This window comes from Streptomyces flavidovirens DSM 40150, from assembly GCF_000429085.1.
Taxonomy (GTDB): domain Bacteria; phylum Actinomycetota; class Actinomycetes; order Streptomycetales; family Streptomycetaceae; genus Streptomyces; species Streptomyces flavidovirens.
The window spans coordinates 1-57,671 of the sequence record NZ_AUBE01000024.1 but is presented as its reverse complement, the minus strand read 5'-3'; the positions used below and the strand labels follow the sequence as shown (position 1 = coordinate 57,671).

The 57,671-nt window shown below is 70.7% G+C and carries 51 protein-coding genes and 1 pseudogene (1 of these 52 running past the window's edge); 39 read left to right on the top strand and 13 right to left on the bottom strand.

Going from position 1 to position 57,671, the window contains the following annotated elements; all coding sequences use genetic code 11:
- From lepB (G412_RS0125480) to G412_RS40560, 9 genes are all read left to right on the top strand, one after another.
- Nucleotides 1-135: the final stretch of a signal peptidase I gene (gene lepB, locus G412_RS0125480; protein WP_425274511.1), read on the top strand. The gene continues 582 nt to the left of window position 1, outside the view; only the last 135 of its 717 coding nucleotides appear in the window; its start codon lies beyond the left edge, outside the window; the stop codon is at nt 133-135.
- A gap of 50 nt (nt 136-185) precedes the next feature.
- Complete coding sequence (gene lepB / locus G412_RS0125475; protein ID WP_028814555.1) at nt 186-917, top strand: signal peptidase I; 732 nt, start codon at nt 186-188, stop codon at nt 915-917.
- Nucleotides 918-948: 31 nt separating this feature from the next.
- On the top strand, nt 949-1,461 hold the full coding sequence (locus tag G412_RS0125470; RefSeq protein ID WP_037649885.1) for an NUDIX hydrolase: 513 nt from the start codon (nt 949-951) through the stop codon (nt 1,459-1,461).
- 55 nt (nt 1,462-1,516) lie between these two features.
- Nucleotides 1,517-1,825: a DUF2469 domain-containing protein gene (locus G412_RS0125465; protein WP_003993268.1), complete on the top strand. Its 309-nt coding sequence runs from the start codon at nt 1,517-1,519 to the stop codon at nt 1,823-1,825.
- An 83-nt stretch (nt 1,826-1,908) separates the two neighbouring features.
- Entirely contained in the window at nt 1,909-2,277 is a 369-nt protein-coding gene (locus G412_RS0125460) for a YraN family protein (protein WP_028814553.1), read from the top strand.
- A complete protein-coding gene (locus G412_RS0125455; protein WP_028814552.1) occupies nt 2,277-3,902 on the top strand; it encodes a YifB family Mg chelatase-like AAA ATPase in 1,626 nt (541 codons plus the stop codon). Before G412_RS0125460 ends, G412_RS0125455 begins: the two co-directional genes overlap by 1 nt.
- A 227-nt stretch (nt 3,903-4,129) precedes the next feature.
- Nucleotides 4,130-5,290, top strand: coding sequence for a DNA-processing protein DprA (gene dprA / locus G412_RS0125450; RefSeq protein WP_028814551.1), 1,161 nt, complete (start codon nt 4,130-4,132; stop codon nt 5,288-5,290).
- A gap of 241 nt (nt 5,291-5,531) precedes the next feature.
- Nucleotides 5,532-6,368, top strand: coding sequence for an RNA polymerase sigma factor WhiG (gene whiG / locus G412_RS0125445; RefSeq protein WP_028814550.1), 837 nt, complete (start codon nt 5,532-5,534; stop codon nt 6,366-6,368).
- Between the two features lie 94 nt (nt 6,369-6,462).
- Entirely contained in the window at nt 6,463-7,026 is a 564-nt protein-coding gene (locus tag G412_RS40560) for a TetR/AcrR family transcriptional regulator (RefSeq protein WP_028814549.1), read from the top strand.
- 32 nt (nt 7,027-7,058) lie between these two features.
- Here G412_RS40560 and G412_RS40555 read toward each other — a convergent pair.
- Nucleotides 7,059-7,589, bottom strand: a pseudogene (locus tag G412_RS40555) (murein hydrolase activator EnvC family protein); the annotation flags it as partial.
- 279 nt (nt 7,590-7,868) lie between these two features.
- Between G412_RS40555 and rpsB the strand changes: the two are divergent.
- From rpsB to G412_RS0125395, 9 genes are all read left to right on the top strand, one after another.
- Complete coding sequence (rpsB, locus tag G412_RS0125435) at nt 7,869-8,795, top strand: 30S ribosomal protein S2 (RefSeq protein WP_028814548.1); 927 nt, start codon at nt 7,869-7,871, stop codon at nt 8,793-8,795.
- Between the two features lie 101 nt (nt 8,796-8,896).
- On the top strand, nt 8,897-9,733 hold the full coding sequence (gene tsf, locus G412_RS0125430; RefSeq protein WP_028814547.1) for a translation elongation factor Ts: 837 nt from the start codon (nt 8,897-8,899) through the stop codon (nt 9,731-9,733).
- A 157-nt stretch (nt 9,734-9,890) separates the two neighbouring features.
- Nucleotides 9,891-10,646 (top strand): UMP kinase, encoded by a 756-nt coding sequence (gene pyrH, locus G412_RS0125425; RefSeq protein WP_028814546.1) that lies wholly within the window; start codon nt 9,891-9,893, stop codon nt 10,644-10,646.
- 130 nt (nt 10,647-10,776) lie between these two features.
- A complete protein-coding gene (gene frr, locus G412_RS0125420) occupies nt 10,777-11,334 on the top strand; it encodes a ribosome recycling factor (protein WP_028814545.1) in 558 nt (185 codons plus the stop codon).
- Complete coding sequence (locus G412_RS0125415) at nt 11,334-12,332, top strand: phosphatidate cytidylyltransferase (protein WP_028814544.1); 999 nt, start codon at nt 11,334-11,336, stop codon at nt 12,330-12,332. The genes frr and G412_RS0125415 overlap by 1 nt, the downstream gene beginning before the upstream one ends.
- 87 nt (nt 12,333-12,419) lie before the next feature.
- Entirely contained in the window at nt 12,420-13,526 is a 1,107-nt protein-coding gene (gene rlmN / locus G412_RS0125410; RefSeq protein WP_028814543.1) for a dual-specificity RNA methyltransferase RlmN, read from the top strand.
- A 221-nt stretch (nt 13,527-13,747) separates the two neighbouring features.
- Entirely contained in the window at nt 13,748-14,869 is a 1,122-nt protein-coding gene (locus G412_RS0125405) for a thiamine ABC transporter substrate-binding protein (protein WP_037649870.1), read from the top strand.
- 38 nt (nt 14,870-14,907) lie between these two features.
- Nucleotides 14,908-16,533 (top strand): ABC transporter permease, encoded by a 1,626-nt coding sequence (locus tag G412_RS0125400; RefSeq protein ID WP_037649882.1) that lies wholly within the window; start codon nt 14,908-14,910, stop codon nt 16,531-16,533.
- The gene (locus G412_RS0125395) at nt 16,533-17,558 is read left to right on the top strand and encodes an ABC transporter ATP-binding protein (protein ID WP_037649869.1); all 1,026 of its coding nucleotides are present in this window, start codon (nt 16,533-16,535) and stop codon (nt 17,556-17,558) included. Before G412_RS0125400 ends, G412_RS0125395 begins: the two co-directional genes overlap by 1 nt.
- A 124-nt stretch (nt 17,559-17,682) precedes the next feature.
- Here the strand turns inward: G412_RS0125395 and G412_RS0125390 are convergent, their stop codons facing one another.
- Both G412_RS0125390 and G412_RS0125385 read right to left on the bottom strand, forming a co-directional pair.
- Nucleotides 17,683-18,348, bottom strand: a complete 666-nt coding sequence (locus tag G412_RS0125390) for a response regulator (protein ID WP_028814539.1) — start codon at nt 18,346-18,348, stop codon at nt 17,683-17,685.
- Nucleotides 18,342-19,526, bottom strand: a complete 1,185-nt coding sequence (locus G412_RS0125385; protein ID WP_028814538.1) for a sensor histidine kinase — start codon at nt 19,524-19,526, stop codon at nt 18,342-18,344. Before G412_RS0125385 ends, G412_RS0125390 begins: the two co-directional genes overlap by 7 nt.
- Nucleotides 19,527-19,667: 141 nt before the next feature.
- Between G412_RS0125385 and G412_RS35940 the strand changes: the two genes are divergently transcribed.
- Nucleotides 19,668-20,783 (top strand): glycosyltransferase 87 family protein, encoded by a 1,116-nt coding sequence (locus G412_RS35940; RefSeq protein ID WP_106964164.1) that lies wholly within the window; start codon nt 19,668-19,670, stop codon nt 20,781-20,783.
- Nucleotides 20,780-21,904, top strand: coding sequence for a glycosyltransferase family 4 protein (locus G412_RS0125375; RefSeq protein ID WP_028814537.1), 1,125 nt, complete (start codon nt 20,780-20,782; stop codon nt 21,902-21,904). The genes G412_RS35940 and G412_RS0125375 overlap by 4 nt, the downstream gene beginning before the upstream one ends.
- Here the strand turns inward: G412_RS0125375 and G412_RS0125370 are convergent.
- The 5 genes from G412_RS0125370 to G412_RS0125350 form a co-directional block, all read right to left on the bottom strand.
- A complete protein-coding gene (locus G412_RS0125370; protein ID WP_028814536.1) occupies nt 21,890-23,017 on the bottom strand; it encodes an LOG family protein in 1,128 nt (375 codons plus the stop codon). The genes G412_RS0125375 and G412_RS0125370 overlap by 15 nt on opposite strands.
- Nucleotides 23,018-23,324: 307 nt before the next feature.
- A complete protein-coding gene (locus tag G412_RS0125365) occupies nt 23,325-24,491 on the bottom strand; it encodes a hypothetical protein (RefSeq protein WP_028814535.1) in 1,167 nt (388 codons plus the stop codon).
- Entirely contained in the window at nt 24,473-25,210 is a 738-nt protein-coding gene (locus tag G412_RS0125360) for an ABC transporter ATP-binding protein (RefSeq protein WP_028814534.1), read from the bottom strand. The genes G412_RS0125365 and G412_RS0125360 overlap by 19 nt, the downstream gene beginning before the upstream one ends.
- Nucleotides 25,211-25,434: 224 nt before the next feature.
- A complete protein-coding gene (locus G412_RS0125355) occupies nt 25,435-26,814 on the bottom strand; it encodes an aspartate aminotransferase family protein (RefSeq protein WP_028814533.1) in 1,380 nt (459 codons plus the stop codon).
- Nucleotides 26,799-27,305, bottom strand: a complete 507-nt coding sequence (locus G412_RS0125350) for an Lrp/AsnC family transcriptional regulator (RefSeq protein ID WP_028814532.1) — start codon at nt 27,303-27,305, stop codon at nt 26,799-26,801. Before G412_RS0125350 ends, G412_RS0125355 begins: the two co-directional genes overlap by 16 nt.
- 164 nt (nt 27,306-27,469) lie before the next feature.
- On the opposite strand from G412_RS0125350, the gene G412_RS0125345 reads away from it, so the two are divergent.
- Nucleotides 27,470-28,909: a gamma-aminobutyraldehyde dehydrogenase gene (locus G412_RS0125345; protein WP_028814531.1), complete on the top strand. Its 1,440-nt coding sequence runs from the start codon at nt 27,470-27,472 to the stop codon at nt 28,907-28,909.
- A 113-nt stretch (nt 28,910-29,022) separates the two neighbouring features.
- Nucleotides 29,023-30,189 (top strand): polyamine ABC transporter substrate-binding protein, encoded by a 1,167-nt coding sequence (locus tag G412_RS0125340; RefSeq protein WP_028814530.1) that lies wholly within the window; start codon nt 29,023-29,025, stop codon nt 30,187-30,189.
- 139 nt (nt 30,190-30,328) lie between these two features.
- On the opposite strand, the gene G412_RS0125335 is transcribed toward G412_RS0125340, so the two are convergent.
- Both G412_RS0125335 and G412_RS0125330 read right to left on the bottom strand, forming a co-directional pair.
- A complete protein-coding gene (locus tag G412_RS0125335; RefSeq protein ID WP_028814529.1) occupies nt 30,329-31,018 on the bottom strand; it encodes a glycerophosphodiester phosphodiesterase in 690 nt (229 codons plus the stop codon).
- 22 nt (nt 31,019-31,040) lie between these two features.
- The gene (locus G412_RS0125330; protein ID WP_028814528.1) at nt 31,041-32,066 is read right to left on the bottom strand and encodes an adenosine deaminase; all 1,026 of its coding nucleotides are present in this window, start codon (nt 32,064-32,066) and stop codon (nt 31,041-31,043) included.
- A 110-nt stretch (nt 32,067-32,176) separates the two neighbouring features.
- On the opposite strand from G412_RS0125330, the gene G412_RS0125325 reads away from it, so the two are divergent.
- The 8 genes from G412_RS0125325 to G412_RS0125290 all read left to right on the top strand — a co-directional run bounded on the left by G412_RS0125325 (nt 32,177) and on the right by G412_RS0125290 (nt 41,003).
- Complete coding sequence (locus tag G412_RS0125325; RefSeq protein ID WP_028814527.1) at nt 32,177-32,896, top strand: DUF4190 domain-containing protein; 720 nt, start codon at nt 32,177-32,179, stop codon at nt 32,894-32,896.
- A gap of 339 nt (nt 32,897-33,235) precedes the next feature.
- Nucleotides 33,236-34,750 (top strand): gamma-aminobutyraldehyde dehydrogenase, encoded by a 1,515-nt coding sequence (locus tag G412_RS0125320; RefSeq protein WP_028814526.1) that lies wholly within the window; start codon nt 33,236-33,238, stop codon nt 34,748-34,750.
- A gap of 50 nt (nt 34,751-34,800) precedes the next feature.
- On the top strand, nt 34,801-36,048 hold the full coding sequence (locus tag G412_RS0125315; RefSeq protein WP_028814525.1) for an ABC transporter substrate-binding protein: 1,248 nt from the start codon (nt 34,801-34,803) through the stop codon (nt 36,046-36,048).
- 59 nt (nt 36,049-36,107) lie between these two features.
- Entirely contained in the window at nt 36,108-37,259 is a 1,152-nt protein-coding gene (locus G412_RS0125310; RefSeq protein ID WP_028814524.1) for an ABC transporter ATP-binding protein, read from the top strand.
- Nucleotides 37,256-38,191 (top strand): ABC transporter permease, encoded by a 936-nt coding sequence (locus G412_RS0125305; RefSeq protein ID WP_028814523.1) that lies wholly within the window; start codon nt 37,256-37,258, stop codon nt 38,189-38,191. The genes G412_RS0125310 and G412_RS0125305 overlap by 4 nt, the downstream gene beginning before the upstream one ends.
- Nucleotides 38,191-38,997, top strand: coding sequence for an ABC transporter permease (locus G412_RS0125300; RefSeq protein ID WP_028814522.1), 807 nt, complete (start codon nt 38,191-38,193; stop codon nt 38,995-38,997). Before G412_RS0125305 ends, G412_RS0125300 begins: the two co-directional genes overlap by 1 nt.
- 21 nt (nt 38,998-39,018) lie before the next feature.
- The gene (locus tag G412_RS0125295) at nt 39,019-40,437 is read left to right on the top strand and encodes an NAD(P)/FAD-dependent oxidoreductase (RefSeq protein ID WP_028814521.1); all 1,419 of its coding nucleotides are present in this window, start codon (nt 39,019-39,021) and stop codon (nt 40,435-40,437) included.
- A gap of 107 nt (nt 40,438-40,544) precedes the next feature.
- Entirely contained in the window at nt 40,545-41,003 is a 459-nt protein-coding gene (locus G412_RS0125290; RefSeq protein WP_028814520.1) for a hypothetical protein, read from the top strand.
- Here the strand turns inward: G412_RS0125290 and G412_RS0125285 are convergent.
- A complete protein-coding gene (locus G412_RS0125285; RefSeq protein ID WP_078607360.1) occupies nt 40,930-41,790 on the bottom strand; it encodes a phosphatase PAP2 family protein in 861 nt (286 codons plus the stop codon). The two genes, G412_RS0125290 and G412_RS0125285, sit on opposite strands and share 74 nt — an antisense overlap.
- A gap of 94 nt (nt 41,791-41,884) precedes the next feature.
- Nucleotides 41,885-43,219, bottom strand: a complete 1,335-nt coding sequence (gene gabT / locus G412_RS0125280) for a 4-aminobutyrate--2-oxoglutarate transaminase (protein ID WP_028814518.1) — start codon at nt 43,217-43,219, stop codon at nt 41,885-41,887.
- A gap of 358 nt (nt 43,220-43,577) precedes the next feature.
- On the opposite strand from gabT, the gene G412_RS35935 reads away from it, so the two are divergent.
- The 5 genes from G412_RS35935 to aroA all read left to right on the top strand — a co-directional run bounded on the left by G412_RS35935 (nt 43,578) and on the right by aroA (nt 52,707).
- On the top strand, nt 43,578-45,596 hold the full coding sequence (locus tag G412_RS35935; protein ID WP_167546489.1) for a type IV secretory system conjugative DNA transfer family protein: 2,019 nt from the start codon (nt 43,578-43,580) through the stop codon (nt 45,594-45,596).
- A 163-nt stretch (nt 45,597-45,759) separates the two neighbouring features.
- The gene (locus tag G412_RS0125270; RefSeq protein WP_028814517.1) at nt 45,760-47,382 is read left to right on the top strand and encodes a PucR family transcriptional regulator; all 1,623 of its coding nucleotides are present in this window, start codon (nt 45,760-45,762) and stop codon (nt 47,380-47,382) included.
- A 399-nt stretch (nt 47,383-47,781) separates the two neighbouring features.
- A complete protein-coding gene (locus tag G412_RS0125265; protein WP_028814516.1) occupies nt 47,782-49,227 on the top strand; it encodes an aldehyde dehydrogenase family protein in 1,446 nt (481 codons plus the stop codon).
- Nucleotides 49,228-49,424: 197 nt separating this feature from the next.
- A complete protein-coding gene (locus G412_RS0125260) occupies nt 49,425-51,365 on the top strand; it encodes an acyl-CoA dehydrogenase family protein (protein ID WP_028814515.1) in 1,941 nt (646 codons plus the stop codon).
- Between the two features lie 103 nt (nt 51,366-51,468).
- Nucleotides 51,469-52,707 (top strand): 3-phosphoshikimate 1-carboxyvinyltransferase, encoded by a 1,239-nt coding sequence (gene aroA / locus G412_RS0125255; protein WP_028814514.1) that lies wholly within the window; start codon nt 51,469-51,471, stop codon nt 52,705-52,707.
- Between the two features lie 22 nt (nt 52,708-52,729).
- Here aroA and G412_RS0125250 read toward each other — a convergent pair whose 3' ends face one another.
- Nucleotides 52,730-53,236, bottom strand: a complete 507-nt coding sequence (locus tag G412_RS0125250) for a DinB family protein (RefSeq protein WP_028814513.1) — start codon at nt 53,234-53,236, stop codon at nt 52,730-52,732.
- A gap of 148 nt (nt 53,237-53,384) precedes the next feature.
- On the opposite strand from G412_RS0125250, the gene G412_RS0125245 reads away from it, so the two are divergent.
- The 4 genes from G412_RS0125245 to ispG all read left to right on the top strand — a co-directional run.
- Nucleotides 53,385-54,182: a hypothetical protein gene (locus tag G412_RS0125245; RefSeq protein WP_028814512.1), complete on the top strand. Its 798-nt coding sequence runs from the start codon at nt 53,385-53,387 to the stop codon at nt 54,180-54,182.
- Nucleotides 54,179-55,444, top strand: coding sequence for a 1-deoxy-D-xylulose-5-phosphate reductoisomerase (gene dxr, locus G412_RS0125240; RefSeq protein WP_028814511.1), 1,266 nt, complete (start codon nt 54,179-54,181; stop codon nt 55,442-55,444). Before G412_RS0125245 ends, dxr begins: the two co-directional genes overlap by 4 nt.
- Nucleotides 55,441-56,742: a M50 family metallopeptidase gene (locus G412_RS0125235; RefSeq protein ID WP_037649862.1), complete on the top strand. Its 1,302-nt coding sequence runs from the start codon at nt 55,441-55,443 to the stop codon at nt 56,740-56,742. Before dxr ends, G412_RS0125235 begins: the two co-directional genes overlap by 4 nt.
- A gap of 108 nt (nt 56,743-56,850) precedes the next feature.
- The coding region (gene ispG / locus G412_RS0125230; protein WP_037649876.1) for a flavodoxin-dependent (E)-4-hydroxy-3-methylbut-2-enyl-diphosphate synthase at nt 56,851-57,671 on the top strand (821 nt) is incomplete at its 3' end.

Below are 57,671 nucleotides of genomic sequence, written 5' to 3'. Positions count from 1 at the left end.
ACCTTCGACCAGCAGGGGCTCAGTGCCGCGGGCGTCGCGATGTCGGCTGCGCCCGGTGCGCTGGGGCTCGCGGGGGCGGTGCCGCTGGTGCTGTGGCGCAGGCGGAGGCTGACCGGCGGGCGTACCGCCGGGTAGGGTGCCGCTCGGATCAGCGATTTTCGATTCCCGAGGTGGGGAGCGCTGCGATGAGCGGAACAGGACGTACAGAAGGCGGCCACGGCCGGCTCGGCAACGCGTTGTCCGGGCTGGCCGTGGCCGTCGGCTGTGTGCTCTTCCTCGGCGGCTTCGCCTGGGGAGCGGTGCAGTACAAGCCGTACACGGTGCCGACCGATTCGATGACCCCCTCGATCAAGGCGGGGGAACGGGTCCTCGCGCAGCGAATAGACGGCGGCGAGGTGCGGCGCGGAGACGTAGTGATCTTCACGGACTCCGTGTGGGGCGATCTGCCGATGGTCAAGCGCGTGGTCGCAGTCGGCGGCGACAAGGTCGCCTGCTGCGGCGAGGACGGCCGGCTGACCCTGAACGGCAAGCCCCTGGACGAGCCCTATCTGGCGGGCGGGGAGCCGGCGTCGACCACTCCTTTCACCTCCGAGGTGCCCGACGGGCATCTCTTCCTGCTGGGTGACGAGCGGCGTACGTCGGTGGACTCACGCGGGCACATCGAGGACGCCGCGAAGGGAACGGTCCCGGTGGGCAAGGTGGACGCGCGCGTCGACGCGGTCGCCTGGCCGTGGGGCGGGACCCTCGACCGGCCGGACAGTTTCGAGGCGCTGCCGGGCGGCGTTTCCGAGCCCGGACCGATCGTTCCCGTGCTGGCCGCGGTGGGGGCCGGTGTGGTCCTGATCTTCGGCGGGGCGGCGTACGGACCTGTCGCGAAGCGGGTCGGGCGGCGGAAGGCGGGTACCGGTGGACGGTGAGGCGGGCGGTGAGACAAGCGGTGAGGCGAGGGTGGAGACGCGGGCGCAGACCGAGGCGCGGGGCCGGCTCCGGAAGGTCGCGCGGGTGATCCTGCTCGACCCGGACGACCGCGTCCTGCTGCTGCACGGGTACGAGCCCGAGGACCCGGCGCTGACCTGGTGGTTCACCCCTGGTGGCGGGCTGGAGGGCGACGAGACGAGGGCCGAGGCCGCGCTGCGTGAGCTCGCTGAGGAGACGGGGATCACAGAGGTCGCACTCGGCCCGGTGATCTGGCAGCGGCACTGCTCGTTCATGTTCGACGGGCGGCGCTGGGACCAGGACGAATGGTTCTACCTGGCCCGTACGACGCGGACCGAGACCGTGCTGGACGGGCTGACCGTACTCGAGCAGCGGAGCGTCGCCGGCCTGAGGTGGTGGACCTCCGCCGAACTGTCCGCGACGCGTGAGACGGTGTATCCCATCAAGCTCGCCGGGCTGCTGCGTACGCTGCTCGACGAGGGTCCTCCTGGTACGCCGACGGTCTTGGCCCCGGAAGTCGCATAGGGGCGCACGGGGCTGGCGCACAATAGGGGGACGCAAGGCTGAAGGGGAACATGCCATGAGCGCCGAGGACCTCGAGAAGTACGAGACCGAGATGGAGCTGAAGCTCTACCGGGAGTACCGCGATGTCGTCGGTCTGTTCAAATACGTGATCGAGACCGAGCGGCGTTTCTACCTCACGAACGACTACGAGATGCAGGTGCACTCGGTCCAGGGTGAGGTCTTTTTCGAAGTTTCCATGGCGGACGCCTGGGTCTGGGACATGTACAGGCCGGCGCGGTTCGTCAAGCAGGTGCGGGTACTCACGTTCAAGGACGTGAATATCGAGGAGCTCAACAAGAGTGATCTCGAGCTTCCGAGTGGCTGACTTTTCCACAACTGACGAGTTGTCCACCAAGATCCACTAGATGGTGGTGATCGCGGCACATTCGGTTCCGGAGGTGGAACCGGATGAACGCGAAGAATGCCACAGGAGCTCTCGGCCGGTACGGCGAGGACCTCGCGGCGCGCAGGCTCGTCGAGGACGGCATGACCGTCCTGGAGCGCAACTGGCGCTGCCGCGCGGGAGAGATCGACATCGTCGCCAGAGACGGCGACGCGCTGGTCACCTGCGAGGTCAAGACCCGCAGAGCAGGACCGTTCGAGCACCCGATGCAGGCCCTCAGGTCCACGAAGGCAGAGCGGCTGCGCCGCCTCGCCGAGCGCTGGACGCACGAGCACGGAGGACCCCCGCCGGGCGGGGTGCGTATCGACCTTGTCGGGGTGGTGCTGCCCCGGCGCGGAGCGCCCCTCGTCGAGCACGCGCGGGGGGTGGCGTGATGGGCTTCGCACGCACGTGCTCGGTGGCCCTGGCCGGGGTCGAGGGTGTGGTGGTGGAGGTCCAGGCGGACCTGGAGCCGGGCGTGGCCGCCTTCACGCTGGTGGGGCTGCCGGACAAGAGCCTGATCGAGAGCCGGGACCGGGTGCGGGCGGCCGTCGTCAACTCCGGGGCCGACTGGCCGCAGAAGAAGCTGACGGTGGGGCTGAGCCCGGCCTTCGTGCCCAAGAGCGGCAGCGGTTTCGACCTCGCCGTCGCCGTGGCCGTGCTGGGGGCGGCCGAGCGCATCGACCCCAGGGAGATCGCCGATCTGGTGATGATCGGGGAGCTGGGGCTCGACGGGAGGGTCCGCCCGGTGCGCGGTGTCCTGCCGGCCGTCCTCGCCGCCGCCGAAGCCGGGTACCGGCAGGTCGTCGTACCGCAACAGACGGCGGCGGAGGCCGGGCTGGTGCCGGGCGTCTCGGTCCTCGGCGTGCGGAGCCTGCGCCAGCTCATCGCCGTGCTCACCGGAGCCGAGGTGCCGCAGGAGGACTTGGCCGAGGCCGGGCGGCCCGACGCCATGCTCGCGGGGCTGATGGTGCCGGGCGCCGGGGTGGGCACCGGGCTGGCGGCCGGTGACCGAGGGGGCGGGGGCGACGGCCCGGATCTGGCGGATGTGGCGGGCCAGCACGCGGCGCGTACGGCCCTGGAGGTCGCGGCTGCGGGCGGGCACCATCTGCTGCTCCACGGACCGCCGGGTGCGGGCAAGACGATGCTGGCGGAGCGGATGCCGGCGATCCTGCCGCCGCTGACCCGGCAGGAGTCGCTGGAGGTGACCGCCGTGCACTCGGTGGCGGGCATCCTGCCGCCGGGCGAGCCGCTGGTCAGGACACCGCCGTACTGCGCCCCGCACCATTCGGCGACGATGCAGTCGCTCGTGGGCGGGGGCAACGGACTGCCGAGGCCCGGGGCCGTCTCGCTCGCGCACCGGGGCATCCTCTTTCTGGACGAGGCACCCGAGTTCAGCGGGCGCGCCCTGGACTCCTTGCGGCAGCCGCTGGAGTCGGGGCACGTGGTGGTGGCGCGGAGCGCCGGTGTGGTGCGGCTGCCCGCCCGGTTCCTGCTGGTCCTGGCGGCGAATCCGTGTCCCTGCGGACGTCACACGCTGCACGGTTCGGGGTGCGAGTGTCCGCCGTCGGCGATCCGCAAGTACCAGGCGCGGCTGTCGGGGCCGCTGCTCGACCGGGTCGACCTGCGGGTCGGGGTGGAGCCGGTGCAGCGGGCCGATCTGCTGGGCCAGGGCGGGCGCGGTGAGCCGACGGCCGTGGTCGCCGAGCGCGTTCGGGAGGCGCGGGCGCGGGCGGCGGCGCGGCTGGAGGGCACTGCGTGGAACACGAACAGTGACGTGCCAGGACATGAGCTGCGTACGCGATGGCAGCCGGCGCCAGGGGCTCTCGGCGCGGCCGAGCGGGACATGGAACGGGGGCTGCTGACGGCCCGTGGCCTCGACCGAGTACTGCGCGTCGCCTGGACGGTCGCCGACCTGGCCGGCTGCGACCGCCCCGACGAACGCCATGTCGACCTGGCACTTGAGCTGCGTACGGGGATCGCGCGGGGCGCCCCGGCGCTGATGGGAGGCGCGGGGTGAACGGAGGCGCGGGGGAGGCGACGGCCGACGGACCGGGCGAGGGAATGGTTGAGGCGGCGTGCGAGGGCAGCGTCGACGGCGTTGGTCAGGGACAGGGACAGGGACAGGGGCAGGGGCGTTCCTGCGCCGATGGGAGGCGCGGGCTGAACGCGGATGCGGCTGAGGCAACGGGGGAGGGGACCGTCGAGGGGCAAGCCGGTGGTGTGGGGGCGGGAGCGGGCCGGGGAGTGGATGAGCTGGAGCGGCTGGCGCGGGCGGCGCTGACCCGGGTCATCGAGCCCGGGGACGAGGCCGGCGGGCGGTGGCTTCGGGAGTGCGGAGCCGTGGAGCTGATGCGCAGGCTCACCTCGGCCGACTTCGACGAAGCGGCCGAGGTACTGACCGGCGTGACGGGGAAGCGGCTCGGCGGCTACCGGATACGGGCCGCGGCGGCCGACCCCGCGCAGGATTTGGCGGCGGTGGCCGCGGTCGGCGGCCGCTTCGTCTGCCCCGGCGACGAGGAGTGGCCCGGGCAGCTCGACGACCTGGGGGACGGCCGGCCGGTCGGGCTGTGGGTGCGGGGCCTGCCGCATCTGCGGATGTGGGCGTTGCGGTCCGTCGCCGTCGTCGGGGCCCGGGCCTGCACGTCGTACGGAGCGCACATGGCGGCGTCGCTGGGCGCCGGGCTCGCGGAGCGCGGCTGGGTCGTGGTGTCCGGGGCCGCGTTCGGCGTCGACGGCGCCGCGCACCGGGGAGCGCTCGCGGCGGGCGGCGCCACCGTCGCGGTGCTGGCCTGCGGGGTCGACGTCGTCTATCCGCGGGGGCACGCGGAGCTGATCGGGCGCATCGCGGAACAAGGACTGGTGATCGGGGAGTTGCCGCCCGGCGGTCATCCCACGCGGAGCCGGTTCATCCTCCGGAACCGGGTGATCGCCGCCCTCACCCGGGGCACGGTCGTGGTGGAAGCGGAGTACCGCAGCGGCTCACTGGTCACGGCGCACGGCGCGCAGCGGCTCGGGCGTTTCACGATGGGCGTGCCCGGCCCCGCCACCAGCGGACTCTCGGCGGGCGTGCACGAACTGCTGCGGGGCGAGGGCGTGCTGGTCACTGACGCCGCGGAGGTGGTGGAGCTGGTCGGGGACATCGGCGACCTCGCCCCGGCGCGCCGGGGGCCCGTACTGCCCAGGGACCTGCTGGATCCGGTCGCGGCCCTCGTACTGGAGTCGCTGCCCGCCCGCGGCTCCGTCGACGCGCGCGGCGTCGCCCGGAGCGCGGGGACCACCCCCGACGACGCACTCGGCAAGCTGTACGAACTGCACTCGTTGGGGTTCGTTGAACGGCTGGGTGACGGCTGGCAGTTGACACCTGGCGCCGTGCGCCACGCGAATGGGCGGCGAGGCGGTACTTGACCAGCGGCATTCGGGTGAAAAGGTACTGGTGATGACCTTCTCAGCTCGCCCGGACCGCTCTCCGGGGCCGCCGTACACGGTGACGGCCCCGGAGCGGTGTGTGTCTCCCGGCATTCATCTTGAAGGGGGCCATCCCATATCCTGCGCGGACTGCGACGGCGCAGTCACGCTACGCTCACGAGGATCCCCATACAGGCGCAAGATTCCCCCGACGTCACAGCAGAACGGCTCAAGGCAACGCATGCCCCAGCACACCTCCGGGTCTGACCGCGCGGCAGTGCCACACGCGGCGCGTGGCAGCGTGCGGCCCGCCGCACCCTCGTCGCTCGACGAGTTGTGGCGGTCGTACAAGACCACGGGCGACGAGCGGCTGCGGGAGCAGCTGATCCTGCACTACTCGCCGCTGGTGAAGTACGTCGCGGGACGGGTGAGCGTCGGGCTGCCGCCCAACGTCGAGCAGGCCGACTTCGTCTCCTCAGGAGTCTTCGGGCTCATCGACGCCATTGAGAAGTTCGACATCGAGCGGTCCATCAAGTTTGAGACATACGCGATCACCCGCATCCGCGGCGCCATGATCGACGAGCTGCGGGCCCTCGACTGGATCCCGCGATCGGTGCGGCAGAAGGCCAAGGCGGTCGAGCGTGCGTACGCGACGCTGGAGGCGCAGTTGCGCCGTACGCCCTCCGAGAGCGAAGTCGCGGCGGAGATGGGCATCCTGCTGGAGGAACTGCACGCGGTTTTCAGCCAGTTGTCGCTGGCCAACGTCGTCGCCCTCGAAGAGCTGCTGCACGCCGGAGGAGAGGGCGGCGACCGGCTGAGTCTGATGGACACGCTGGAGGACACCCACGCCGACGACCCGGTCGAGGTGGCCGAGGACCGGGAGCTGCGCCGGCTGCTCGCCCGCGCCATCAACACGCTGCCCGAACGCGAGAAGACCGTGGTCACGCTGTACTACTACGAAGGTCTCACCCTCGCCGAGATCGGCAATGTGCTGGGAGTGACCGAGAGCCGGGTCAGTCAGATCCACACCAAATCGGTGCTCCAGCTCAGGGCGAAGCTGGCCGACGCGGGACGTTGACGCGGAGCTGAATCGTCCCTGCCGCTCCCGTTACGTCGTCATGGCGGCGGCTCATCCGTAGAGTGGGACCGTGCCAAGGATTCGAGCGGCCTCGGTGGCCGAGCACCGGACGATGCAGCGCGGCGCCCTGCTGGACGCCGCCCGCTCCCTGCTGTCCGAAGGCGGTACGGAAGCGCTGACCTTCCCCGCCCTCGCTGAGCGCACCGGCCTCGCCCGGTCGTCCGTGTACGAGTACTTCCGTTCCCGCGCCTCCGTCGTCGAAGAGCTGTGCGCCGTCGACTTCCCGGTCTGGGCGGCCGACGTCGAGAACGCCATGGAGCGGGCCGACACCCCGACGGGCAAGGTCGAGGCGTACGTACGCGCGCAGCTCGTCCTGGTCGGCGACCGGCGTCACCGCGCCGTGGTCGCGATCTCCGCGAGCGAGCTGGACGCCGGGGCCCGCGAGAAGATCCGCGCCGCGCACGGCGGTCTGGTCACGATGATCGTCGACGCGCTCAAAGCACTGGGCCACGAGCAGCCGCGGCTGGCCGCGATGATGCTCCAGGGAGTTGTCGACGCCGCGGTGCGGCGTATCGAGCTCGGTGCGGCGGAGGATCCGGACGTGATCGCGGATACGGCGGTCGCCATGGCGCTGCACGGGGTCCAGGGCAAGGCCTGACGCGTCGCCGCCTGCGGCGGGCCCGCGCCCGCGGCCTCCGGTACGCCGAAGACCGGCAGCAGGCGGGGCGGGCCCCGGCGGAGCAGGTGGTCGGGGAGCAGCGTCAGTGGGTTCAGGTAGGTCTCGCCTCGGCGCAGGCCCCAGTGCAGGCAGGCGGACGGGCAGTGGAACGGGCCGCTTTGGAGTACGCCCACCACTTGGCCGGCTCTCACCTCGTCGCCCTTCGCGACCAGCGCGCGCACCGGTTCGTACGTCGTCCGCAGCGGCGGTTCCCCCGTGCCCGGCAGGGTGACGGACAGGACCCCGCGCCCCGCGACCGGGCCCGCGAAGGAGACCCGCCCCGAGGCCACCGCCCGCACCGGCTCACCCGGCCCGGCGGCCAGGTCCACGCCGCGGTGCCCGGCCGCGTACGGGGAGGGCGGCGGCTCCCAGGACCGTACGACCAGGGGACGCTCGCCCACCGGCCACACCGCCGCCTCCGGGATCGCACCGGCGATGGCGTCCGGGGAAGGGATGAACATCGCGGTGATCAGGGCCAGTACCAGCACAGTCATTCGTCGCATCCACCAACCGTCGCGTGCCGGGACGATTCCTGGGGATCATGACGCCGATCTGTGGATCGCGGGACGGTTGTGGACATCGCCGTCACCCGGCACCGCGTAGGTCCCGTACACTTCTTGTGGCGATCCGGGTCACCGGGTCGACTTCGCACGCCCCGCCACCACACCCTCTCTGCGGTCGGTGGCCGCGCCGCTCGGTCCCTCGTGGCACGGCGCATGGGGCGTCAGGCGCGACCGCAATCCTGCGGACGCGGCAAACCGAGTAACTCAAGGAGTACGGCCATGGCCGTCGTCACGATGCGGGAGCTGCTGGAAAGCGGCGTCCACTTCGGTCACCAGACCCGTCGTTGGAACCCGAAGATGAAGCGCTTCATCTTCACGGAGCGCAACGGCATCTACATCATCGACCTGCTCCAGTCGCTGTCGTACATCGACCGCGCCTACGAGTTCGTCAAGGAGACCGTCGCCCACGGCGGCTCGATCATGTTCGTCGGCACCAAGAAGCAGGCGCAGGAAGCGATCGCCGAGCAGGCGACGCGCGTGGGCATGCCCTACGTCAACCAGCGCTGGCTCGGTGGCATGCTGACCAACTTCTCCACCGTCTACAAGCGCCTTCAGCGTCTGAAGGAGCTTGAGCAGATCGACTTCGAGGATGTGGCCGCGTCGGGCCTCACCAAGAAGGAGCTCCTGGTCCTCTCCCGCGAGAAGACCAAGCTGGAGAAGACCCTTGGCGGTATCCGCGAGATGTCCAAGGTGCCCAGCGCCGTCTGGATCGTGGACACCAAGAAGGAGCACATCGCCGTCGGTGAGGCGCGCAAGCTCCACATCCCGGTCGTCGCGATCCTCGACACCAACTGTGACCCCGACGAGGTCGACTACAAGATCCCGGGCAACGACGACGCGATCCGCTCCGTCACCCTGCTCACCCGCGTGATCGCCGACGCCGTCGCCGAGGGCCTCATCGCCCGCTCCGGCGCCGCGACCGGCGACCAGAAGCCGGGCGACAAGGCCGCCGGCGAGCCGCTCGCCGAGTGGGAGCGCGACCTGCTCGAGGGCGACAAGAAGGCTGACGAGGCCGCTCCGGCCGCCGACGCCGAGGTGCAGACCTCCGCCGAGACCGAGAAGGTCGCCGACGCCGAGAAGGCTGACGAGGCCGCTCCGGCCGAGGCTGCCCCGGCCGAGGCCGCCGCCGAGGCCGAGCAGGCCTGACACTCGTCACGGCTGACGACGGCGGGGGAGGGCGCGACGAGCGCCCGCCCCCGCCGCCACCCGTAGATCTTCGCTTCGACTTCGAGAGAGATTCACAGATCATGGCGAACTACACCGCCGCGGACGTCAAGAAGCTCCGCGAGCTCACCGGCGCCGGCATGATGGACTGCAAGAAGGCGCTCGACGAGGCCGAGGGCAGCGTCGACAAGGCCGTCGAGGCCCTGCGCATCAAGGGCCAGAAGGGCGTCGCCAAGCGCGAGGGCCGTTCCGCCGAGAACGGTGCCGTCGTCTCCGTCATCTCCGACGACAACACCTCCGGTGTCCTCGTCGAGCTGAAGTGCGAGACGGACTTCGTCGCCAAGGGTGACAAGTTCCAGGCCGTCGCCAACGCGCTCGCCGCCCACGTCGCCGCGACGTCCCCGGCCGACATCCAGGCGCTCCTCGCGTCCGAGATCGAGCCCGGCAAGACCGTCCAGGCGTACGTCGACGAGGCGAACGCCAACCTCGGCGAGAAGATCGTCCTGGACCGCTTCGCGCAGTTCTCCGGCGCCTACGTCAGCGCGTACATGCACCGCACCATGCCCGACCTGCCCCCGCAGATCGGTGTCCTGGTCGAGCTGGACAAGGCCGACGCCGAGCTGGCCCGCGGTATCGCCCAGCACATCGCCGCGTTCGCTCCGAAGTACCTGGACCGCGACGACGTCCCCGCCGAGGTCGTCGAGGCCGAGCGCCGCGTCGCCGAGGAGACCACGCGCGCCGAGGGTAAGCCCGAGGCCGCGCTCCCGAAGATCGTCGAAGGTCGCGTCAACGGCTTCTTCAAGGAGGCCACCCTCCTCGGCCAGCCGTACGCCCTGGACAACAAGAAGTCCGTCCAGAAGGTTCTGGACGAGGCCGGTGTCACCCTGAAGCGCTTCGCGCGCATCAAGGTCGGCATCTAGTCCGTTTCAGCGATCGAGCGTGGACCCCGCTAGGGTCTACAGCAGTCGGACGCGCACGTAACGGACGACCGCAGATCTTACGAGGAGGCCATTGCCGCGCACGGGACTCAGCACCCACCGGCAATGGCCTTCTTCGTATGTGCACTAGGAGATCTCCATGACGAATACCCAGAAGAGCGACGACGGCAAAGTGACCGGCCGTTTCATGCTGAAGCTGTCCGGCGAGGCGTTCGCGGGCGGCGGCGGCCTGGGTGTGGACCCTGACGTCGTGCACGCCATCGCGCGGGAGATCGCCGCCGTCGTGCGTGACGGTGCGGAGATCGCGGTCGTCATCGGCGGCGGCAACTTCTTCCGTGGCGCCGAGCTCCAGCAGCGCGGCATGGACCGGGCCCGGTCCGACTACATGGGCATGCTCGGCACGGTCATGAACTGCCTCGCCCTCCAGGACTTCCTGGAGAAGGAAGGCATCGACAGCCGCGTGCAGACCGCCATCACCATGGGCCAGGTCGCCGAGCCGTACATTCCGCTCCGCGCCGTGCGCCACCTGGAGAAGGGCCGGGTCGTCATCTTCGGCGCCGGCATGGGGATGCCCTACTTCTCCACCGACACCACCGCCGCTCAGCGTGCCCTGGAGATCGACGCCGAGGTTCTGCTGATGGGCAAGAACGGTGTCGACGGTGTCTACGACTCCGACCCCCGTTCCAACCCCGCGGCCGTCAAGTACGACGCGCTGGAGTACGGCGAGGTCATCACCCGGGACCTCAAGGTCGCCGACATGACGGCGATTACGCTCTGCCGGGACAACAACCTTCCGATCCTCGTCTTCGAGCTGCTCGCCGAGGGCAATATCGCGCGGGCGGTCAAGGGTGAGAAGATCGGCACGCTCGTGAGCGACCGGGGCACCCGGGCCTGACCGGAGGATGGACAAACACTCTGCCGGTCGGACACCGTGCAGAGAAGACGCGCACACTCACAGACGCAGGTTCACAGGGTCTGTTCATGCAGTTCATGCCGGGCCCGATCGAGACACGCAGGAGCAAGTGGTGATCGAAGAAATCCTCCTCGAGGCCGAGGAGAAAATGGAGAAGGCCGTCGTGGTGGCCAAGGAGGACTTCGCCGCGATCCGCACCGGCCGTGCGCACCCGGCGATGTTCAACAAGATCGTGGCTGACTACTACGGCGCACTGACGCCGATCAACCAGCTGGCCTCCTTCTCGGTCCCCGAGGCGCGGATGGCCATCGTGACGCCGTTCGACAAGAGCGCGCTGCGCAACATCGAGCAGGCGATCCGCGACTCCGACCTGGGCGTCAACCCCAGCAACGACGGCAACATCATCCGGGTGACGTTCCCCGAGCTGACGCAGGACCGCCGCAAGGAGTACATCAAGGTCGCCAAGACCAAGGCCGAGGACTCCAAGATCTCGATCCGCGCGGTCCGCCGCAAGGCCAAGGAGACCCTCGACAAGCTCGTCAAGGACAAGGAATCCGGCGAGGACGAGGTCCGCCGTGCGGAGAAGGAGCTCGACGACACCACCGCGAAGTACGCCGCGCAGGTGGACGAGCTGCTGAAGCACAAGGAAGCCGAGTTGCTCGAGGTCTGATGAACGACTCTTCCTGGGGGGCCCCGACGCGGGGCGACTACGCCGCCGCGTGGGGACCCTCCGACCAGGGGCCTGCCCCGGCGGGTCCCGCCTACGATGCGCAGCAGGCCGAGCAGACTCGCCCCATGCCCATCGTGCCTCCCGAGGAGCCCATGCCCACCCCGCCGACGCCCCCGCAGAAGAAGCGTGCGGGGCGTAATTTGCGTGCTGCCATAGGGGTGGGCGTGGGACTCGGCGCGGTGATCATCGCGTCGCTGTTCATCTGGAAAGCCGCTTTCCTCGGCGTGATAACGGTCGCCGTCGTGGTCGGGCTGTGGGAGCTGACCTCGCGGCTGGAAGAGCGCAAGGGGATCAGGGCTCCGCTGGTGCCGCTCGCGGTCGGCGGCGCGGCGATGATCGTGGCGGGGTACGTCAGGGGCGCGGAGGGCGCGTGGGTCGCCATGGCGCTCACCGCGCTCGCGGTGCTCGTCTGGCGGATGACCGAGTCGCCCGAGGGCTACCTCAAGGACGTCACCGCGGGCGTCTTCGCGGCGTTCTACGTGCCGTTCCTGGCAACGTTCGTCGCGATGATGCTGGCGGCCGAGGACGGCGCCCAGCGGGTACTCACCTTCCTGCTGCTCACGGTGGTCAGTGACACCGGTGCGTACGCCGTGGGCTGGCGTTTCGGCAAGCACAAGCTCGCACCGCGCATCAGCCCCGGCAAGACCCGCGAGGGGCTGGGCGGCGCCGTCGCCTTCGCGATGGCGGCGGGCGCGCTGTGCATGGAGTTCCTGGTGCACGACGGGACGTGGTGGCAGGGTCTGCTGATCGGTTTCGTGGTGGCCGCGAGCGCGACGCTCGGTGACCTCGGCGAGTCCATGATCAAGCGGGATCTCGGGATCAAGGACATGGGCACGCTGCTTCCCGGACACGGCGGCATCATGGACCGGCTCGACTCGCTGCTGCCGACGGCTCCGGTGGTCTGGCTGCTGCTGGTCATCTTCGTAGGAACCGGCTGACCGGCTGAGCTGCGCTTTTGCCGGTGAGGGGCCTGTTGTCCACAGGACGGCGGGCCCCTTCCGTATGTCTGCGACACTGGTATGACCATGCCTGTACCTGGAGAACTCACTTTCGTCGCGCCGCGCGGAGCCAAGAAGCCCCCGCGGCACCTCGCCGACCTCACGCCCGCCGAGCGCCGCGAGGCAGTGGCCGCGATCGGTGAGAAGCCGTTCCGCGCCAAGCAGCTTTCGCAGCACTACTTCGCGCGGTACGCGCACGACCCGGCGGAGTGGACCGACATCCCCGCCGGTTCGCGCGACAAGCTCCAGGCGGAGCTGCTGCCGGAGCTGATGACCGTACTGCGGCACATCAGCTGCGACGACGACACCACCCGCAAGACGCTGTGGAAGATGCACGACGGGACGCTCGTCGAGTCCGTCCTGATGCGTTACCCGGACCGGGTCACCATGTGCATCTCGTCGCAGGCCGGGTGCGGCATGAACTGCCCGTTCTGCGCGACCGGGCAGGCCGGTCTCGACCGGAACCTGTCGACCGCCGAGATCGTGCACCAGATCGTGGACGGCATGCGCGCGCTGCGCGACGGCGACGTTCCCGGCGGCCCCGCGCGACTGTCCAACATCGTCTTCATGGGCATGGGCGAGCCGCTCGCCAACTACAAGCGCGTCGTCGGCGCCATCCGCCGGCTCACCGACCCGGAGCCGGACGGGCTGGGGCTGTCGCAGCGCGGCATCACCGTGTCGACGGTCGGTCTGGTCCCGGCCATGCTGCGGTTCGCCGACGAGGGCTTCAAGTGCCGTCTCGCCGTCTCGCTGCACGCCCCCGACGACGAGCTGCGCGACACCCTCGTGCCGGTCAACACGCGCTGGAAGGTGCGGGAGGTCCTGGACGCGGCCTGGGAGTACGCCGAGAAGTCCGGCCGCCGGATCTCCATCGAGTACGCCCTGATCCGCGACATCAACGACCAGGCGTGGCGGGGTGACCTGCTCGGCCGCCTCCTCAAGGGCAAGCGGGTGCATGTCAACCTCATCCCGCTGAACCCGACACCGGGCTCGAAGTGGACCGCCTCCCGTCCCGAGGACGAGAAGGCGTTCGTCGAGGCGATCGCAGCCCATGGCGTCCCCGTGACCGTACGGGACACCCGTGGCCAGGAGATCGACGGAGCGTGCGGACAGCTGGCGGCTACCGAGCGATAGGCCGGGAGAGGGCCCGTGTAACGTGGGCCGCACATTTACATATTCCGACAGGGGAGCGCCACAGCGCTGAGAGTGCGGCTCGCCGCAGACCCTTTGAACCTTGCCCACGGGGCCTGGGTTGTCCCCAGGGATGTCTCAGTTTTCTGGGTAGGAAGTTCGGTCACTACTCGAGCTGTTGCGCCCTGCCCGTTTTCCGCGGGCAGGGCCGCGTCTCTTCCTGGATGTCCCATCCCAGGAGGAATTCAGTGCACACCACCACCAAGAGGCTCGCGGTCACGGCTCTGGCCGCGGCGCTCGGCGTCTCCACGCTCGCCGCCTGCGGGGGCGGCAAGGACGACTCCGGCTCCGGCGACGGCAAGAAGTCCAAGACCGTCACCCTGGTCAGCCACGACTCGTTCAACGCCTCCGACGCCGTACTGAAGGCGTTCACCAAGGAGACCGGCTACACGGTCAAGGTCCTCAAGAGCGGGGACGCGGGCGCCGCCCTCAACCAGGAGATCCTCACCAAGGGCTCCCCGCGCGGCGACGTCTTCTTCGGCGTCGACAACACACTCCTCTCGCGGGCGCTCGACAACGGCATCTTCACGCCGTACGAGGCCAAGGGGCTCGGCGAGATCCCGGCCGAGGTGCAGTTGGACCGCGGCAAGCACCGTGTCACGCCCGTCGACACCGGCGACATCTGCGTCAACTACGACAAGAAGTACTTCGCCGACAAGAAGCTCGCGCCGCCGAAGTCCTTCGACGACCTGATCAAGCCGGCGTACAAGAACCTGCTCGTCACCGAGAACGCCGGGACCTCCTCGCCCGGTCTCGGCTTCCTGCTCGGCACGGTCGGCCGGTACGGCGACGACGGCTGGCAGGGTTACTGGAAGAAGCTCAGGGCCAACGGCGTCAAGGTCGTCGACGGCTGGGAGCAGGCCTACAACGAGGAGTTCTCCGGTTCCGCCGGCGGCAAGGCGTCGAAGGCCGACCGGCCGCTCGTCGTCTCGTACGCCTCCAGCCCGCCGGTCGAGGTGCTGTACGCGAAGCCGCAGCCCAAGGAGGCGCCGACCGGTGTCGCGACCGGTACCTGCTTCCGGCAGACCGAGTTCGCCGGGCTGCTGACCGGTGCGAAGAACGAGGAGGGCGGCAAGGCGCTCATCGACTTCCTCATCGGGAAGAAGTTCCAGGAGGACATGCCGCTGAACATGTTCGTGAACCCGGTGGTCAAGGACGCGAAGCTGCCCGAGCTGTTCACGCGGCACGGCGTGGTCGTCGCCAAGCCGCAGACCGTGGCCCCGGAGAAGATCGCTGAAAACCGCGAGCAGTGGGTCAAGTCGTGGTCCTCGCTCGTCCTGAAGTAAGCAGGGCCGTGCGCGGGAGCGCGGTGCGGCTCGGTCTCATGGCCGTGCCCGTCGCGTTCTTCGCGGCTTTCTTCGCCTACCCCGTGGCCGCGATCGTCGGTCGCGGGCTCAAGGCGGACGGCGTCTGGCGGTTCGGCCGGATCGGAGAGGTGCTCGCCGATCCGGACATCCGGGACGTTCTGTGGTTCACCACCTGGCAGGCTCTCGCATCGACAGGGCTGACGCTGCTGATCGCGCTTCCCGCGGCGTACGTCTTCGCCCGGCTCGACTTCCCCGGCAAGCAGCTGCTGCGCGCGGTGATCACCGTGCCTTTCGTGCTGCCTACGGTCGTCGTCGGGACCGCGTACCTGGCGCTGCTCGGGCGGGGCGGGCTGCTGGACGAGCTGTGGGGCGTACGGCTCGACACCACGGTGTGGGCGATCCTGCTGGCACACGTCTTCTTCAACTACGCGGTGGTCGTACGGACCGTGGGCGGCCTGTGGTCGCAGCTCGACCCGCGCCAGGAGGAAGCGGCTCGGGTGCTCGGCGCCGGGCGGTTCGCCGCCTGGCGGCGGGTGACGCTGCCCGCGCTCGTGCCGGCCGTCGCCGCCGCGGCGCTGATGGTCTTCCTGTTCACCTTCACCTCCTTCGGTGTCGTGCAGATCCTCGGCGGGCCCGCCTACTCCACCCTGGAGGTGGAGATCTACCGGCAGACCGCGCAGTTCCTGGACCTGCCGACCGCGGCCGTGCTGACGCTGGTGCAGTTCGTGGCGGTGGGCGCGATCCTCGCCGTACACGCGTGGACCGTACGGCGCAGGGAGAGCGCGCTGAAGCTGGTCGACGCGGCGCAGACCGCGCGGCGGCCGCGCGGGGCGGGGCAGTGGGCGCTGCTGGGCGGCGTGCTGGCGACGGTGGTGCTGCTGATTCTGGTGCCGCTCGGGGTGCTCGTCGAGCGGTCGCTGAGCGGGCCCGGCGGGTCCGGGTTCGGTCTCGGGTACTACCGGGCGCTTCAGTCGGCGGGCGCGGGTGGGGGCACCTTCCTCGTACCGCCGCTGGAAGCCGTGTGGAACTCGCTGGAGTACGCCCTGGCCGCGACCGCCATCGCGCTGGTGGTCGGCGGGCTCGCGGCGGCGGCCCTCACCCGGCGGGCGGGGCGGCTGGTGCGCGGCTTCGACGCGCTGCTGATGCTGCCGCTGGGCGTTTCGGCGGTGACGGTGGGCTTCGGTTTCCTCATCACGCTGGACCGGCCGCCGCTGGATCTGCGTACGTCGTGGATTCTGGTGCCGCTCGCCCAGGCGCTGGTGGGTGTGCCGTTCGTCGTACGCACCATGCTGCCCGTACTCCGGGCCGTCGACGCACGACTGCGCGAGGCGGCGGCGGTGCTCGGGGCCTCGCCGCTGCGGGCGTGGCGGGAGGTCGACCTGCCGATGGTGCGGCGGGCACTGCTCGTCGCCGCCGGGTTCGCCTTCGCCGTATCGCTGGGCGAGTTCGGGGCGACCGTGTTCATCGCGCGGCCCGACAATCCGACGCTGCCGGTGGCCGTGGCGCGGCTGCTGGGGCGGGCGGGGGACCTCAACTACGGGCAGGCGATGGCCCTCAGCACGATTTTGATGGTGGTGTGCGCGGTGGCGTTGCTGGTTCTTGAGCGCATGCGGCCCGACCGAACCGGATCCGGGGAGTTCTGATGTTGCGGCTGGACGGGGCGACCGTGCGGTTCGGGAAGCGGGCGGTGCTCGACTCCGTGGACCTGGAGGTCGCCGACCACGAGATCGTGTGCGTGCTCGGTCCGAGCGGCAGCGGGAAGTCGACGCTGCTGCGGGTCGTAGCCGGGCTCCAGGCGGCGGATGCCGGCCGGGTGCTGCTCGACGGGCGCGACCAGCGCGGGGTGCCGGTGCACCGGCGGGGGGTCGGGCTGATGTTCCAGGACCATCAGCTCTTCCCGCAGCGGGATGTCGGGGGGAACGTCGCCTTCGGGCTGCGGATGAGGGGCGCGGCGAAGGCCGAACAGGTCCGCCGGGTGGGGGAACTGCTGGACATGGTCGGCCTGCCGGGCGCCGGGCGGCGCGCGATCAGCACGCTGTCGGGCGGTGAGCAGCAGCGGGTCGCGCTGGCGCGGGCGCTCGCTCCGGAGCCGAAGCTGCTGATGCTCGACGAGCCGCTGGGCCAGCTGGACCGTGGCCTGCGTGAGCGGCTCGTCGTCGAGCTGCGCCAGCTTTTCGGGCGGCTGGGTACGACCGTGCTGGCCGTCACGCACGACCAGGGCGAGGCCTTCGCGCTCGCCGACCGGGTGGTGGTCATGCGGGAGGGGCGGATCGCGCAGACCGGCACGCCGCTGGAGGTCTGGCAGCGGCCGGCGTCCGAGTTCGTCGCGCGCTTTCTGGGCTTCGACAATGTCGTGGCGGCGACGGTGAGTGGCGAGGCGGCGGACACGGTGTGGGGCAAGGTCCCTGTCCCGGCGGGGACGGCGCAGGGTGAGGCCCGGCTCCTGGTCCGGCCGGCGGGCGTCCGGCTGGTGCCGTCGGAGGACGGGCTTCCGTGCGTCGTTACGGGGCGGACCTTCCGGGGCCACCACGTCGCCCTGCTTCTGCGGCCGGCGGGAGCGCCGCTGCTGGAGGCGGAGTGCGCGCTGCGGGACGCGCCGGAGGTGGGGGCGGAGGTGGGGGCCGCCTTCGCGGCGGAGGAGGTCGTGGTGCTCGGGGCGGCGGACTGACGCCGGGGGCGGCCGCCGCCTGCGGCGCGCCGGCTCCCCTACCCGCCCCTTCCCTAACCGGATTCGGCCTCCGGAGCCCGCTCCTCGGCATGCCCGAAGGACGCAGGGGCCGTTCCGGTTCAGGTCAGGGCGCGGCCCCCGCGCGGACCAGGCCCAGTTCGTACGCCAGGATCACCGCCTGCGCCCTGTCCCTGAGGCCCATCTTGGTGAAGAGACGGTTGATGTGGGTCTTCACGGTGTGGTCGGTGATGGTCAGGCGGTGAGCGATGTCGGCGTTCGAAAGGCCCTGCGCGATCAGGACCAGCACCTCGACCTCGCGTGCGGTCAGGCCCGCGACCGTGCGCACCGGTCGTGCGGCGGCCCGTCCGCTGATGAACTGCCCGATCAGCCGTTTCGTGATTTCGGGGGAGAGCAGCGCGTTGCCGGCCGCCACCACCCGAACCGCGTGCAGCAGTTCGGGGAACGTCGCGTCCTTGAGGAGGAAGCCTCCGGCGCCGGCCGCCAGCGCCTCGTACACGTACTCGTCCAGACCGAAGGTCGTCAGCATCAGCACCTTCGTCGCACCGTTCGAAGCGGAGAGGATCTCGCGCGCGGCCTCGATGCCGTTCTTGTGCGGCATGCGGATGTCGAGCAGGGCCAGGTCGGGGCGCGTCTCGGCGGCGACACGGACCGCCTCCACGCCGTCCTCGGCCTCGCCCACCACCTCGATGTCGTCCTGGGTACCGAGCAGGCTCACGAAGCCTGTCCGTACGACCGCCTGATCGTCGGCCACCATTGCCCTGATCACCAAGGAAGCTCCCCCTCCACCAGAAAACCGCCGTCCGGGCCCGGGCCCGCACTCAGCCTGCCGCCGACCAGCGCCGCCCGCTCACGCATCCCGGTCAGCCCGTGGCCGGTCGTCCCCGGTGCGGTGAGTCCCGGTCCGTCGTCGCCTATGCGCAGCGCCAGCCGGTCGGAGCCGTAATCGATCTCCACCACCGTACGGGCGCCGGGCGCGTGCTTGCGCGCGTTGGTCAGCGCCTCCTGCACGATGCGGTACGCCGACAGCTCCCAGGCGGCGGGCAGTGGCACCTGCTTGCCGGTGACCTTCAGTTCCGCCTCGCCGCCCACCGCCCGGTGCTGGTCGAGGAGTTCCGCGAGGTGGCCGAGCGTCGGCTGCGGGGCGGTGAGGGGCGTGCCGGTCTGCTGCGGGGTGCGCAGTACGCCGAGGAGGCGGCGCAGTTCAGCCATCGAGGAGCGGGCGGTGGACGCGATCTGCTGGAAGCCGTCGCGGGCTTCGGCGGTGAGGCCCGGGGAGGTGTAGGTCGCGCTCTCCGCCTGCACCGCGATCATCGACACGGAGTGGGCGACGATGTCATGCAACTCACGGGCGATGGCAGCCCGTTCCGCCTCGGCGGCCTGCTGCCGCTCCATCGTGATCAACTGGGCGTGGGCCAGGGCGCGTTCATTGCGTGTCTCCTCCCGGGCGCGTACGGCGTCACCCATCGACACGGCACCCAGGAGCACCACTGACAGCACGAACGCCTCGGCGAAGAGCCCCAGGGAGCCGGGACCACCGAGCGCGGGCACCGGCAGTCCGTCCCGCCGTGACCAGTCGGCGATGTGCGCCAGATTCACCGCGAGGGAGCCGAGTGTGCCGCCGGCGATCAGGATCGCCGGGTGGTGGACGCGGTGGCGGCCGAGCGTATAGAAGCCGACGAGCCCGCTGACGATGGTGCAGATGTAGAGGCTGCTGCCTGCCGCGAAACTGACCAGCCCCGTGGCGACCGTGAGCACGGCGACGGGCGGGCACGAGCGTCGCCACATGAGCGAGGCGGCGGAGAGCAGTACGCCGGTCGCGATGGTCACCGAGCCGGGGTAGGCGAGCAGTTCCGCGACCGCGCAGGCCGTCAGCGCGCCACCGGTGATCCAGGGGTAGGCGGGGGTGGCGGTCCAGGTGCGGAAGCGCCGGCGGGGGGACGAACTCATGCCCCCATTCTTCGGGTTGGGCGGACGGTGTGCGTCACCGCACGGGTTGAGCCGGCCGGCGGATGTCATGCCACGGGTTGACGGCGGGGATCGGATTCTCGTTTGACGCCGTGAGGGCAAGCGATTCCTAGCGTGGCACGCATGAGTGATCTCCGCGTTCCGGTGTCCACACCGTCTGTCCGGCTTTCGCGGTACGGGTGGGCCGCCTGTGCGGCCGTCGCGCTCGCGCTCGCCGCGCTGTCGGACCTCACGCCCCACCGGGTGTGGGGCGTGACCGCGGCCCTCGGCTACGGGGCCGCCGCGCTCACCGCCCGGCGGGCGGTCGCCGCTTCCCGTGCGGTCGCCGTGGCCGGCGCGGTCGTACTGCCGCTGGGCGTCCTTGTCGCCACCGGGCTCGCGCAGCTCGAGGTGGTCGTCGTGGAGCGTTCGGGGCAGCTGCTGTGGGCGACCGGCAGCCCGTACCTCCCCGCCCCCTCCGCCGTCGCCGACTTCAACCCGTACCTGCCGGGCATGGCGGCCTTCGGCCTGCTGCCCGGTGACGGCCGCTGGTGGACGGGCGCGGTGTTCGCCGGTGCGGCACTGGCCGCCGCCGGAGGCGGGGGCCGGCGCGACAGGACGGCATGGCTGATGGCTTGCCCGGTCGTCGCCCTGCCCCTGTGCGTGGGCGGCACGGACCTGCCCGTCGTGGGGCTGATGTGCCTCGGGATCGCGCTGGCGGGGCAGGGCCGGTCCTGGCAGTCAGGGCTGGTGCTCGGCGCGGCCGCCGCTCTCAAGTGGACGGCCTGGCCCGCGCTTCCGGTCGCCTTCGCGCTTCTCGCCGTACGGAACGGCGGACGGCCGGCGGCGCGTTTCGCCGCCGTGGCGCTGGGGACCGCCGCGGTGGCCGTCGCGCCGTTCGCCTTCGCGGACCCCGGTGGTTTCTACGCGAACGTCGTCGCCTTCCCGCTGGGCCTCGGTACGGCCGCCTCGCCTGCCACCAGCCCGTTGCCGGGCCACCTCCTCGCCGCGTATGTGCCCGGCGGCACGGTGATCGCCCTGTCGCTGCTCGCGGTCAGCGCCCTGCTGCTGGCGGCCTCCCTGTTCGTACGGCCACCCCTCACCGTCCTCGCCGCAGCGGACCGCCTCGCGCTCGGCCTCGGGCTCGCCACGTCCCTGATGCCGGCCACCCGCTTCGGCTACCTCGTCTACCCGCTGGTGCTCTGGGCGCTGCCCCGGTGCGCGCGGTCCGTACCCGCCTCACGAAAGGTCCCGGCATGACGCGCACACTCGTCGTCACCAACGACTTCCCGCCCAGGCAGGGCGGCATCGAGACGTTCGTACACGCCATGACGAGCCGGTTTCCCGTCGGCGAAGTCGTCGTCCACACCTCGTACGAGCCGGGCTCGGCGGCGTACGACGCGACTCTCCCGTACCCCGTCGTCCGCGAACCCGTGCGGACGCTGCTGCCCACCCGGCGGACCTCGGCCCGGTCGGCCGCGATCGCCCGCCGGTACGGCTGCGACCGGGTGTGGTTCGGGGCCGCCGCGCCGCTGGGGCTCATGGCGGAGCGGCTGCGGCGCGAGGCCGGTATACGGACCGCCGTCGCGACGACGCACGGCCACGAGGTGTGGTGGGCACGCACGCCGGGCGCGCGGGTGCTGCTGCGGCGGATCGGGGCGCGGGCCGACACGGTGACGTACCTCGGGGCGAGCACCCGTGCCCCCATCGCGGCGGTGCTCGGGCCGGGCGCGGCGCTGGAGCGGCTCGTTCCGGGCGTCGACACCACCGTCTTCCGACCCGGTCTCGACGCGGCGCCGGTACGGGAGCGGTACGGGCTCGGGGACCGGCCGGTGATTCTCTGCGCCGCGAGGCTCGTCGCGCGCAAGGGGCAGGACACCCTGATCAGGGCGCTGAGGAGGGTGAGACGCGAGGTGCCGGGTGCCGTGCTGCTGCTCGTAGGAGGCGGTTTGTACGAACGGCGGCTGCGGCGGATCGCCGCCGAGTACGGGGTCACGGAATCCGTCGTCTTCGCGGGCGGTCATCCGCACCATGCCATGCCGTCCTTCTACGCCGCCGCCGACGTCTTCGCGATGCCGTGCCGTACGCGAAAGCGCGGGCTGGAGGTGGAGGGGCTCGGGATCGTCTTCCTGGAGGCCGCCGCCTGCGGACTGCCGGTCTTGGCGGGCGACTCGGGCGGGGCGCCGGACGCCGTATTGGACGGGGAGAGCGGTCATGTCGTCGACGGGCGGTCGGACGCGGCGGTCGCCGAGCGGCTGGTGGGGATGCTCCGTGACCCCCTTCTCGCCCGGGCGATGGGTGAGAAGGGGCGGCACTGGGTGCGTACGGAGTGGAGCTGGGAACGGTCGTACGAGCGGCTGGCGGAGTTACTTGGCCGATAGGCGGGCCAGGGCCGCCGGGGCCTCTTCGACGGTGTCCACCAGGGCGATGCGGGACTCCATCGGGCGGCCCTTGGCCAGGGACTGGAGAAGAGACCAGGTGGGGAGCTTCTCGGTCCAGTGGGCGCGGTTGACGAGGACCATGGGGGTCGGTTCGCCGTGCGATTCGTAGTAGTTGGGGGTCGCGTTGTCGAAGATCTCCTGGACCGTGCCGGCCGCGCCGGGCAGGAAGACGACGCCGCCGTTGCAGCGCGCGAGGAGGCCGTCCTCGCGGGTGGCGTTGGCGAAGTACTTCGCGATGTGGCCGGCGAAGGCGTTCGGGGGCTCGTGACCGTAGAACCAGGTGGGGATGCCGATGGAGTCGCCGCCGGACTGCCAGCGGTCGCGGACGTCGAAGGCGGCGCGGGCCCAGTCGGTGATGGAGGGGGTGAACGACGGGGTCTTCGCGAGGAGTTCGAGCGCGTCGTCGAGTACGGCGTCGTCCTGGAACGGGGCGAGGTACGCGCCGAGGTTCGCGGCCTCCATCGCGCCGGGGCCGCCGCCGGTGGCGACGGTCAGGCCGCTGCGGGCGAGGGTACGGCCGAGGCGGGCGGCGCCGGCGTAGGCGCTGGTGCCGCGGGCCATGGCGTGGCCGCCCATGACGCCGACGACGCGGGCGCCGGCGAGCTGCTCGTCGAGGGCGTCGGAGACGGCGTCGTCGTGGATGGAGCGGAGCATCGAGGCGAATATGTCGCCGTCGGCCTTGGTGCGCTGGAACCAGGCGTAGGCGAGGGCGTCGGGAGTGGCGTCGTACCCGGCATCAAGGTGCTCGAAGAGCGCTTCGGGTGTGTAGAGGAGCCCGCGGTACGGATCGAACGGCAGGTCGGGGACGGGCGGGAAGACGAGCGCTCCGTCCGCGCGGACCTTGGCGAGGCCGTCGGGTTGCATGGGGCAGCCGAGGAACACGGCACCGGATGTGGCGACGGTGAGGAGGTCGGGGGTACGGGCCGTCAGGTCGACGGCCTGTACGCGGCAACCGTCGAGCGAGCCGCGCGCGACGGCTTCGTCGAACTCGGCGAGGGTTTCGATCTCGCGGTCGTGGGCGGGGTCGTGGGCGCGGTCCGTGAGTTGAGGCACGCGAAGATGCTAGGGGGTGCGCGGCGTGGGGTGGTGGGCTGGGGGACCGGGCGAAGGTGAGGTCGCCGAACCGTCCCCGTTCTGCGGTGCGAGTGCGAGTGCGGGTGCGGGGTGGTGGCCGGGGTCGGGGGTTCGGGCGCTGGATTTCCCCTACCCGCCCGTTCCCGAAACCGGGGGCAGGCCCCCGGCCCCCCTCTCGACACGCGCGACGGCCGCGCGAGCTGCGCCGCGCCGTTGCGGCCCCGGCGCCGGGGCAGGAACCGTGCCGGCCCACCGGGCCCGCTGCGCGGTACGCGGGTTTTGGGGGTCAGGGAGTCAAGGGGAAGGCTGCCAAGGTGGACAGGGCGATGGTCACCGGGGTGAAGACCGTGAGGAGGGCTGTTGCTCGCAGGGCCGCCGCCGTGCGCAGGGTCTGGCGTGGGGCGCCCAGGCCTGCCAGGGTTTCCGTGGTCGCGGCGCGGGAGCGTTTCGTTTCCAGGGCGGCGGTCAGCAGCGTGGCTACGGTGCAGGCCACCACCAGCGCGCTGCCCAGGGCGGTCAGTGGGCCGAAGGTGGCGAAGGGGGCGGGGGAGGAGCCGGCGTTGTAGAGGGTTGCCCCCGCGATCCCCGCCGACGCCACCGCGCAGACCACGCCCAGCGGGCGGCCGATGCGGCCGGCTTCGTCCATCAGGACGCGGCCCGCGAGGAGCCGGACCGCGCCGGGGCGTACGGACTGCAGAAGGCGGCCCGCGAGGTACGTCAGGCCCGGGCCCGCCACCGCGAGACCGAGGGCGGTGAGGGCCCAGCCGGCCAGGACACCGGCCGGCACGACGTCCAGCCGGCCCGGCAGCGTCAGCCGCGCGCCGGGCGTGCCGCGGCTCGCGTACGTCTCGACCGCGAGGCCCGCCGCGACCAGGGCCACTCCCCACGGCAGGCCGGTGGGGGCGACGGGGCCCGAGGGCTCGTCGTCTGCGTGCTTCGGGGTGCGCGGGCGCAGTGCCAGGGCGGTCGCGGTCGCCGCGACGACCGGCACCACGCACAGCAGGGTGAGCACGCCGGCCGGCGGCAGCGGCCGGCCGGCGGCCAGCAGCTCCGCCCCGGCGCCGTCGAACGGCAGGCCGGAGAGGTCGCCGCGCAGGTGCAGGAAGAGGAGGAGGGCGAGCGCGCTGCCGAGGGTGCACGAGAGCGCCGTGGAGACCGCGGCGAGTGCCGCCAGGCGCACCGGGCCGACGCCCACCGAGGAAAGCCCGGCGCGCGGCGCGTTCGTACCCGGGTCGGTACGGGCCACCGCCACCGCGAAGTAGACCGTGGCCGCCAGCGGGGGCAGGCACCAGAGCAGGCGTCGCACGGAGTCCGAGGACTGCTCGGGGTGGCCCAGCGCGTACCCCAGCGTGCACAGGAGCAGGAAACCTACGCCGCCCGACGCCGCCGCGACCAGCAGACGGCGCAGCAGGACCAACGGGTGGGTGCCGCGGGCTAGACGGAGAGCGAGCACGCGGCCCGGCCTTCCGGAGCGTCCCCGCCGTCCGGCTGTACGGAGTTGACGCGGCGCCCGTCGAGCAGTGACACCGTACGGTCCGCGACCGTCGCCACCTCCGCGTCGTGCGTCGCGAGGAGGACGGTGATCTGGTGCGAGCGGGCCGCGGTGGTGAGCGTACGCAGGACGTGGGCCCGGTCCGTGCGGTGCAGCGGCGCCGTCGGCTCGTCCGCGAAGAGCACCGCGGGCGTGGTGACCAGGGCGCGGGCGACGGCGACCCGCTGGCGCTGGGACTGCAGGAGCGCGGCCGGCCGCTTGCGGGCGATCATGCCGATGTCGAGCCGCTCCAGCCACTCCATGGCGGCCTTCTTCGCGGCACGGTGCGAGGTGCCGCGCAGGAGAAGGGGCAGGGCGGCGTTCTCCCAGGCTTTGAGTTCCGGTACGAGCCCCGGCTCGGGGTCGATCCAGCCGAACCGGTCGCGCCGCAGCCGCTCGCGCAGCGGGGCGCTCATGGTGTGCACGGGCACGCTGTTGAACCAGACCTCGCCCTGCTGGGGGACGAGCCGGCCGGAGAGGCACCGCAGGAGAGTTGTCTTACCGCTGCCGCGCGGACCGCTGACGGCCAGGATCTCGCCCTCGCGCACACCCAGCGAGACGCCGGTGAGGGCGGGGGAACCGCTGTGGGAGCAGTGCAGGGAGCGCGCCCACAGCACATCGTTGTCGGGTGGGGCCACCATGGCGTACACCTCGCGTCTTGAGTGTCACAGCACGTCTTGAGTGTCACAGCACCCGTCCCCCGTATGGGGGAACGAAGACGGGGCCGATCGGTCACTGCACCGTAAGGAAACGAGGGGGGGCGGCGTGGCAAGCGCGCGGCCCGGATACGTCCGTTCTCACTCGAACGGGTGTATCCGGGCCGCGACTGGGTCATACGATCAGAGCAACGAGCCCTGCTCCGGGATCAGAGCTTCGTCCAGGCCTCCGTGAGCACCTGGCGCAGGATCCCCTCGATCTCGTCGAAGGTGTCCTGGTTGGAGATCAGCGGCGGCGCGAGCTGGACGACCGGGTCGCCACGGTCGTCGGCGCGGCAGTACAGACCGTTCTCGAAGAGGGCCTTGGAGAGGAAGCCGTAGAGCACGCGCTCTGTCTCCTCGTCCGTGAAGGTCTCCTTCGTGGCCTTGTCCTTCACCAGCTCGATGCCGTAGAAGAAGCCGTTGCCGCGTACGTCGCCGACGATCGGCAGGTCGAGCAGCTTCTTCAGCGTCGAGTGGAACGCGTCCTCGTTGTCGAGCACGTGCTGGTTGAGACCCTCGCGCTCGAAGATGTCGAGGTTCGTGCAGCCGACCGCCGCGGAGACCGGGTGGCCACCGAAGGTGTAGCCGTGCAGGAAGGTGTTGTCACCCTTGTAGAACGGCTCGGCCAGACGGTCCGAGATGATGCACGCGCCTATCGGGGAGTAGCCCGACGTCATGCCCTTGGCGCAGGTGATCATGTCCGGTACGTAGTCGAACTTGTCGCAGGCGAACATCGTGCCGAGGCGGCCGAAGGCGCAGATGACCTCGTCCGAGACGAGCAGCACGTCGTACTTGTCGCAGATCTCGCGGACCCGCTGGAAGTACCCGGGCGGCGGCGGGAAGCAGCCACCGGCGTTCTGCACCGGCTCGAGGAAGACGGCCGCGACGGTCTCGGGGCCCTCGAAGAGGATCTCCTGCTCGATCTGGTCGGCGGCCCAGCGGCCGAAGGCGACCGGGTCGTCGCCGTGGATCGGCGCGCGGTAGATGTTGGTGTTCGGGACCTTGTGCGCACCCGGTACGAGCGGCTCGAAGGGGGCCTTCAGGGCCGGCAGGCCGGTGATGGACAGGGCGCCCTGCGGGGTGCCGTGGTAGGCCACCGCGCGGGAGATCACCTTGTACTTCGTGTGGTTGCCGGTGAGCTTGTGGTACTGCTTCGCCAGCTTCCACGCGGTCTCGACCGCCTCGCCGCCGCCGGTGGTGAAGAAGACCTTGTTCAGGTCGCCCGGCGCGTAGTTCGCGAGGCGCTCGGCCAGTTCTACGGCCTTGGGGTGGGCGTACGACCAGATCGGGAAGAAGGCCAGCTCCTGCGCCTGCTTGTACGCGGTCTCGGCGAGCTCGTGGCGGCCGTGACCGGCGTTCACCACGAACAGGCCGGAGAGACCGTCGAGGTACTTCTTGCCCTTGTCGTCGTAGATGTAGGTGCCCTCACCACGCACAATGGTGGGCACGGGTGCGTTCTCGTAGGACGACATGCGGGTGAAATGCATCCACAGGTGGTCGTACGCGGTCTTGGAGAGGTCCTGGCTCACGACTATCGGGTTCCCCACATATAGGTCTGCTTCTTCAGCTTGAGGTAGACGAAGCTCTCGGTGGATCGCACGCCGGGGAGCGTCCGGATCCGTCGGTTGATCACTTCGAGCAGGTGGTCGTCGTCCTCGCAGACGATCTCCACCATGAGGTCGAAGGAGCCCGCGGTCATCACCACGTACTCGCATTCGGCCATGGCAGTCAGCGCATCGGCGACGGGGTCGAGGTCGCCCTCGACATTGATGCCGACCATGGCCTGCCGCCGGAATCCCACGGTGAGCGGGTCCGTGACGGCGACGATCTGCATCACGCCCTGGTCGAGCAGCTTCTGTACGCGCTGGCGTACGGCCGCTTCGGAGAGGCCGACGGCCTTGCCGATGGCGGCGTAAGGACGGCGCCCGTCCTCCTGGAGCTGCTCAATGATCGCCAGAGAGACGGCGTCGACCGTTGGGGACGAGCCGTTCCCGGTTCTGGAATCTGTGCTTCTGCTGGCCACGTCTTCACTGTGCATGACGTCTCGCCCGTTCCGCAACCCCAAACCGATGAAATTCGTTGTTTGAGGCGTCGGATCTTGCTGAATCCGAAGTTCCTGGTGGGCGGGTATGTCGAAAGCGACACCGGAGCGACTAGGGTAGGGATCTCAGCAATTGGACATCCGACAAGGGAGGGGTGGCTGTGACCACCGAACTGCGCCGCCTGCGCAACTACATCGACGGAGAGTTCCGCGAAGCCGCCGACGGGCGGACCATTGACGTGGTCAACCCGGCCACCGGCGACGTGTACGCCACCTCGCCGCTCTCCGGTCAGGCGGACGTCGACGCCGCCATGGCGGCCGCCGCCGCGGCCTTCCCGGCCTGGCGCGACACGACGCCCGCGGAGCGCCAGAAGGCGTTGCTCAAGATCGCGGACGCCTTCGAGGAGCGAGCGGAGGAGCTGATCGCGGCCGAGTCGGAGAACACCGGCAAGCCGCTCGGTCTCACGCGGACCGAGGAAGTGCCGCCCATGGTCGACCAGATCCGCTTCTTCGCGGGTGCGGCCCGGCTGCTCGAAGGCCGCTCGGCCGGCGAGTACATGGAGGGTCTGACCTCCATCGTCCGCCGTGAGCCGGTCGGCGTCTGCGCGCAGGTCGCGCCGTGGAACTACCCGATGATGATGGCCGTGTGGAAGTTCGCCCCGGCGCTCGCCGCGGGCAACACCGTGGTCCTCAAGCCGTCGGACACGACGCCCGCCTCGACCGTGCTGATGGCCGAGATCATCGGCAACATCGTCCCCAAGGGCGTCTTCAACGTCGTCTGCGGCGACCGTGACACCGGCCGCGCGATGGTCGAGCACCCGGTCCCGGCGATGGCCTCCATCACCGGTTCCGTACGGGCCGGCATGCAGGTCGCCGAGTCCGCCGCCAAGGACGTCAAGCGCGTCCACCTGGAGCTGGGCGGCAAGGCGCCGGTCGTCGTCTTCGAAGACACCGACATCGCCAAGGCCGTCGAGGACATCTCGGTCGCGGGCTTCTTCAACGCCGGCCAGGACTGCACCGCCGCCACCCGCGTGCTCGTACAGGAGTCGATCCACGACGAGTTCGTCACCGCGCTGGCGAAGGCCGCCCAGGACACGAAGACCGGGCAGCCGGACGACGAGGACGTGCTCTACGGCCCGCTGAACAACGCCAACCAGCTCAAGCAGGTCAGCGGCTTCATCGACCGTCTCCCGGCGCACGCCAAGGTCGAGGCGGGCGGCCAGCAGGTCGGCGACAAGGGCTACTTCTACGCCCCGACCGTCGTCTCCGGCCTCAAGCAGGACGACGAGATCATCCAGAACGAGGTCTTCGGCCCCGTCATCACCGTCCAGTCCTTCACGGACGAGGCGCAGGCCCTGGAGTGGGCCAACGGCGTCGAGTACGCGCTGGCGTCCTCGGTGTGGACCAAGGACCACGCGCGGGCGATGCGCATGTCCAAGAACCTCGACTTCGGCTGTGTGTGGATCAACACCCACATCCCGCTGGTCGCGGAGATGCCGCACGGCGGCTTCAAGAAGTCCGGTTACGGCAAGGACCTTTCGGCGTACGGCTTCGAGGACTACACGCGCATCAAGCACGTGATGACGTCGATCGAGGGCTGACCGGAACCGGTTGACCAGGACGCTGTTCCACAGGGGCGGGCGATAGACAGACTGTCTATTGCCCGCCCTTCGTGCGCGGGGCGAGGGTGGGGGCCATGAGTGATCTTGGCCGTGTGTCGCGTCGTACGCTGCTCCGTGGGTTCGGCACGGCAGGCGCGCTGGCCGCGCTCGCCGGGTGCGGGGTGCCCGCCGCGTACGTCGAACCGGGGGACCGGGCCGCCGCCGACGACCGGTCGGAACGGGACCGCAGCCTCCAGTTCGCCAACTGGCCGCTCTACATCGACACCGACGACGAGAACGAGTCCCGGCGGCCCACGCTCGACGCCTTCACCGGGCGCACCGGGATATCCGTCCGCTACACCGAAGAGATCAACGACAACGACGAGTTCTTCGGAAAGATCAGCCCCGCGCTGATGAACCACCAGGAGACCGGCCGCGACCTCATCGTCATCAGCGACTGGATGGCCGCCCGGTTCGTACGCCTCGGCTGGGTGCAGGAGATGGACCGGTCGAAGCAGCCGAACGTCGCCAAGTACCTGGACCCGCAGCTGCGTACGCCCGCCTTCGACGAAGGGCGCCTGCACTCCGTGCCCTGGCAGTCCGGGATCACCGGCATCGCGTACAACCGCAGGAAGCTCGGCCACGAGATCCGCTCCACCTCCCAGTTGTGGGCCGACGACCTGCGCGGCAAGGTGACCCTCTTTTCCGGGCTCGACGAGAGCTTCGCGCTGCTGATGCAGGGCAACGGCGCCGATGTGACGCGGTGGACCGCCGACGACTTCCACACGATGTGCGAACAGGTCGGGAAGCTCGTGAAGCGCAAGCACATCCGGCGTTTCACCGGCAACGACTACATCAAGGACCTGGCGAGCGGCGACGTCCTGGCCTGCCAGGCGTACTCGGGCGACGTCATCCAGCTCAAGGCCGACAATGCCGACATCGAGTTCGTGGTGCCGGAGGAGGGGGCGGAGCTGTGGGCGGAGAGCCTGATGATCCCCAACCTCGCCCGCCACAAGCGCAACGCGGAGAAACTCGTCGACCACTACTACGACCCCGAGGTCGCGGCGGAGCTGGCGGCCTGGGTCAACTACGTCTGCCCGGTGCCGGCGGCGCGCGACATCCTGGCCTCCGCCAAGGACGAGGAGACCGCCGCACTCGCCGAGGACCCGCTGATCTTCCCCGACGACGCGATGCGCGAGCGGCTGGCGATCGCGCGGGACATCACGGCGGAGGAGCGCGTCGGCTTCGCGAAGAAGTGGAACGCGATCGTGGGGCTGTGATTCCGGTGCCCCCCGGCGCCCCGGCCGGCGGCGCTCCAGCGCGGGTACGTGCCGTGTACGACGTCCTTGGCCTCGCTCGCCGTACGATCCCAACTCCGCGATCACGCCAGCAAAGTGATTTGTCGTCACGGCGGTCCACCTACGGCCGGGCACCCTTGGTCAGTGCGTGCAGTACGTCGACGCGGTTGGTGGTGATCGAGTCCACGCCGCGGGCGATCAGGCGGCGCATCGTGCGCCCGGTGTCGGCGGTCCACGCCGAGACCAGCAGCCCGTCCCTGTGCACCCGGTCCGTCAGGTCGCGGCTGACCAGGCCGAAGCGGTAGTTGAGCCAGCGCGGCTTCATCGCGTCGACCAGCGTCGCGCGGGGCGGGGTGAGCGTCGTCCACGTCATGGCGATCTCGGCGCCGGGGTCGGTGGCGCGTACCTCCAGCATGGCCGAGGTGCCCCCGCAGTAGTACGCGCGCTCGGCGGCCCCGCAGTCATGGACGATGCCGACCACGGTACGTACCGACCGCGCGGTGGCGCCCGGCAAATCGATCATGACGCGGTGGGCCGGTATGGCGCTCAGCGCCTCGCGCAGGGTGGGAACGCCGCCGCCGGTCAGATCGCGCAGTTCCTTCTCGGTGAGGCCCGCGAGCAGCCGCTCGTGACCCCACAGCCGCTTGAGCGAATCGTCGTGGAGGAGTACGGGGACGCCGTCGCGGGTCAGGCGGACGTCGATCTCGACGGCGTCCGCGCCCCGCTCAACGGCGGAGCGGAGCGAGGCGAGGGTGTTCTCACGGACGCGGTACGGGTCGCCGCGGTGGGCCACGGCAGTGACGGTGCGCATGGCCCCATTGTCCGGTGACGCGTTACCGGGCGAGCCAGTTCTCGGTGTACGCGTCGATCTCGGCGGTGATCCGCGCCTTCCCCGCCGGGTCGAGGAAGGAAGCCTCCACCGCGTTCTTGGCGAGGCCGGCGACGCCGCGCTCGTCGAGGCCGAGCAGGCGTGCGGCCACGCCGTACTCGCTGTTGAGGTCCGTGCCGAACATCGGCGGGTCGTCGCTGTTGATGGTGACCAGGACGCCCGCGTCCACCATCTCCCTGACCGGGTGCTCGTCCAGCGTGGCCACCGCCCGCGTCGCGATGTTGGAGGTCGGGCAGACCTCCAGCGCGATGCGGTGCTCGGCGAGGTGGGCCAGCAGCGCCGGGTCCTTGACGGCGCTGGTGCCGTGGCCGATGCGCTCGGCGCGCAAGGAGTTCAGCGCGTCCCAGACGGTCTCCGGCCCGGTCGTCTCACCGGCGTGCGGGACGGAGTGCAGCCCGGCGGCGATCGCGCGGTCGAAGTACGGCTTGAACTGGGGGCGCGGTACGCCGATCTCGGGGCCGCCGAGTCCGAACGACACCAGGCCGTCGGGGCGCAGGTCCACGGCCAGCCTGGTCGTCTCCTCGGCCGCCTCCAGGCCCGCCTCGCCCGGAATGTCGAAGCACCAGCGCAGTACGGTGCCCAGCTCGCTCTCCGCCGCCTTGCGGGCGTCCTCGATGGCCTCCATGAAGGCCTTCTCGTCGATGCCGCGGCGGGTCGAGCTGAACGGCGTGATGGTCAGCTCGGCGTACCGGATGTTCTGCCGCGCCATGTCGCGGGCGACCTCGAACGTCAGCAGGCGGACGTCCTCCGGCGTGCGGATCAGGTCCACGACGGACAGATAGACGTCGATGAAGTGCGCGAAGTCGGTGAACGTGAAGTAGTCCGCGAGCGCCTCGGGGTCGGTCGGGACCTTGGAGTCGGGGTGGCGGGCGGCCAGCTCGGCGACGATGCGCGGCGAGGCGGATCCGACGTGGTGCACATGCAGTTCGGCCTTGGGCAGCCCTGCGACGAAGGGGTGCAGATCGGTCATCGGATCCTCCGGTGTACGGGCAGGCGAAGAGGCTTCAAGGATCATCGCAGGCGGGCGGTAGGGGGCGGAACGCAGGCCGTAGCATGGGCTGGACCACGATGGGGGAGCACATGTCAGACAACGCAAACCACCCCTCGGGCCCGCCGCCCGAGCAGCGGCGGGACCCCTGGGCTCCGCCCGAGGAGTCGGCGCAGAAGGTGCCGCTGGACAAGCCGCCGGCCGGGCGCCCTCCGGTGCACGACCAGCAGACCGTCACTTCGATGCCTTCGGGTGCGGACCCGGTACCGGGCTTCGGTCCGAGTACGGGAGGGGGCGGGGCGCCGGGGCAGGGGGCGGTACCGCCGCCTCCGGCCGCACCGGCGCAGCCGGCACCGGGTGAGTACGGCTACCCGGCGTACCCGGCCCCGCAGGCCCCAGCTCCGTACCACACCGGCGGCTACCCCGGATATCCGGGATACGGCGACCCGGCCGCCTGGACCGGACAGCACGGGCCGGCGCCGGCGAATGGTTTCGGCGTCGCCGCGATGGTGCTCGGCATCATCGCCGTCCCGTTCTTCTGCGCGTACGGTCTTGGCGTCATCCTCGGCGTCCTGGCGCTGATCTTCGGCATCCTGGGGCGCAAGCGGGTGCAGCGCGGCGAGGCGACGAACAGTGGCATGGCGCTGGCGGGGATCATCCTCGGTGTCGTCGGCTTCGTGCTCAGCGCGGCGTTCATCGGGTTCCTGGTGTGGGCGATCGTCCAGTCGGAGAACGAGAAGGGCCTCGACTCCGAGGAGTACGACCCGTACGCGAACTCGTCGCTGGTCGTGGAGGCCCCGGCCCGCGGCTAGGGCCTCTCCGGCGGCCCATGCCCCCTTTCCGCGGCTCGGCGGACCGTGACCCTTCCCCCCGCACGACGGCCCCGCCCCGGCCCCCCGGTCCCCGACCGGGGGGCCGGCGGCGTCCGGACCGGTCACCCCGTCTCACCTGCGGTTTCCCGCGGTACGTCGGTCATGCCACGTCCGCTGCGCGTGCGCCACGGACACTCCGTACCGTATTTGCGGCTGACCTCGACACATGGTCGACCGATTCCGTCGCGTAACCAAAAGGCAACAACGGAATCCCTTGTTGGCGATGGAGGCCTCTGCCAGGATCGGCACTCAAATCCAGCTGGAGCTACGGAGTGCGTCATGGTCAACCGTTTCCCGGTGCAGGACCGATTCGCGGACGGTGCGCAGTACATCGGCGGACGGCTGCGGGCAGGCACCTCGGGACGGACACACGCCGTCGTGGACCCCGCGACCGGCGAGCAGGTCTACGCGTACGAGCTGGCGTCCACCGCTGACGTGGACGCCGCCGTCGCCGCCGCGCGAGCCGCGTTCCCCGGATGGGCCGCCACCACACCCGGCGAGCGCTCCGAGGCGATGCACCGGTTCGCCGCCGTTCTCGCCGAGCAGGCGGATGACTTCGCGTACGTCGAGTCGCTCCAGTGCGGCAAGCCGGTCAAGCTGTCGACCGAGTTCGACGTGCCCGGCAGTGTCGACAACACCGCGTTCTTCGCGGGCGCGGCCCGGCACCTCGAAGGCAAGGCGGCCGGTGAGTACTCCGGCGACCACACCTCGTACGTACGGCGTGAGCCGATCGGTGTCGTAGGGTCCATCGCGCCCTGGAACTACCCCCTCCAGATGGCTGCCTGGAAGATCCTTCCGGCGATCGCCGCGGGCAACACCATCGTCCTGAAGCCCGCCGAGCTCACACCGCTCACGTCGATCATGTTCGCGCAGGCCGCGAAGGAGGCCGGCATCCCGGACGGTGTCGTGAACATCGTCACCGGCGCCGGCAAGGACGTGGGCGAGCACCTCGTCGGGCATCCGGACGTGGTCATGACCTCCTTCACCGGGTCCACCGCCGTCGGCAAGCGCGTCGCCGAGATCGCCACGTCCACGGTCAAGCGTCTGCACCTCGAACTCGGAGGCAAGGCGCCTTTCGTCGTCTTCGACGACGCGGATCTCGAAGCCGCAGTGAACGGCGCGGTCGCCGGCTCGCTCATCAACACGGGGCAGGACTGCACGGCCGCGACCCGCGCCTACGTCCAGCGCCCGCTGTACGACGCCTTCGTCACGGGGGTCGCCGAGCTGATGGACAGCGTCCGGCTGGGTGACCCCTTCGACCCGTCCACCGACCTCGGGCCCCTCATCAGCCACGCCCAGCGCGACCGGGTCGCCGGTTTCGTCGAGCGGGCCCGTGCGTACGCCCGTGTGGTGGCGGGAGGAGAGGCTCCCGGCGGTGACCTGGCCAAGGGGGCCTACTACCGTCCCACCCTCGTCGCCGACGCCCCCCAGGACAGCGAGATCGTCCAGGCCGAAATCTTCGGGCCGGTGCTCGTCGTGCTGCCCTTCGACAGCGACGACGAGGGGATCGCGCTGGCGAACGACACGCCGTACGGGCTCGCCGCCTCCGCCTGGACCCGCGACGTGTTCCGCGCGAACCGCGCCACCCGCGAGATCAAGGCGGGCTGCGTGTGGGTCAACGACCACATCCCGATCATCAGCGAGATGCCGCACGGCGGCTACAAGGCCAGCGGCTTCGGCAAGGACATGTCGGCGTACTCCTTCGAGGAGTACACGCAGGTCAAGCACGTGATGTACGACAACACGGCGGTCGCCCGCAAGGACTGGCACCGCACGATCTTCGGGGACCGATAGACATACGCCGCACGACCAGCGGCCAGACCCACCCGGAAGGGCACTTGCGCATGGAGCAGTACGAGCCTGACAGCCTGTCCGCGGCCCAAGTGGCCGCCATGCGACGCAGCGCGACGAGCGGCCGGGGCGCCCTCACCCGCCGCTCCCTGCTGCGCGCCTCGGGCCTGGGCGCGCTCGCGGTCGGCGGCCTGGGCGCCCTGAGCGCCTGCGGCATCCCGCCCGCCAAGCGGGAAGGCGCCGCCGCGGCGTCCGACGACCACTCGGCCAGGGAGAAGCGGATCAGCTTCTCCAACTGGACCGAGTACATGGACGTCAGCGAGGACGAGAAGAGCCGGCCCACCCTGGAGGCGTTCACCGAACGCACCGGGATCACGGTCAAGTACACCGAGGACATCAACGACAACGTCGAGTTCTTCGGCAAGATCAAGCCGCAGCTCGCGGCCGGTCAGGACACCGGTCGCGACCTCATCTGCGTCACCGACTGGCTGGCCGCCCGGCTCATCCGGCTCGGCTGGGTGCAGAAGCTCGACCCGGTGAACCTTCCGCACGCGTTCGCCAACCTGTCCCCGCAGTTCCGGTCGCCCGACTGGGACCCGGGGCGCGCCTACTCGTACCCCTGGACCGGCATCTCCACCGTCATCGCCTACAACTCCAAGGCGACGGGCGGCAAGAAGGTCGACTCCGTCAGCCAGATGCTGGAGGACCCCTCCCTCAAGGGCAAGGTCGGCTTCCTCTCCGAAATGCGCGACTCGATCGGCATGACGCTGCTCGACTCCGGCAAGGACCCGGGGAAGTTCACCGACGACGACTTCGACGCGACCGTCGCCCGGATCCAGAAGGCCGTCGACAAGAAGCAGATCCGCCGCTTCACCGGAAACGACTACACCTCGGACCTGAGCAAGGGCGACCTCGCGGCCTGCCTCGCCTGGGCGGGCGACGTCATCCAGCTCCAGGCCGACAACCCGGACATCAAGTACGTGATCCCGGACGCCGGTTACATCACCTCCAGCGACAACCTGCTGGTCCCGGCCAAGGCGCGGCACAAGACCAACGCCGAGAAGCTCATCGACTACTACTACGAGCCGCCCGTCGCCGCCGAACTCGCCGCGTACATCAACTACGTGTGCCCGGTCGAGGGCGTCCGCGAGGAGCTGGCGAAGATCGACGAGTCGATGGCCTCCAACACGCTGATCCTTCCCGACAAGGCGATGGCCGCCAAGTCCCACGCCTTCCGCTCGCTCAGCAGCAAGGAAGAGACGGCGTACGAGGAGAAGTTCGCCAAGCTCATCGGCGCCTGACCCGAGCCGCTGTCCGCTCCCGCTCCCGCCCCCTCTCAACACCCCTGGGACCACACCCCATGACGCAGAAGACAGAAGGCGGCGACGTCCGCCTCTCCGGGATCAGCAAGACCTACGGCTCCTTCACGGCCGTACACCCGCTCGACCTCACCATCCCGCAGGGCTCCTTCTTCGCCCTGCTCGGCGCGTCCGGCTGCGGCAAGACCACCACCCTGCGGATGATCGCCGGTCTGGAGGACCCGAGCACCGGCACGGTCTTCCTCGGCGACAAGGACGTCACCGACCTCCAGCCGTACAAACGCCCGGTCAACACCGTCTTCCAGAGCTACGCGCTCTTCCCGCACCTGAACGTCTGCGAGAACATCGCCTTCGGTCTGCGCCGGCGCGGCATCAAGTCGTTCAAGAAGCAGGTCGACGACATGCTCGACCTCGTCCAGCTCGGCGCCTTCGCCGGACGCAAGCCCCACCAGCTCTCCGGCGGCCAGCAGCAGCGCGTCGCCGTCGCCCGCGCGCTCATCAACCACCCGCAGGTGCTGCTCCTCGACGAGCCGCTCGGCGCGCTCGACCTCAAGCTGCGCCGCCAGATGCAGCTTGAGCTCAAGCGCATCCAGACCGAGGTCGGCATCACCTTCGTGCACGTCACCCACGACCAGGAGGAGGCCATGACCATGGCCGACCAGGTCGCGGTGATGAACGGCGGCCGCGTCGAGCAACTGGGCGCGCCCGCCGACCTCTACGAGAACCCGAAGACGACGTTCGTCGCCAACTTCCTCGGTACGTCGAACCTCATCGAGGCCGAGGTCGTCGAGACGGCGGGCGAGGACACCGTCGTCACCTGCGGCGGCTCCAAGCTCCGCGTCCCCGGCGAGCGATGCGCGTCGCAGCCCCGCAGCGGTGGCAAGCTGCTCGTCGGCGTACGCCCGGAGAAGGTCTCGGTCGCGCACGCCGACGACGCGGGCAGCGTCGCCATCGGCCGCAACAAGATCACCGGCCGGATCGTCGCCTCCAGCTTCATCGGCGTCTCCACTCAGTACATCGTCGACAGCCCGGCCTGTTCGGACTTCGAGGTGTACGTCCAGAACATCGAGCGCGACGCGCGGCTGGTCCCCGGCGCCGAGGTCGTCCTGCACTGGAACCCGGCGCACACCTTCGGTCTCGACGCCGACCAGGACATCGACGCGGGCGTGGAGACGGTGGAGGAGAGCGCGTGAGCGTCACCGACGCGCCGCCCCTGGCGCCCGCACCCGCGCAGGAGCCGCCCGCCCCGCGCAAGGCCTCCACCCGCAAGCGGCTCGTACCGTACTGGCTGCTGCTGCCCGGCATCCTGTGGCTGATCGTCTTCTTCGCGCTGCCGATGGTCTACCAGGCGTCGACCTCGGTGCAGACCGGCTCGCTGGAGAAGGGCTTCGAGGTCACCTGGCACTTCCAGACGTACTGGGACGCGCTGAAGGACTACTACCCCCAGTTCGTACGGTCGCTGCTGTACGCCGGCACCGCCACCCTGCTCTGTCTGCTCCTCGGCTACCCGCTCGCGTACATGATCGCCTTCAAGGCGGGCCGCTGGCGCAACCTCGTCCTGGTGCTGGTCATCGCGCCGTTCTTCACCAGCTTCCTGATCCGTACGCTCGCCTGGAAGACGATCCTCGCGGACGGCGGCCCGGTGGTCGACGTACTGAACACCCTGCACGTCCTGGACGTCACGAGCTGGCTCGGCTGGACCGAGGGCAGCCGCGTCCTGGCCACGCCGATGGCGGTGGTCTGCGGTCTGACGTACAACTTCCTGCCCTTCATGATCCTGCCGCTCTACACCTCCCTGGAGCGCATCGACGGCAGGCTGCACGAGGCGGCGGGCGACCTGTACGCCACCCCGGCGACCACCTTCCGCAAGGTGACCTTCCCGCTCTCCATGCCGGGTGTCGTCTCGGGAACGCTGCTCACCTTCATTCCGGCGAGCGGTGACTACGTCAACGCGGAACTCCTCGGCTCGACCGACACGAAAATGGTCGGCAGCGTCATCCAGTCGCAATTCCTGCGGGTTCTCGACTATCCGACGGCGGCCGCGCTTTCCTTCATCCTGATGGCGATCGTGCTGGCCATGGTCACCGTGTACATCCGCAAGTCCGGGACGGAGGATCTGGTCTGATGGTGGTCATCCGCTGGATACGGCGCAACCTCGTCGTCATCGCCGGGCTGCTGACGCTCGCTTACATGATCCTGCCGAACATCGTCGTGATGGTGTTCTCCTTCAACAATCCGAAGGGGCGTTTCAACTACGCCTGGCAGGAATTCTCACTGGACGCGTGGAAGGACCCGTGCGGCGTCGCCGACCTGTGCGGCTCGCTGTCCCTCTCGCTCCAGATCGCCGCCTGGGCCACGGTCGGCGCCACCGCACTCGGCACGATGATCGCCTTCGCGCTGGTCCGCTACCGCTTCCGGGCGCGTGGCGCGATCAACTCGCTGATCTTCCTGCCGATGGCCATGCCCGAGGTCGTCATGGCCGCCTCGCTGCTGACGCTCTTCCTCAATATGGGCGCCGAGCTGGGCTTCTGGACCGTCCTCATCGCGCACATCATGTTCTGCCTGAGCTTCGTGGTGACGGCGGTCAAGGCGCGCGTGATGTCGATGGACCCGCGGCTCGAAGAGGCCGCGCGCGACCTTTATGCCGGGCCCGTGCAGACATTCCTGCGGGTGACCCTGCCGATCGCCGCGCCCGGAATCGCCGCGGGAGCGCTGCTCGCCTTCGCGCTCTCCTTCGACGATTTCATCATCACCAATTTCAACGCGGGCTCGACCGTCACTTTCCCCATGTTCGTGTGGGGATCGGCGCAGCGCGGTACGCCTGTCCAGATCAACGTCATCGGAACGGCCATGTTCGTCATCGCCGTACTGGTGGTGCTCGGCGGCCAGCTCATCGCGAGCCGGCGAAAGAACAACGCACAGCCCCAGTAAGTCCTGAAGGAGTTGGAAACCATGGCCCCAGTTGCCATGCGTACTGCTGCACAATCCCTTTCCGGCGCGAAGCCGGTGTCGTTCTGGCTGGACGATCCCGAAAAGCCCGCACCACAGCCCGCCCTCACCGGTGACGAGCGCTGCGACCTGCTCGTCATCGGCGGCGGATACAGCGGACTGTGGACCGCGCTCCTCGCGAAGGAGCGCGACCCCGCGCGCGATGTCGTACTGATCGAGGGGCACGAGGTGGGCTGGGCCGCCTCGGGCCGCAACGGCGGCTTCTGCGCCGCATCCCTCACCCACGGCCTGAGCAACGGCATCTCCCGCTGGCCCGGCGAGCTGGCGAAGCTGGAGGAGCTGGGCGAGCGCAACCTCGACGCGATCGAGGCGGCGGTGGCGGCGTACGGCATCGACTGCGACTTCGAGCGCACCGGTGAGATCGACGTCGCCACCGAGCCGCACCAGCTCGAAGAGCTGAAGGAGATGTACGAGGAGGCGCGGAAGCTGGGCTTCGCCGGCCATCTCGAACTGCTCGACCGGGAGAAGGTACGGGCCGAGGTCGACTCGCCCACCTTCATGGGCGGCCTGTTCGACCGGCGCGGCGTCGCCATGCTGCACCCGGCCAAGCTGGCCTGGGGGCTGAAGCAGGCGTGTCTCGGTCTGGGCGTACGGATCTACGAGCACACCAGGGGCCTGGATCTCGTGTCGGCGGGCGCGGGGATGGCGGTACGCACGCCGTACGGCCGGGTCTTCGCCCGCCGCGTGGCGCTCGGCACCAACATCTTCCCGTCGCTGGTCAAGCGGGTCCGCCCGTACACCGTCCCGGTCTACGACTACGCGCTGATGACCGAGCCGCTCACCGCCGACCAACTCACCTCGATCGGCTGGAAGAACCGGCAGGGGCTGGGCGACAGCGCGAACCAGTTCCACTACTTCCGCCTCAGCGCCGACAACCGGATCCTGTGGGGCGGCTACGACGCCATCTACCCCTTCGGCGGCAGGCTGAGCGCCGAGATGGACCACCGCCCCGAGACGTACCTCAAGCTGGCCGGGCACTTCTTCCGCTGCTTCCCGCAACTGGAGGGCGTGAACTTCAGCCACGCGTGGGGCGGCGCGATCGACACCTGCTCGCGCTTCTCCGCCTTCTTCGGGACGGCTCACGCGGGGAAGGTGGCGTACGCCGCCGGGTACACCGGTCTCGGCGTCGGCTCCACGCGCTTCGGCGCGGACGTCATGCTCGACCTGCTCGCGGGCGAGCGGACCGAACGCACCGAGCTGGAAATGGTCCGCAGCAAGCCGATGCCGTTCCCGCCAGAACCTTTCGCCTGGGCGGGCATCGGCATCACCAAGTGGTCGCTGGCCCGGTCGGACGACAACGGCGGGCACCGCAACCTGTGGCTGAAGGCCATGGACAAGGTGGGGCTCGGCTTCGACAGCTGAGACCCGGTTCGCCTCAACAAGGTGACCGAACCCGCGTAATGAGCCGGGCCCAGCCCCCTCTCCCTCGTGAACGCACTCGCTGCGCACGCGAATGGAGGCCGGACAACATGACTGGCTCGGGGGCCGAAACCGCGGTGGACTGGCTCGTGTCGGTGGCACCGGATCCCGACGCCTGCCGGCGGGAATGGGCGCGCAACCCTCTCGGGGTCGCCCTCCTTCCCGCCGGCAGGCGCTGGGACGTGCTGATCCTGCCGGGGGAGCTCGGCTACCCCACGCTCGACATCCTGGCGCGCCTCATCGACCGTCCGGGCCCCGTGCTCGCCGATTTCGGTGACTCCCGCATGGGTTTCTTCGTGCCACCGGGCACGGCGGACCGCTGGCTCGGTACGGGCGTACGCGGCGCGGGCCACGGCACCTGGATCGTCGTGCCCTGCCCCGGCCGGGCGGCCGGCGGTGTCCGCTGGCTGGTCCTGCCGGACGGTACGGGCACGCTCACCGATCCGGCGCTGCTGGAGTTCGCGATGCACGAGGCCGCCGCGAGTATCGCGCGGCAAGGCGATGGCTGAGGACAAGAAGCATGACGCACAGACACCAGCTGCCGAGGACGTCCAGCGGCCAGTGGTAGCCGCGCAGGACGAGGCCGGCGCCGGTGGCGAGGGTGAGTACGAGGGCCAGGACCGGTGGCCACCACCGGTGGCGGCGTACGTACGCGCGAAGGAGCAGGGCCGCCCCGCAGTAGGCGACGGCCGCGGTCGCCGTGTGCCCGGACGGGTAGTAGCCGGTGTCCTGCGTGAGCGGGCCCGGACGGGCGATCCAGGACTTGAGCGGGGCGACGAGGGCGGGCACCGCCGCCATGGCGAGCGCGGCGGCCGACGCGCGGGCGAGAGCGCCGCGGTCGTGACGCCCTGCGCGCCACAGGGTGTACGTGATCGCCGTGGCCAGCACGGGCAGTGCGACGGCCAGGTTGCCGAGATCGGCGAGGAATTCCGTGAAGCCGGTGGGGCCGTGGCCCACGACGGCCCGGCCGAGGCGCTCGTCGGCGCGGCGCAGGGGTCCGGTGGCAGCGACCTGCCAGGTGACCAGCGCGAAGAGAAGCCCGGAGAGGGCGAAGAAGCCAGCGAAGCCGAAGAGGAAAGCCGGCTGCCCCGGAACAGGGGGGGTAGTTCCGGGGCAGCCGCCTGGACCGGGGTGCCGCGCGCCCCGGGGGGTGTGGGGCGGGCGGCGATCCGATCGGTGAGGAGTTCCGGAGCCAGAGGCTCCAGTCATGTGCGCGATGGCACGGCCAGGGCGGGGCAGGGGGTGCCTCGACCTGGAACCGCCCGCAGTCCCCTGCGAGCGGGGTGTTTCTCTCATCTGCAGAAACCGTACGGCAGCGGGTGGGGGACCGACAGGCGCAACTCCATCCCGCCATTGGCCCCCCACCCTTTCTTCACAGGTCACACCTCGGTCAGACGCCGGCGAAGGCCGCCTCGATGATGTCCAGACCCTCGTTGAGCAGGTCCTCGCCGATGACGATCGGCGGCAGGAAGCGGAGCACGTTGCCGTAGGTGCCGCAGGTGAGGACCAGCAGACCCTCGGCGTGGCACGCCTTGGCGAGGGCGCCGGCGGCGGCCGCGTTCGGCTCCTTGGTGTCGCGGTCCGTCACCAGCTCGATGGCGATCATGGCGCCGCGGCCACGGATGTCACCGATGATGTCGAACTTCTCGGCCATGGCGGCCAGACGGCCCTTCATGACCTCCTCGATGCGCTTCGCCTTCTTGTTGAGGTCAAGCTCCTTCATCGTCTCGATGGAGCCGAGCGCACCGGCGCAGGCCACCGGGTTTCCGCCGTACGTGCCGCCCAGGCCGCCGCCGTGCGGGGCGTCCATGATCTCGGCGCGGCCGGTCACGGCGGCGAGCGGCAGACCGCCCGCGATGCCCTTGGCGGTCGTGATCAGGTCGGGGACGATGCCCTCGTCCTCGCACGCGAACCACTGGCCGGTGCGGCAGAAGCCGGACTGGATCTCGTCGGCGACGAAGACGATGCCGTTGTCGTTGGCGAACTTCACGATCGCCGGCAGGAAGCCCTTGGCCGGCTCGATGAAGCCGCCCTCGCCGAGCACCGGCTCGATGATGATCGCGGCGACGTTGTCGGCACCGACCTGCTTCGTGATCTGGTCGATGGCCTGCGCGGCGGCCTCGGGGCCGCAGTTCTCGGCGCCGGTCGGCCAGCGGTAGCCGTACGCGACGGGGACGCGGTAGACCTCGGGGGCGAACGGGCCGAAGCCGTTCTTGTACGGCATGTTCTTGGAGGTCAGCGCCATCGTCAGGTTCGTACGGCCGTGGTAACCGTGGTCGAACACGACGACCGCCTGGCGCTTGGTGTACGCGCGGGCGATCTTGACGGCGTTCTCGACGGCCTCGGCGCCGGAGTTGAACAGCGCGGACTTCTTGGCGTGGTCGCCGGGCGTCAGCTCGGCGAGCGCCTCACAGACCTCGACGTAGCCCTCGTACGGCGTGACCATGAAACAGGTGTGGGTGAAGTTCTGCAGCTGCGCGGAGGCACGGCGTACGACGGCCTCGGCGGAGGCGCCGACGGAGGTCACGGCGATGCCGGAGCCGAAGTCGATGAGGCGGTTGCCGTCGACGTCCTCGATGATGCCGCCGTCCGCGCGCGCGGTGAAGACGGGCAGCACGGAGCCCACGCCACCGGCGACCGTGGCGGTGCGCCGGGCCTGCAGCTCTGCCGACTTCGGGCCGGGAATCGCGGTGACGACGCGGCGCTCCTGCGGGATTGCGGTCATGGGGGGCTCCTGGGGGTGTTCCGGACGCTTCTTTACTTCGCAGGCTAGGGGTGGTGGGTGGGGGGTGGCATGTTCCGTTCGGGAGAAGTGGGGGCGTGTCCTTGTCCGTGGCGGACATAGCGGCGGGCGGCTGGGCGCGGTGCGGGTGCGGGCGCGGTGCGGTGAACTGCCCAGCGCCGGGCACTAGATTGAGGCCCTGCGCACACGCTGGTCAGGGGATGAGGGGCAGGGCAGCACATGGACACCGAGGGCACCGGCACACCCGACGCACACGCCACCACCCGCGCCACCAACCCCGTACCGCACCCCGCCGGCCCGCCCCCCTCCCCCCCCCCCCCCCCCCGCCGCACCCCTAGCCGTGCCGCCCGCCCCCACTCACGCCCCCACCACCGGCCCGACACTCACCGAATGGCTCCGCACGCCACGCAACGCCGACGGTCCCGGCGTCTGGTCGTACGGTCATGTGCCGCGCCCCGCGGAGGAGCCCGAGACCGTCCCCGGGCGCCAGCTCGTCAGCGGCGCCCTGATCTCGCTCCTCACCGCCGTGCTGATCTGGTCGCTCTGCTGGAACGGCTACGTCAGCTTCTGGCTCTGGCCGCTGTTCTGGTTCACCCCCGAATCGTGGCGCGAGGACGGCGGCAACATGGCGTACGTCTGGGTGTCGTACCTCTACTACGGCCTCTTCGCCCTCCTCCTCGCCGTCGCCTTCGGCCGCATGGGCCGCTGGTCCGAGGTCGTACGCCGCTACCTCCTGCCCAAGCCCGGCCCGGCCGGACCCGTCCCCGGCCCCCGCACCGGACCCGGCTCCGCCGCCGACCCCGCCGAGTGGCCCGAGCTGCGCGGCGCGGGCCAGGCCGAGGCCGCCGCGAGGCTCGCGGAGGAAGCCAGGTCCGGGCGGATGAACGACGTCGACTACGCCCGGATCCGCCGCGCCTGGCAGTCGGTCCAGGCCGACCCGTCCCGGCTGAGCGCCTTCACGGACACCGTCCTGCGCAACGGCGCCGCCGCCTGCACCCACCCCTCCGGGGCGCGCGACCTGCCCGTACGCGCCGCCGCGCACGACCTGTGCGCCCGCCAGGTCAGACTCGGCACCGTCCACCCCGGCGAACGCAATCCGTACGCCCGCCGCGGCACCGGCCTCGCCCTCGACCCGGAGCTGCTCGGCACCTCCCTCGTCGCCGTCGGCCCGCCCGGCACCGGCAAGACGCGGTCCCTCGTACGGCCCGTCGTCGAATCGCTCGCCCTCCAGGCGCTCGCCGGCCAGGCCGCGGTCATCGCCGTCGCGGCGGCCGGCGCGCACCTCGGCCCGGACGAGGCGTACGACATCGTCATCAAGCTCGGCGACCCGGCCTCCGCGTACGACCTGGACCTGTACGGCGGCACCACCGACCCGGACGAGGCCGCCGCCGTACTCGCCGAGGGCTTCGTCGGCGACCTTCCCGACGTCGACAGCCGCCGCGCCGCCACCGCCCTCGCCCAGCTCCTCGGCCCGTTCCGCGGCGCCTACGGCCGCTTCCCCTCCGTACCCGAGCTGCGGGAGCTGCTCGACGGCGTACCGACCGCCCTCGCTGCGCTGCGCGGGGCGCTCGACGACGGTTCGCAGTACGCCCTCCAGCGCGAACTCGACGCGCGGGCGCGGCAGTCGGGGACGCCGGGGGACCCCGGTATCGCTCTCGCCGACCGGGTCGCGCTGCTCGACCGGCCCGCGTTCGCCTCTTTCTTCGACACGAGCGGCTCGGCGCGGCCCTTCTCGCTGCGCTCCCTGGAGCATCCGCTGCGGGTCCGTATCGACCTGCCCGAGCGCGGTCACGCCGAGGCGTCGCGGATGCTCGCGCGGCTCGTCCTCGCGCAGTTCACCGCGAGCGCCGCGCACCGCGCCGACCGCTCGCTCTTCGCCTGCCTGGTGCTGGACGACGCGACGCGCGCGATCACCGCGGAGACGGTGCGGGGCATCCAGCGGCTGAGGTCGGCCCACGCGGGCGCCGTGATCACGCTGCGGTCGCTCGACGACGTACCGGAGAACCTGCACGCGGCGCTGCTCGGCGCGGTCGGGTGCCGGATGGCCTTCTCGGGGGTCACGACCTGGGACGGGAAGCGGTTCGCGGAGGCGTGGGGGACCGAGTGGGTCGAGACGCGTGACGTGACGAGCCGGACGGTCTTCGCCGACCAGCCACTCACGCGGGCCCTGCACGTCTTCCGGCGGATCGTGACCGGCAAGGCCGTGACGACGGACGCGATCACGGTACGGAAGGTCGAGCGCGAGCGGTGGTCCGCGTCGGAGCTGGCGCATTCGGTGCCGGCGGGGCACGCGGTGCTGTCGCTGACGACGGTGCGGGGGGAGCACGCGCCGCCGCTGCTGGTGGACCTGCGGAGCTGAGTGGCGCGGCGTGCGGCGTGCGGCGTGCGGTGAGCGGTGCGCGGCGTGCGGTGCGCGGTGCGCGGTGCCGGAGACCCGTACGCCCTGGCAGAATCGATATGAGCCGTTCATACGCGACGGCGAAAAACTTCCGAAAAATCCTCCGTCCTAAGGTCAACCGTCCATGCCGCCCACCCTTGCCTCCCTCGTCCACCATTCGGCGCTCAAGCTCACCGTGCGCGCCGGGGAGGACCGGCTGGACACGCCGGTGCGCTGGGCCCACGTCAGTGAGCTCCCCGACCCCGTGCCCTACCTGGAGGGCGGCGAGCTGCTGCTCGTCACCGCCGTGAAACTTGAAGCCGAGGACCCGGAAGTGATGCGGCGGTACGTGCGGCGGCTGGCCGGCGCGGGTGTCGTGGGGCTCGGCTTCGCCATCGGCGTCCACTACGACGACATTCCGCAGGCGCTCGTCGACGCGGCGACGGAGGAGGGGTTGCCACTGCTGGAAGTGCCGCGCCGTACGCCCTTCATCGCCATCAGCAAGGCCGTGTCCGCCGCGAACGCCGCCGACCAGTACCGCGCGGTGACCGCCGGTTTCGAGGCGCAGCGCGAGCTGACGAAGGCGGCGCTGTCGGGTGACGGGCCGGGGGATCTGCTGGCCCGTCTCGCGTCCCACGTGAACGGGTGGGCGGCGCTGTACGACGTCTCCGGCGCGGTCGTCGCCGCCGCACCCGACTGGGCCGCGCGCCGCGCCGCCCGGCTCACGGCCGACGTGGAACGGCTGCGGGAACGGCCCGCGCCCGCGAGTTCTGTCGTCGGAGGCGGCGGGGCGGACGGCGGCGCCGGGGCGGACGACCGCGTCGAGCTGCAGTCGCTGGGCGCGGGGCGACGCGTGCGGGGCGTACTGGCGGTCGGGACCGGGGCCCCGCTGGGGACGGCCGAGCGGTACGCCGTCCACTCGGCCATCGCGCTCCTGACGCTGACGACGGAGCGGTCGCGGTCCCTGCAGGCCGCCGAGCAGCGGCTGGGCGCGGCGGTGCTGCGGATGCTGCTGGCGGGGGAACCGGACCATGCGCGGGCCGTCGCCGGCGACCTGTACGGGGCGCTGCTGGACGCCCCCTTCCGGCTCCTCATCGCCGAGCCGGCGGCCGCGGAGGGCGCGCCTGTGGCGTCTGACCCCTTGCACGCGCTCGCCGACGCGATGGAGTCGGCGGCGCTACGGGCCGGGGAGCCGGTTCTGGCCGTGCCGGACGGCGACCGGCTGGTGGTGCTCGCGGCGGACGGGGGAGACGCGGTGCGCGCGTGCCTCGCCCATACGGAGGCGCGGCGCGGCGACTCGGCGAGGCCGCACGAGCCGGCGGACGAGGACGAGCTGGTGGTCGGCCTGTCGGCGCCGGCCGGGCCGATAGCGGCGGTCGGGGCGTACAAGCAGGCCGAACAGGCGCTCTCGGTGGCGCGGCGGCGGGGGCGTGCGCTCGTCGAGCACGAGGAGCTCGCGGCCGGCTCGGTGATGCAGCTCCTGGCGGACGACGCGGTCCGGTCTTTCGCGGACGGCACGCTGCGGGCCCTGCACGAGCACGACGCGAAGGGCCGCGGCGACCTCATCGCGTCCCTGCGGGCGTGGCTCTCGCGGCACGGCCAGTGGGACGCGGCGGCGGCGGACCTGGGCGTCCACCGGCATACGCTGCGCTACCGCATGCGGCGCGTCGAGGAAATCCTGGGCCGCTCGCTGGACGACGCGGATGTACGGATGGAGCTGTGGCTGGCACTGAAGGCGACGTCGGGAACGGGGTCCGGCTCCACGTGAGGAGACGCGGCCGGGGGCTGACCGACGGGAACGCACCGCAGGCCCCCGACCACCCGCCCGCACCCTGCCACCCGCCCGCACCCGCACCGCACGTTTGCCTCCCGGTGGCGGTCGCGCCGCACGTTTGCCTCTCGGTCGCGGCGGTGCCGCACGTTTGCCTCCCGGTCGCAGCCGTGCCGCACCCCCGCCACCCGCCCGCACCCGCACCGCACCCCCACCACCCGGCCGGACTACTGCCACGCGTCCCGGCCCCCCAGCCGGAGGCGTAACCCCGTGTCGTCGTCCAAACCGGCGTCCCCGTGGCCCGCAGCACTCCACCTCGGACAAACGACCTGCGGCCTTCGCACCCCTACCGTGGTGGACATCAGCACCCACCCCCTCGGAAGGGCCGGAAACGATATGACTTCCACCCACGCCTTCTGGCTCGCCGGCCGCCAGGCCACCGGCGAGGACGCGTTCGACGTCACGTCCCCCTGGGACGGCCGGCTCGTCGCCGCGGTGAGCATCCCCACCGACGCGCAGGTCGAAGAGGCCGTCGCCGCCGCGTACGCGGTCGAGGCCGAGTTCGCGGCCACCCCCGCGCACGTGCGCGCCGCCGCCCTCGACCACGTCAGCAAGCGCCTCGTCGAGCGCACCGAAGAGATCGCGCAGCTCATCTCCGCGGAGAACGGCAAGCCGATCAAGTGGGCCCGCGGTGAAGTCGGCCGCGCCGTTTCCGTGTTCCGGTTCGCAGCCGAGGAAGCCCGCCGTTTCAACGGCGGCGAGGCCCAGCGCCTCGACACCGACGCCGGCGGCACCGGCCGCCTCGCCCTGACGCGCCGCTTCCCCCGCGGCACCGTCCTCGGCATCGCGCCGTTCAACTTCCCGCTGAACCTGTGCGCGCACAAGGTCGCCCCGGCCATCGCCGTCGGCACCCCGATCATCCTCAAGCCGGCGCCCGCGACGCCGCTGTCCGGCCTGATCCTGGGTGAGCTGCTCGCCGAGACGGACCTCCCGGCCGGCTCCTGGTCCGTCCTGCCCGTGGCCAACGACAAGATGCCGGCCCTCGTCCAGGACGAGCGCCTGCCCGTCATCTCCTTCACCGGTTCCGAGACCGTCGGCTACGCGATCATGGACTCCGTCCCGCGCAAGCACTGCACCCTGGAGCTCGGCGGCAACGGCGCGGCCGTCGTCCTGGCCGACTGGGCCTCGGACGAGGACCTGGACTGGGCCGCGACCCGTATCGCGACCTTCTCCAACTACCAGGCCGGCCAGTCCTGCATCTCCGTGCAGCGCGTGATCGCCGACGCCTCCGTGTACGAGCGCCTCGTCCCGAAGATCGTCGCGGCCGTCGAGGCCCAGGTCACCGGCGACCCGAACGACGCCGCCACCGACGTCGGCCCGCTGGTCAACGAGGACGCCGCCAAGCGCGTCGAGGCGTGGGTCGACGAGGCCGTCAAGGCGGGCGCGAGCCTGCTCACCGGCGGAAAGCGTGAGGGCGCGTCGTACGCCCCGACCGTTCTCGCCGACGTACCGGCCGACACCACGATCTCCTGCGAGGAGGTCTTCGGCCCGGTCCTGACGGTGCGCAGGGTGGAGGGCGAGGCCGAGGCGTTCGCCGCGGTCAACGACTCCAAGTACGGCCTCCAGGCGGGCGTGTTCACGCACGACCTCCAGACGGCCTTCCGCGCCCACCGCGCGCTCGAGGTCGGCGGCGTGGTCGTCGGCGACGTCCCCTCGTACCGCGCGGACCAGATGCCGTACGGCGGCGTCAAGCAGTCCGGCGTCGGCCGCGAGGGTGTGCGGTTCGCGATGGACGACTACACGTACGAGCGGGTCATGGTCCTCACGGGCCTCGCCCTCTGACCTCGTACGACACCTGAGCCACGGCCGGAGCCCACTGTGCGGGGGCTCCGGCCGTTCCCTTGTGCCGCGCACGCCGAACCACGCGGATCGGTGCGCCAGGGGTGGTGAGGATGCCGGGAATCGGGTAGATACGGTCCAGTAAAACCGGTCGGTAATGCGACCGACCGGGCCACGACTCGCGGCGAGGTGAGCTCCTCATGTCCGCACAACCGACCCAGCAGCCCAAGGTCTCCGAGCGCGAAGCACGCCAGGTCGCGGAGGCGGCGCGCGAACAGGACTGGCGCAAGCCCAGTTTCGCCAAGGAACTCTTCCTCGGCCGCCTGCGCATGGACCTCATCCACCCGCATCCGATGCCGCCGCCCGAGGACGCGGCCCGCGGAGAGGCTTTTCTCGACAAGCTCCGGGTGTTCTGCGAGGAGAAGATCGACGGCGCGCGGATCGAGCGCGACGCGAAGATCCCCGACGAGGTGATCAACGGGCTCAAGGAGCTCGGCGCGCTCGGCATGAAGATTGACATCAAGTACGGCGGCCTCGGCCTCACCCAGGTGTACTACAACAAGGCCCTGGCGCTCGTCGGCTCCGCGAGCCCCGCCATCGGCGCGCTCCTGTCGGCGCATCAGTCGATCGGCGTACCGCAGCCGCTCAAACTTTTCGGCACGCAGGAGCAGAAGGACACCTTCCTGCCGCGCCTCGCCCGTACCGACATCTCCGCCTTCCTCCTCACCGAGCCCGACGTGGGCTCGGACCCGGCCCGGCTCGCGACGACGGCGGTGCCGGACGGCGACGCGTACGTCATGGACGGTGTGAAGCTCTGGACCACGAACGGGGTCGTCGCCGATCTGCTGGTGGTGATGGCGCGCGTACCGAAGTCCGAGGGTCACAAGGGCGGCATCACCGCCTTCGTGGTGGAGGCGGACTCGCCCGGCATCACCGTCGAGAACCGCAACGCCTTCATGGGCCTGCGCGGCCTGGAGAACGGCGTCACCCGCTTCCACCAGGTACGGGTCCCCGCCGCGAACCGCATCGGCCCCGAAGGCGCCGGCCTGAAGATCGCCCTCACCACGCTCAACACCGGCCGCCTGTCGCTGCCCGCGATGTGCGTGGGCGCCGGCAAGTGGTGTCTGAAGATCGCCCGCGAGTGGTCGTCGGTGCGCGAGCAGTGGGGCAAGCCGGTCGCCCACCACGAGGCCGTCGGCTCGAAGATCTCCTTCATCGCCGCCACGACCTTCGCCCTCGAAGCGGTCCTCGACCTCTCCTCGCAGATGGCCGACGAGGACCGCAACGACATCCGCATCGAGGCCGCCCTCGCCAAGCTGTACGGCAGCGAAATGGCCTGCCTCATGGCCGACGAGCTGGTCCAGATCCGCGGCGGGCGGGGCTTCGAGACGGCCGACTCCCTGGCGGCGAGGGGCGAGCGGGCCGTCCCCGCCGAGCAGATCCTGCGCGACCTGCGCATCAACCGCATCTTCGAGGGCTCGACCGAGATCATGCACCTTCTGATCGCGCGGGAGGCCGTCGACGCCCACCTGAAGGTGGCGGGCGACATCATCGACCCGGACAAGCCGCTGTCGGCGAAGGCGAAGGCGGGCGCGAACGCGGCGGGCTTCTACGCCAAGTGGCTCCCGAAGCTGGTGACCGGCCCCGGTCAGCTCCCGCGCTCGTACGCCGAGTTCCACCCGGCCGGCCACCCGGACCTCTCCGTCCACCTCCGCTACGCCGAACGCACAGCACGCAAGCTCGCCCGCTCCACCTTCTACGCGATGTCACGCTGGCAGGGCCGCATGGAGACGAAGCAGGGCTTCCTAGGCCGCATCGTCGACATCGGCGCGGAGCTCTTCGCGATCAGCGCGGCGTGCGTACGCGCCGAACTCCTGCGTACGACAACGGACCACGGCCGCGAGGCGTACCAACTGGCCGACGTCTTCTGCCGCCAGTCCCGCATCCGGACGGAAGAACTCTTCAACCGCCTGTGGACCAACACCGACGATCTCGACAACAAGGTCGTCAGGGGCGTCCTGTCCGGTACGTACACCTGGCTGGAGCAGGGCATCATCGACCCGAGCGGCGAGGGCCCCTGGATCGCGGAGGCCGCGCCCGGCCCCTCCGAGCGGGAGAACGTCCACCGCCCGATCCGCTGAGCGCACGTGTGTGGACCGGGGGCGGCGGCCGACCGCCGCCCCCGGTCGTCCAAGGAGCGAAACGGCCCGTGTCCGCCGCCGCGTACGCTGCAGGATGGGCCGCGTGACCGTCGTAGACATCCCCGGATCCAAGTCCGTGACCGCGCGCGCCCTCTTTCTCGCCGCCGCGGCCGCCGGAACCACCACCCTGCTGCGCCCGCTGAGCTCGGACGACACCGAGGGCTTCGCCGAGGGACTTGGCCGGCTCGGGTACCGGGTGGACCGGGAGCCTGGTGCCTGGCGCGTCGAGGGGCGCCCGCAGGGCCCGGCCGTGAGCGAGGCCGACGTCTACTGCCGCGACGGCGCCACCACCGCCCGCTTCCTGCCCACACTCGCAGCCGCCGGCGCGTCCGGTACGTACCGCTTCGACGCGTCCGAGCAGATGCGCCGCCGCCCGCTCGCCCCGCTCACCGGCGCACTGCGCGCGCTCGGCGTCGACCTGCGCCACGAGGAAGCCGAGGGACACCACCCGCTGCGGATCACCGCCGCCGGCATCAAGGGCGGTGAAGTGACCCTGGACGCGGGGAAGTCGTCGCAGTACCTGACCGCGCTCCTGATGCTCGGCCCGCTCACCGCCGAGGGCTTGCGCATCACCGTCACCGACCTCGTCTCGGCGCCGTACGTCGAGATCACGCTCGCGATGATGCACGGCTTCGGCGCCGAAGTGACCCGCGAAGGCGACACCTTCACCGTCCCGCCCGGCGGCTACCAGGCGACGACGTACGCCGTCGAACCCGACGCCTCCACCGCGAGCTACTTCTTCGCGGCGGCGGCGCTCTCGCCCGGCCGCGAGGTCACGGTCCCCGGCCTCGGCGCGGGCGCGCTCCAGGGGGACTTGCGCTTCGTCGACGTACTGGAGCGGATGGGCGCGCAGGTCCGCGTCACGCCCGACAGCACCACCGTCCGGGGCACCGGCACCCTGAACGGCCTCACCGTCAACATGCGCGACATCTCCGACACCATGCCGACCCTGGCGGCCATCGCGCCGTACGCCGCCGGACCGGTCCGCATCGAGGACGTGGCCAACACCCGCGTCAAGGAGTGCGACCGGCTGGAGGCGTGCGCGGAGAATCTGCGCCGGATGGGTGTCACGGTCGCCACCGGCCCCGACTGGATCGAAATCCACCCCGGCACGCCCCGCCCCACCGAGATCGCCACCCACGGCGACCACCGCATGGCGATGTCCTTCGCGGTCACCTCACTGCGCACCGCACCGGGCGTCACCTTCGACGATCCGGGCTGTGTACGGAAAACCTTCCCGGCCTTCCACGAGGCTTTCGCGGCGCTCCAGCGCGCCTGGTGACCCGTCAGGCGCTCGCCGCGCCTCACACGCCGACGGTTCCGTCGATCGCCTCGCGGAGGAAATCGGCGTGACCGTTGTGGCGGGCGTACTCATGCATCATGTGCAGCATCACCACCCGCAGGGACACGTCCTGGCCCGTCCTCGGCCAGACGCCCGTCACGTCCAGCGACTGCGCGTCCGCCTCGATGCGGCGCGCGTGCCCGACTTCCGCCTGCCAGGCGTCGAACGCCTGCGATCGGGTGGTGGAACTCGCGTCGTACGCCGCCTGGAAATCGCCCTCGTCCGACCACACGAGCGGTATGTCCTCAGCGTTGATCACCCGCCGGAACCACGCCCGTTCCACCTCCGCCATGTGCCGCACCAGCCCCAGCAGCGACAGCGTCGACGGCGGCATCGACTGCTTGCGCAGGTCCTCGTCGGTCAGCCCCTCGCACTTCATGGCGAGCGTCGCGCGGTGGAACTCCAGAAAGGCGCGCAGTGTCTCGCGCTCACCTGCGAGGGCGAACGGACTGATGCGGTCGGTGGTCACGGAAAGCTCCTTCTCGTACGGGCGGCCAGGGGCGGCGCCTGTGGCGCGAGCCGCACCCATGCACCACAATCGTGCCCGCACCACGCGTCAACAGAACCAGGGGTCACGCATGTTCGGGGCGGGAAGGCACAACAGGCGGCGGCGCGGGGTGGCCCTCGCAGTGGGCGGACTGCTGTTCGCGGGTGCGGCCGGATGCGGCGGCGAGGGCGACGGCGGGGGCCAGGACGACAAGAAGCCCAGCGGCAAGGGCGGGGCCACCGCGAGCGCTGCCGGGCCCAAGGCGCTCACCGAGGCGCAGCTCACCGCCGCCTCCTTCACCGACGGCGAGACGGTCGGCAAGTACACCGCGTCCGAGTACACCCTCGGCGCGCCGCACGGCGACGACTACACCGCCGAGCCGGCCGTCTGCCAGCCCCTCGTCAGCCTCGCCGCCGACGTGACCGACTACGACCTGAAGAGTGAGGTCAACCGCCAGGTGGATGTCCCGGACGAGATGCTCGGCCTCACCGTCGCCGTCCAGCTCCGCTCGTACGGAGGCGGCGACGCCGCCCGCGTCATGAAGGCGCTCGACAAGGCCGGCAAGGAATGCGCCGACGGCTTCACCGAGGTGCGTGCCGTCGCGAAGGGGAAGTACCTCAAGGTGGAGCCGGTCAAGGCGCCCGAGTTCGGAGCCGGCGCGGACGAGGCCAAGGCGTACCACTTCACGATTCTGGACGTGAAGGGCAAGATCGAGCTCCAACGAGTACCTCACCGTCGTACGCTCCGGCTCGGCCACCCTCTCCTTCCGCGGCGAGATCACCGACACCAAGGACTTCGGCGGCGTGCCCGGGGAGGTCACCGACGCCCAGTGGGAGAAGTTCCGGGCGGCGGTGGGCCCCAAGTGACCCGGATCGACGGGACGCGCTGTCCACCCCTTGAGCCATTGCGGCAACAATGGGGGTCATGAGCGACAGCCCAGCCCCCCTCGCCGACCCGCACATCGCCTTCGACCCGTCCGAAGGCCGCCGGGACATCGTCGTCCTCGGCTCCACCGGGTCCATCGGAACCCAGGCCATCGACCTGGTTCTCCGCAACCCCGACCGCTTCCGCGTCACCGCGCTCTCCGCGGCCGGCGGCCGGGTCGGACTGCTCGCCGAGCAGGCGCGGCGGCTGCGGGTCCGTACCGTCGCGGTCGCCCGCGAGGACGCCGTGCCCGCCCTGCGCGAGGCGTTGAAGGCGCAGTACGGAACCACGGAGCCGCTCCCCGAGATCCTGGCCGGGCCCGACGCCGCCACCGAGGCCGCCGCGTCCCCGTGCCACACCGTCCTCAACGGCATCACAGGATCCATCGGCCTCGCCCCCACCCTCGCCGCCCTCGAAGCGGGCCGCACCCTCGCGCTCGCGAACAAGGAATCGCTGATCGTCGGCGGCCCCCTCGTGAAGGCGCTCGCCAAGCCCGGCCAGATCATCCCGGTCGACTCCGAGCACGCCGCGCTCTTCCAGGCGCTGGCCGGCGGCACCCGCTCCGACGTACGCAAGCTCGTCGTCACCGCGTCCGGCGGCCCCTTCCGCGGACGTACGAAGGCCGAACTGGCGCATGTCACCCGCGAGGACGCCCTCGCGCACCCCACCTGGGCCATGGGCCCGGTGATCACGGTCAATTCGGCCACCCTGGTCAACAAGGGGCTGGAAGTCATCGAGGCGCACCTCCTCTACGACATTCCCTTCGACCGCATTGAGGTGGTCGTCCACCCTCAGTCGTATGTTCACTCGATGGTGGAATTCAGCGACGGCTCGACGCTCGCCCAGGCAACGCCGCCCGACATGCGCGGCCCGATCGCCATCGGCATCGGGTGGCCCGAGCGTGTCCCGGACGCCGCCCCGGCCTTCGACTGGTCCAAGGCTTCGACCTGGGAGTTCTTCCCGCTCGACAACGACGCGTTCCCCTCCGTGGGACTCGCCCGTCACGTCGGTACGCTCGCGGGCACGGCCCCCGCGGTGTTCAATGCCGCGAACGAGGAGTGCGTCGACGCGTTTCTCGCGGGACGGCTGCCGTTCACGGGAATCGTCGATACGGTCGCCGAAGTAGTGGCCGAGCACGGCACCCCTCGTACGGGAACCTCGCTCACGGTCGCGGACGTCCTGGAAGCCGAGACCTGGGCACGAGCCCGGGCCCGTGAAATCGCAGTACAGACAGCTGCACAGGCAACAGCGGAGGCTCGCGCATGACGACGGTCCTGTTGACGGTCCTCGGGATAGTCATCTTCTTCGCCGGGCTGCTCATCTCCATCGCCTGGCACGAGCTCGGTCACCTCTCGACCGCCAAGCTCTTCGGCGTCCGCGTGCCGCAGTACATGGTCGGCTTCGGCCCGACCCTCTGGTCGCGCCACAAGGGCGAGACGGAGTACGGCATCAAGGCGATCCCGCTCGGCGGCTACATCCGCATGATCGGGATGTTCCCGCCGGGAGCCGACGGGAAGATAGAGGCCAGGTCGACCTCCCCGTGGCGCGGCATGATCGAGGACGCCCGCTCGGCGGCGTACGAGGAAATGCGGCCCGGCGACGAGACGCGCCTCTTCTACACGCGCAAGCCGTGGAAGCGCGTGATCGTGATGTTCGCCGGTCCCTTCATGAACCTGATCCTGGCCGTGGCGATCTTCCTCGGCGTCTTCATGACGATCGGCCTGAACCAGCAGACGACCACGGTCGACCAGGTCGTCCCCTGCGTGGTCGCGCAGAGCGAGAACCGCGACTGCCGCAAGGGCGACCCCGCGTCACCCGCCAAGGCCGCCGGCCTGGAGAAGGGCGACAAGATCGTCGCCTTCAACGGCAAGCCCGTCGAGGACTGGACCACCCTTTCCGACCGCATCCGCGAGACCATCGGCCCTGCCACGATCACGGTCGAGCGCGACGGCCGCGAGAAGGCCCTCCAAGCGACGCTGATCGCCAACAAGGTCGCCAAGAAGGACGCCCAGGGCCAGCCCATCGAAGGTCAGTACGTCGAAGCCGGCTACCTCGGCTTCGGCCCCGGCATGGCCGTCACGCCGCTGTCCTTCACCGACTCGGTGGACCGGATGGGCGTCATGATCGAGTCCGGTGTGGACTCGCTCATCGCCCTGCCGTCCAAGGTCCCGGACCTGTGGAACGCGGCGTTCAACGGCGAGGAGCGCAAGCCCGACTCCCCGATGGGCGTGGTCGGCGCGGCCCGTGTGGGCGGCGAGATCCTCGGGCTCGGGCTGCCCATGGAGAACACCGCCGCGATGATGCTGTACCTCGTCGCGGGCTTCAACCTCTCCCTCTTCCTCTTCAACATGCTGCCGCTCCTGCCGCTCGACGGCGGGCACATCGCGGGAGCCCTGTGGGAGTCGCTGAGGCGCAATGTGGCGAAGGTCTTCCGGCGGCCCGACCCGGGCCCCTTCGACGTCGCCAAGCTGATGCCCGTCGCGTACATCGTCGCGGGGATCTTCATCTGCTTCACCGCGCTCGTGCTGGTGGCGGATGTGGTCAATCCGGTACGAATCTCCTGAGCGGACTCGCAGACGTGGTGTGCTCCGGGCTTTCGCGGTGACGTAACCTCGATGTCCGGAGCCCGCCGATCTCGGGACCTTGATCCACACCTTGGGGTTGCACAGCAGATGACTGCAATTTCTCTCGGAATGCCGTCCGTTCCGACGAAGCTCGCCGACCGTAGGGTCAGCCGCAAGATCCAGGTCGGGTCGGTGGCCGTCGGCGGGGACGCGCCGGTCTCGGTGCAGTCGATGACGACGACGAGGACGTCCGACGTCGGGGCGACGCTCCAGCAGATCGCGGAGCTGACGGCTTCGGGCTGCCAGATCGTACGGGTGGCGTGTCCGACGCAGGATGACGCGGACGCGCTGGCGACCATCGCGCGCAAGTCGCAGATTCCGGTGATCGCGGACATTCACTTCCAGCCGAAGTACGTGTTCGCGGCGATTGATGCCGGGTGCGCGGCGGTGCGGGTGAATCCGGGCAACATCAAGCAGTTCGACGACAAGGTGAAGGAGATCGCCAAGGCGGCCTCCGAGACCCGTACGCCGATCCGCATCGGCGTGAACGCCGGGTCGCTGGACGCGCGGCTGCTGCAGAAGTACGGGAAGGCGACTTCGGAGGCGCTGGTCGAGTCGGCGTTGTGGGAGGCGTCTCTCTTCGAGGAGCACGGTTTCGGTGACATCAAGATCTCGGTCAAGCACAACGACCCGGTCGTGATGGTCAACGCGTACCGGCAGCTTGCCGCCCAGTGCGACTATCCGCTGCATCTGGGTGTGACGGAGGCGGGTCCGGCGTTCCAGGGCACGATCAAGTCGGCGGTGGCCTTCGGTGCGCTGCTGAGCGAGGGGATCGGCGACACCATCCGGGTCTCGCTGTCCGCGCCGCCGGTCGAGGAGGTCAAGGTCGGCCTCCAGATCCTGGAGGCGCTCAACCTCAAGCAGCGGCG

Coding starts and splice junctions, on each gene's coding strand:
- G412_RS0125375 (WP_028814537.1), top strand. CDS start 20,780: ATGACGCGCACACTCGTCGTCACCAACGACTTCCCGCCCAGGCAGGGC.
- gabT (WP_028814518.1), bottom strand. CDS start 43,219: ATGACCGCAATCCCGCAGGAGCGCCGCGTCGTCACCGCGATTCCCGGC.
- G412_RS0125270 (WP_028814517.1), top strand. CDS start 45,760: ATGCCGCCCACCCTTGCCTCCCTCGTCCACCATTCGGCGCTCAAGCTC.
- rlmN (WP_028814543.1), top strand. CDS start 12,420: ATGCCTGTACCTGGAGAACTCACTTTCGTCGCGCCGCGCGGAGCCAAG.
- G412_RS0125360 (WP_028814534.1), bottom strand. CDS start 25,210: ATGGTGGCCCCACCCGACAACGATGTGCTGTGGGCGCGCTCCCTGCAC.
- G412_RS0125315 (WP_028814525.1), top strand. CDS start 34,801: ATGGAGCAGTACGAGCCTGACAGCCTGTCCGCGGCCCAAGTGGCCGCC.
- G412_RS0125405 (WP_037649870.1), top strand. CDS start 13,748: ATGTCCCATCCCAGGAGGAATTCAGTGCACACCACCACCAAGAGGCTC.
- lepB (WP_028814555.1), top strand. CDS start 186: ATGAGCGGAACAGGACGTACAGAAGGCGGCCACGGCCGGCTCGGCAAC.
- G412_RS0125395 (WP_037649869.1), top strand. CDS start 16,533: ATGTTGCGGCTGGACGGGGCGACCGTGCGGTTCGGGAAGCGGGCGGTG.
- G412_RS0125455 (WP_028814552.1), top strand. CDS start 2,277: ATGGGCTTCGCACGCACGTGCTCGGTGGCCCTGGCCGGGGTCGAGGGT.
- G412_RS0125350 (WP_028814532.1), bottom strand. CDS start 27,305: ATGCACAGTGAAGACGTGGCCAGCAGAAGCACAGATTCCAGAACCGGG.
- G412_RS0125290 (WP_028814520.1), top strand. CDS start 40,545: ATGACTGGCTCGGGGGCCGAAACCGCGGTGGACTGGCTCGTGTCGGTG.
- G412_RS0125265 (WP_028814516.1), top strand. CDS start 47,782: ATGACTTCCACCCACGCCTTCTGGCTCGCCGGCCGCCAGGCCACCGGC.
- G412_RS0125325 (WP_028814527.1), top strand. CDS start 32,177: ATGTCAGACAACGCAAACCACCCCTCGGGCCCGCCGCCCGAGCAGCGG.
- G412_RS0125415 (WP_028814544.1), top strand. CDS start 11,334: ATGAACGACTCTTCCTGGGGGGCCCCGACGCGGGGCGACTACGCCGCC.
- G412_RS0125300 (WP_028814522.1), top strand. CDS start 38,191: ATGGTGGTCATCCGCTGGATACGGCGCAACCTCGTCGTCATCGCCGGG.
- G412_RS0125260 (WP_028814515.1), top strand. CDS start 49,425: ATGTCCGCACAACCGACCCAGCAGCCCAAGGTCTCCGAGCGCGAAGCA.
- G412_RS0125235 (WP_037649862.1), top strand. CDS start 55,441: ATGACGACGGTCCTGTTGACGGTCCTCGGGATAGTCATCTTCTTCGCC.
- G412_RS0125335 (WP_028814529.1), bottom strand. CDS start 31,018: ATGCGCACCGTCACTGCCGTGGCCCACCGCGGCGACCCGTACCGCGTC.
- G412_RS0125295 (WP_028814521.1), top strand. CDS start 39,019: ATGGCCCCAGTTGCCATGCGTACTGCTGCACAATCCCTTTCCGGCGCG.
- tsf (WP_028814547.1), top strand. CDS start 8,897: ATGGCGAACTACACCGCCGCGGACGTCAAGAAGCTCCGCGAGCTCACC.
- dxr (WP_028814511.1), top strand. CDS start 54,179: ATGAGCGACAGCCCAGCCCCCCTCGCCGACCCGCACATCGCCTTCGAC.
- G412_RS0125285 (WP_078607360.1), bottom strand. CDS start 41,790: ATGAGAGAAACACCCCGCTCGCAGGGGACTGCGGGCGGTTCCAGGTCG.
- rpsB (WP_028814548.1), top strand. CDS start 7,869: ATGGCCGTCGTCACGATGCGGGAGCTGCTGGAAAGCGGCGTCCACTTC.
- G412_RS0125385 (WP_028814538.1), bottom strand. CDS start 19,526: ATGAGTTCGTCCCCCCGCCGGCGCTTCCGCACCTGGACCGCCACCCCC.
- G412_RS0125320 (WP_028814526.1), top strand. CDS start 33,236: ATGGTCAACCGTTTCCCGGTGCAGGACCGATTCGCGGACGGTGCGCAG.
- G412_RS35940 (WP_106964164.1), top strand. CDS start 19,668: ATGAGTGATCTCCGCGTTCCGGTGTCCACACCGTCTGTCCGGCTTTCG.
- G412_RS0125400 (WP_037649882.1), top strand. CDS start 14,908: ATGGCCGTGCCCGTCGCGTTCTTCGCGGCTTTCTTCGCCTACCCCGTG.
- whiG (WP_028814550.1), top strand. CDS start 5,532: ATGCCCCAGCACACCTCCGGGTCTGACCGCGCGGCAGTGCCACACGCG.
- G412_RS0125465 (WP_003993268.1), top strand. CDS start 1,517: ATGAGCGCCGAGGACCTCGAGAAGTACGAGACCGAGATGGAGCTGAAG.
- G412_RS0125330 (WP_028814528.1), bottom strand. CDS start 32,066: ATGACCGATCTGCACCCCTTCGTCGCAGGGCTGCCCAAGGCCGAACTG.
- pyrH (WP_028814546.1), top strand. CDS start 9,891: ATGACGAATACCCAGAAGAGCGACGACGGCAAAGTGACCGGCCGTTTC.
- G412_RS0125310 (WP_028814524.1), top strand. CDS start 36,108: ATGACGCAGAAGACAGAAGGCGGCGACGTCCGCCTCTCCGGGATCAGC.
- G412_RS0125460 (WP_028814553.1), top strand. CDS start 1,909: ATGAACGCGAAGAATGCCACAGGAGCTCTCGGCCGGTACGGCGAGGAC.